The organism is Nocardia brevicatena NBRC 12119, assembly GCF_000308495.1.
Lineage (GTDB): Bacteria > Actinomycetota > Actinomycetes > Mycobacteriales > Mycobacteriaceae > Nocardia > Nocardia brevicatena.
Window position 1 is genome coordinate 1 of the sequence record NZ_BAFU01000045.1, and the last position, 45189, is coordinate 45189.

46 protein-coding genes and 1 pseudogene are annotated in these 45189 nt (G+C 68.6%); 27 read left to right on the forward strand and 20 right to left on the reverse strand.

Annotation, left to right across the window (positions count from 1 at the left end):
• Window positions 1-630: 630 nt before the first annotated feature.
• The 6 genes and pseudogenes from ON20_RS09830 to recN form a co-directional block, all read left to right on the forward strand.
• Window positions 631-1584 (forward strand): annotated as a pseudogene (locus ON20_RS09830) (tetratricopeptide repeat protein); the annotation flags it as partial.
• 221 nt (window positions 1585-1805) lie between these two features.
• Window positions 1806-2690, forward strand: a complete 885-nt coding sequence (locus ON20_RS09835) for an HAD hydrolase-like protein (RefSeq protein WP_040834805.1) — start codon at window positions 1806-1808, stop codon at window positions 2688-2690.
• Window positions 2691-2703: 13 nt separating this feature from the next.
• Window positions 2704-2979, forward strand: a complete 276-nt coding sequence (locus ON20_RS09840; protein WP_040834806.1) for a hypothetical protein — start codon at window positions 2704-2706, stop codon at window positions 2977-2979.
• A gap of 1 nt (window position 2980) precedes the next feature.
• Window positions 2981-3802: a TlyA family RNA methyltransferase gene (locus tag ON20_RS09845; protein ID WP_040834807.1), complete on the forward strand. Its 822-nt coding sequence runs from the start codon at window positions 2981-2983 to the stop codon at window positions 3800-3802.
• Window positions 3803-3807: 5 nt separating this feature from the next.
• Window positions 3808-4761, forward strand: a complete 954-nt coding sequence (locus ON20_RS09850; RefSeq protein WP_040834834.1) for an NAD kinase — start codon at window positions 3808-3810, stop codon at window positions 4759-4761.
• A complete protein-coding gene (gene recN / locus ON20_RS09855; RefSeq protein WP_040834835.1) occupies window positions 4739-6520 on the forward strand; it encodes a DNA repair protein RecN in 1782 nt (593 codons plus the stop codon). The genes ON20_RS09850 and recN overlap by 23 nt, the downstream gene beginning before the upstream one ends.
• Window positions 6521-6622: 102 nt before the next feature.
• Here recN and ON20_RS09860 read toward each other — a convergent pair whose 3' ends face one another.
• Complete coding sequence (locus ON20_RS09860; RefSeq protein WP_040834808.1) at window positions 6623-7042, reverse strand: SRPBCC family protein; 420 nt, start codon at window positions 7040-7042, stop codon at window positions 6623-6625.
• 410 nt (window positions 7043-7452) lie between these two features.
• Here ON20_RS09860 and steA point away from each other — a divergent pair, with 410 nt between their 5' ends.
• From steA to mbp1, 12 genes are all read left to right on the forward strand, one after another.
• On the forward strand, window positions 7453-8667 hold the full coding sequence (gene steA / locus ON20_RS09865; protein ID WP_051162074.1) for a putative cytokinetic ring protein SteA: 1215 nt from the start codon (window positions 7453-7455) through the stop codon (window positions 8665-8667).
• On the forward strand, window positions 8664-9635 hold the full coding sequence (locus ON20_RS09870) for a copper transporter (protein ID WP_051162101.1): 972 nt from the start codon (window positions 8664-8666) through the stop codon (window positions 9633-9635). The genes steA and ON20_RS09870 overlap by 4 nt, the downstream gene beginning before the upstream one ends.
• Before the next feature lie 51 nt (window positions 9636-9686).
• Complete coding sequence (gene pyrG / locus ON20_RS09875; protein WP_040834810.1) at window positions 9687-11411, forward strand: CTP synthase; 1725 nt, start codon at window positions 9687-9689, stop codon at window positions 11409-11411.
• Window positions 11408-12079 (forward strand): NUDIX domain-containing protein, encoded by a 672-nt coding sequence (locus tag ON20_RS09880; RefSeq protein WP_051162076.1) that lies wholly within the window; start codon window positions 11408-11410, stop codon window positions 12077-12079. The genes pyrG and ON20_RS09880 overlap by 4 nt, the downstream gene beginning before the upstream one ends.
• Window positions 12080-12091: 12 nt before the next feature.
• Window positions 12092-13033, forward strand: coding sequence for a site-specific tyrosine recombinase XerD (gene xerD, locus ON20_RS09885; RefSeq protein WP_040834812.1), 942 nt, complete (start codon window positions 12092-12094; stop codon window positions 13031-13033).
• A gap of 381 nt (window positions 13034-13414) precedes the next feature.
• Window positions 13415-14248 (forward strand): ParA family protein, encoded by an 834-nt coding sequence (locus ON20_RS09890; protein ID WP_086008953.1) that lies wholly within the window; start codon window positions 13415-13417, stop codon window positions 14246-14248.
• On the forward strand, window positions 14245-15150 hold the full coding sequence (locus ON20_RS09895) for a segregation and condensation protein A (RefSeq protein WP_040834816.1): 906 nt from the start codon (window positions 14245-14247) through the stop codon (window positions 15148-15150). The genes ON20_RS09890 and ON20_RS09895 overlap by 4 nt, the downstream gene beginning before the upstream one ends.
• On the forward strand, window positions 15147-15839 hold the full coding sequence (scpB, locus tag ON20_RS09900) for an SMC-Scp complex subunit ScpB (RefSeq protein WP_051162078.1): 693 nt from the start codon (window positions 15147-15149) through the stop codon (window positions 15837-15839). The genes ON20_RS09895 and scpB overlap by 4 nt, the downstream gene beginning before the upstream one ends.
• A gap of 9 nt (window positions 15840-15848) precedes the next feature.
• Window positions 15849-17015 (forward strand): pseudouridine synthase, encoded by a 1167-nt coding sequence (locus tag ON20_RS09905; RefSeq protein ID WP_083864802.1) that lies wholly within the window; start codon window positions 15849-15851, stop codon window positions 17013-17015.
• A 65-nt stretch (window positions 17016-17080) separates the two neighbouring features.
• Complete coding sequence (gene cmk, locus ON20_RS09910) at window positions 17081-17758, forward strand: (d)CMP kinase (protein WP_040834845.1); 678 nt, start codon at window positions 17081-17083, stop codon at window positions 17756-17758.
• Window positions 17755-19179 carry a ribosome biogenesis GTPase Der gene (gene der / locus ON20_RS09915; RefSeq protein ID WP_040834818.1) on the forward strand — a complete coding sequence of 475 codons (1425 nt, stop codon included), beginning with the start codon at window positions 17755-17757 and terminating at the stop codon, window positions 19177-19179. The genes cmk and der overlap by 4 nt, the downstream gene beginning before the upstream one ends.
• A gap of 108 nt (window positions 19180-19287) precedes the next feature.
• Window positions 19288-19575, forward strand: coding sequence for a microaggregate-binding protein 1 (mbp1, locus tag ON20_RS09920; protein WP_051162080.1), 288 nt, complete (start codon window positions 19288-19290; stop codon window positions 19573-19575).
• Window positions 19576-19857: 282 nt separating this feature from the next.
• On the opposite strand, the gene ON20_RS09925 is transcribed toward mbp1, so the two are convergent.
• From ON20_RS09925 to ON20_RS09975, 11 genes are all read right to left on the reverse strand, one after another.
• Window positions 19858-20949, reverse strand: a complete 1092-nt coding sequence (locus ON20_RS09925; protein WP_157228770.1) for a PfkB family carbohydrate kinase — start codon at window positions 20947-20949, stop codon at window positions 19858-19860.
• Window positions 20946-21488 (reverse strand): D-sedoheptulose-7-phosphate isomerase, encoded by a 543-nt coding sequence (locus ON20_RS09930; protein WP_040834849.1) that lies wholly within the window; start codon window positions 21486-21488, stop codon window positions 20946-20948. The genes ON20_RS09925 and ON20_RS09930 overlap by 4 nt, the downstream gene beginning before the upstream one ends.
• 74 nt (window positions 21489-21562) lie before the next feature.
• Window positions 21563-22153 carry an HAD family hydrolase gene (locus tag ON20_RS09935; protein WP_051162084.1) on the reverse strand — a complete coding sequence of 197 codons (591 nt, stop codon included), beginning with the start codon at window positions 22151-22153 and terminating at the stop codon, window positions 21563-21565.
• An 84-nt stretch (window positions 22154-22237) separates the two neighbouring features.
• Window positions 22238-23245, reverse strand: a complete 1008-nt coding sequence (locus tag ON20_RS35660) for a glycosyltransferase family 9 protein (RefSeq protein ID WP_040834820.1) — start codon at window positions 23243-23245, stop codon at window positions 22238-22240.
• Window positions 23242-24273, reverse strand: a complete 1032-nt coding sequence (locus ON20_RS35665; RefSeq protein ID WP_086008952.1) for a glycosyltransferase — start codon at window positions 24271-24273, stop codon at window positions 23242-23244. The genes ON20_RS35660 and ON20_RS35665 overlap by 4 nt, the downstream gene beginning before the upstream one ends.
• A gap of 62 nt (window positions 24274-24335) precedes the next feature.
• Window positions 24336-25094 (reverse strand): metallophosphoesterase family protein, encoded by a 759-nt coding sequence (locus tag ON20_RS09950; RefSeq protein WP_051162086.1) that lies wholly within the window; start codon window positions 25092-25094, stop codon window positions 24336-24338.
• Between the two features lie 27 nt (window positions 25095-25121).
• Entirely contained in the window at window positions 25122-25397 is a 276-nt protein-coding gene (locus ON20_RS09955) for a BON domain-containing protein (protein ID WP_051162092.1), read from the reverse strand.
• Window positions 25398-26021 (reverse strand): nucleotidyltransferase family protein, encoded by a 624-nt coding sequence (locus tag ON20_RS09960; protein ID WP_051162094.1) that lies wholly within the window; start codon window positions 26019-26021, stop codon window positions 25398-25400.
• Between the two features lie 90 nt (window positions 26022-26111).
• Window positions 26112-26840, reverse strand: coding sequence for an SDR family oxidoreductase (locus ON20_RS09965; RefSeq protein ID WP_051162096.1), 729 nt, complete (start codon window positions 26838-26840; stop codon window positions 26112-26114).
• 67 nt (window positions 26841-26907) lie between these two features.
• Entirely contained in the window at window positions 26908-28194 is a 1287-nt protein-coding gene (locus tag ON20_RS09970) for a glycosyltransferase (RefSeq protein ID WP_040834821.1), read from the reverse strand.
• 70 nt (window positions 28195-28264) lie between these two features.
• Window positions 28265-28495: a DUF6480 family protein gene (locus tag ON20_RS09975; RefSeq protein WP_040834822.1), complete on the reverse strand. Its 231-nt coding sequence runs from the start codon at window positions 28493-28495 to the stop codon at window positions 28265-28267.
• A gap of 407 nt (window positions 28496-28902) precedes the next feature.
• Here ON20_RS09975 and ON20_RS09980 point away from each other — a divergent pair, with 407 nt between their 5' ends.
• Window positions 28903-31011 carry a catalase gene (locus ON20_RS09980; protein ID WP_040834823.1) on the forward strand — a complete coding sequence of 703 codons (2109 nt, stop codon included), beginning with the start codon at window positions 28903-28905 and terminating at the stop codon, window positions 31009-31011.
• Between the two features lie 171 nt (window positions 31012-31182).
• Here ON20_RS09980 and ON20_RS40950 read toward each other — a convergent pair whose 3' ends face one another.
• The 4 genes from ON20_RS40950 to ON20_RS10000 all read right to left on the reverse strand — a co-directional run bounded on the left by ON20_RS40950 (window position 31183) and on the right by ON20_RS10000 (window position 34085).
• Window positions 31183-31707, reverse strand: a complete 525-nt coding sequence (locus ON20_RS40950) for a CDGSH iron-sulfur domain-containing protein (protein ID WP_438803399.1) — start codon at window positions 31705-31707, stop codon at window positions 31183-31185.
• Entirely contained in the window at window positions 31688-32338 is a 651-nt protein-coding gene (locus tag ON20_RS09990) for a HemK2/MTQ2 family protein methyltransferase (RefSeq protein WP_040834856.1), read from the reverse strand. Before ON20_RS09990 ends, ON20_RS40950 begins: the two co-directional genes overlap by 20 nt.
• A gap of 5 nt (window positions 32339-32343) precedes the next feature.
• Window positions 32344-33345: an iron-containing redox enzyme family protein gene (locus ON20_RS09995; protein ID WP_040834824.1), complete on the reverse strand. Its 1002-nt coding sequence runs from the start codon at window positions 33343-33345 to the stop codon at window positions 32344-32346.
• Between the two features lie 125 nt (window positions 33346-33470).
• Window positions 33471-34085, reverse strand: coding sequence for a flavodoxin family protein (locus tag ON20_RS10000; RefSeq protein WP_083864805.1), 615 nt, complete (start codon window positions 34083-34085; stop codon window positions 33471-33473).
• A gap of 487 nt (window positions 34086-34572) precedes the next feature.
• On the opposite strand from ON20_RS10000, the gene ON20_RS10005 reads away from it, so the two are divergent.
• The 5 genes from ON20_RS10005 to ON20_RS10025 all read left to right on the forward strand — a co-directional run bounded on the left by ON20_RS10005 (window position 34573) and on the right by ON20_RS10025 (window position 38315).
• The gene (locus ON20_RS10005) at window positions 34573-34869 is read left to right on the forward strand and encodes an STAS domain-containing protein (RefSeq protein ID WP_051162098.1); all 297 of its coding nucleotides are present in this window, start codon (window positions 34573-34575) and stop codon (window positions 34867-34869) included.
• Between the two features lie 115 nt (window positions 34870-34984).
• Window positions 34985-35665 carry a PAS and ANTAR domain-containing protein gene (locus ON20_RS10010; RefSeq protein ID WP_040834859.1) on the forward strand — a complete coding sequence of 227 codons (681 nt, stop codon included), beginning with the start codon at window positions 34985-34987 and terminating at the stop codon, window positions 35663-35665.
• Between the two features lie 91 nt (window positions 35666-35756).
• Window positions 35757-36257 carry an anti-sigma factor gene (locus ON20_RS10015; RefSeq protein WP_245547150.1) on the forward strand — a complete coding sequence of 167 codons (501 nt, stop codon included), beginning with the start codon at window positions 35757-35759 and terminating at the stop codon, window positions 36255-36257.
• Entirely contained in the window at window positions 36247-37062 is an 816-nt protein-coding gene (locus ON20_RS10020; protein WP_040834826.1) for a SigB/SigF/SigG family RNA polymerase sigma factor, read from the forward strand. The genes ON20_RS10015 and ON20_RS10020 overlap by 11 nt, the downstream gene beginning before the upstream one ends.
• A 68-nt stretch (window positions 37063-37130) precedes the next feature.
• On the forward strand, window positions 37131-38315 hold the full coding sequence (locus tag ON20_RS10025; protein ID WP_051162099.1) for a glycosyltransferase family 9 protein: 1185 nt from the start codon (window positions 37131-37133) through the stop codon (window positions 38313-38315).
• A gap of 21 nt (window positions 38316-38336) precedes the next feature.
• On the opposite strand, the gene rfaE2 is transcribed toward ON20_RS10025, so the two are convergent.
• From rfaE2 to ON20_RS10040, 3 genes are all read right to left on the reverse strand, one after another.
• Window positions 38337-39944 carry a D-glycero-beta-D-manno-heptose 1-phosphate adenylyltransferase gene (gene rfaE2, locus ON20_RS10030; protein WP_083864807.1) on the reverse strand — a complete coding sequence of 536 codons (1608 nt, stop codon included), beginning with the start codon at window positions 39942-39944 and terminating at the stop codon, window positions 38337-38339.
• A 3-nt stretch (window positions 39945-39947) separates the two neighbouring features.
• A complete protein-coding gene (locus ON20_RS10035) occupies window positions 39948-40622 on the reverse strand; it encodes a UdgX family uracil-DNA binding protein (protein ID WP_040834828.1) in 675 nt (224 codons plus the stop codon).
• Between the two features lie 195 nt (window positions 40623-40817).
• The gene (locus ON20_RS10040; RefSeq protein WP_051162102.1) at window positions 40818-41252 is read right to left on the reverse strand and encodes a PaaI family thioesterase; all 435 of its coding nucleotides are present in this window, start codon (window positions 41250-41252) and stop codon (window positions 40818-40820) included.
• 87 nt (window positions 41253-41339) lie between these two features.
• Here ON20_RS10040 and ON20_RS10045 point away from each other — a divergent pair, with 87 nt between their 5' ends.
• Together ON20_RS10045 and ON20_RS10050 are read left to right on the forward strand one after the other, a co-directional pair.
• Window positions 41340-41819, forward strand: coding sequence for a winged helix-turn-helix transcriptional regulator (locus ON20_RS10045; RefSeq protein ID WP_040834829.1), 480 nt, complete (start codon window positions 41340-41342; stop codon window positions 41817-41819).
• A 55-nt stretch (window positions 41820-41874) separates the two neighbouring features.
• A complete protein-coding gene (locus ON20_RS10050; RefSeq protein ID WP_040834830.1) occupies window positions 41875-42489 on the forward strand; it encodes a ricin-type beta-trefoil lectin domain protein in 615 nt (204 codons plus the stop codon).
• Window positions 42490-42931: 442 nt separating this feature from the next.
• Here the strand turns inward: ON20_RS10050 and ON20_RS36230 are convergent, their stop codons facing one another.
• Entirely contained in the window at window positions 42932-43087 is a 156-nt protein-coding gene (locus tag ON20_RS36230) for a hypothetical protein (RefSeq protein WP_157228771.1), read from the reverse strand.
• A 465-nt stretch (window positions 43088-43552) separates the two neighbouring features.
• Between ON20_RS36230 and ON20_RS10060 the strand changes: the two genes are divergently transcribed.
• Window positions 43553-45189 (forward strand): condensation domain-containing protein (locus tag ON20_RS10060; RefSeq protein ID WP_040834869.1); only part of this gene is annotated, 1637 nt, incomplete at its 3' end.

Below are 45189 nucleotides of genomic sequence, written 5' to 3' on the forward strand. Positions count from 1 at the left end.
TCACGATAGGGGACCCTTAACCGGGTCCCCTATCGTCGTTTGTGCACCGTTTTGCGGCGTGCGGTGGCCGCCGCGGATCCGGTGCGGACTGCCCGTAATCTTTCAGGGGCAGAACAGTCGAACAGCTGCCGTCGGCAGATCCGTGTCATTCGAGAAAGGGAATCCACCGTGCCGGAAGAGAACGACGGTCGGAAACCGTTCCGGCGTAATTCTCCCGCGCCGAGCTTCGGCCGCCGCGGCGAGAACGCCGACCGGCCGGGTCGTGATCGCAGCGGTGGTGCGTCCCCCGACGATCGTCGCCGTGGCGGTGAGTGGCGTGGGGACGATACCCGGGGGTCCGAACGCGGGCGGGGTGGTTCGCGCGGAGAGCGTGCGGCCGACGATCGGCGGCGTGAGCGGGAGCAAGGCGGTACCGACGGTGGTACCCGGCGCGGTTTCGGCCGCAACGGCTCCTCCGAGGCCGGCAGGCCGTGGAGCCGGGGTGGCGAAGAACGTTCCGCGGGTCGCCGGGATACAGGGCGCACGGATCGGCCTGCGAGCGATCGTGGCCGTTTCGAGGACCGGCGGGGTGGTGCGGGGACCCGTGGTGCCGGCCGCGAAGACCGGCCGAGTTCCGGAGGGTTCCGTGCTCGGAGCGCGGGCGAGGAGAACAGGCCGCGTCGCGGCGACTTCGGTGGTGAAGACGGGGGAACACGACAAGGGTGGAGCGATCGCGGGGGGAGCGGGTCGCGTGGCCGACGGGACCGTGGCGAGGAAAGGCCGCGGCGGTGGGATACCGCCGATCGTAGGGAAGGTGACCGCGGTACGGGCGGACATCGGGCATTGGGCGGCGGGGGGAAGGAACGCGGAGGGGAGCCGCGGCGCCGCGGCGGTGAGGGCGGTGGCCGGAGTTTCGACCGGCGGCCGCCACGTCCGGAGGAGCCGGATCTGCCGGACGAGGTCAAGGCCACCGATCTCGACGTGTCGATTCGCCGAGACCTGCTCAGCCTGGACAAGGGCAATGCCGAAACCGTCGCCCGGCATCTGGTGATGGCGGCGCAGTTGCTCGACGACGACCCCGCGCTGGCGCTGGCCCATGCGCGCGCCGCTCGGCAGCGGGCGGGCCGGATCGCGGTGGTGCGGGAGACCGCCGGCGTGGTCGCCTACCATGCCGGGGAATGGGCCGAAGCGCTGTCGGAACTGCGTACCGCGCGGCGGATGTCCGGCGGTTCCGGACTGCTCGCCGTGATGGCCGACTGCGAACGGGGCCTGGGACGGCCGGAACGGGCCATCGAACTCGGCCGCAGCGATGAGGGCCGCGCCCTGCGCGGCGACGAGGCCACCGAGCTGCGGATCGTCGTCGCGGGCGCCCGGATGGATCTCGGCCAATACGACCAGGCCGTGGTCACCCTGCAGACCCCCGAACTGGACCCGGCGCGGACCGGTTCGACGGCCGCGCGCCTCTTCTACGCCTACGCCGACGCCCTCGTCGCGGCCGGGCGTACCGATGAGGGTCTGACCTGGTTCCTCAACACGGCGGCTGCGGACCTGGACGGGGAGACCGACGCGGAGGAACGGGCGGCGGAGCTGACCGGCGAGCTGTGAAAGTGGAGGCCCGGGTGCGCCGGAGTTCCGCCGCGCGGTCCGGCCGTCGGTGGCTTCCGCGGTAGGAGCCATGGGCTGCGGTGACCGGTATGCGTCGGGGCCCACCCAAGGTCTGGACTGACCGGAGCGGCGTCGCGGAGGGAGGGAAGACCCGGGGTCACGAGGGCCTCGACCCGCGCCGCCTCTGGCGGCGCAATCGAGTAGGGAAGTGGAGTGACGTCATGCGGCTGCGGGATCGATATCGGGCGCTGTTACTGGATCTGGACGGGACGCTGTACCGCGGAGACGCGGTGATAGAAGGCGGGCCCGCGGCGCTGGCCGGCGGCGAGCAGCAGCTGGTGTATGTGACCAACAACGCCAGTCGGGGGGCCGGGGTGGTCGCCGGCCATCTGGCGGAGCTCGGGTACGCGGCGACCGTGGATGATGTGGTCACCAGTGCCCAGGCTGCGGCCCGATTGCTGGCCGAGCGGCTCGACGGCGGTGCCGAGGTGTTGATCGTGGGCTCCGACGATCTGGCGGCGGAGGTACGGGCCGTGGGATTGCGGCCGGTGCGGCGGTTCGACGGGGTCGCGCCCGCCGCGGTGGTCCAAGGCCATTCGCCGAATACCGGATGGCCGGACCTGGCCGAGGCTTCCTATGCGTTGCGCGCCGATGCGCTATGGGTAGCCGCCAATACCGATCGGACGCTGCCGAACGAACGGGGTCTGGCGCCCGGGAACGGTGCCATGGTGGCCGCGCTGCGGGCCGCGTCGGACCGGGAACCGGTGGTGGCGGGCAAACCGTATCCGCCCCTGCTCGAGGATGCCCTGCGGCGGGCGGGCACCAGGGACGCGTTGGTGGTCGGCGATCGGCTCGACACCGATATCGAAGGGGCCGAGGCCGTGGCGGTGGATTCGCTGATGGTGCTCACCGGGGTCAGCACGCTGACGGAACTGGCCGGCCTGCCGGACGAACATCTGCCGACCTATGTCGCACAGACACTGGATGCGCTCAACCATCCCCCGGTGATGGGAGAAAGCTCCGATCCCGCCGCTATCGCGCAGAGGCTGCGAGAGAATCCCGGCCGGGCGGTGACGGTTCGCGCGGTGCGTTCCGTTATCCGATAGCGTTGAGAGCACGATGAGTACCTCAACCTCCCGTCCGCACACACCCGGCACGTCCCGGCCGGGAGTCCCGCTGCCCGGTCGACATCTGCCCGGGGCGCAGGTGGCCGATACGCCGGCCGATCCGGAACGGATCCGAGCCGAGGTCGACGAATTGCTGGCCGAGCTCGACTCCCGAACGGGGGCCGCCGGTGCGGATACCTTCGGCAACGACCTCGCCCGGCGAGCGCACATTCTGGAACAGGCACACGACGTGTTGGTCCAGGCATTGGCCACCGTGGACAAGATCTGAGGTGGCCAGGCGCGCGCGAGTGGATGCCGAACTGGTTCGGCGCGGATTGGCGCGGTCGCGCGAGCACGCGGTCGAGCTGATCGGAGCCGGTCGCGTCCTGATCAACGGCACCGTCGCGGTGAAACCGGCGACGGGGGTTACCGCGGACACCCCGCTGCTGGTGCGTGAACAGGCCGACGAGGTGTCGTGGGCCTCACGCGGTGCGCACAAACTGCTCGGCGCACTCGAGGCGTTCGAGCCGCAAGGGCTGGCGGTGGCGGGGAAACGTTGCCTGGACGCCGGAGCCTCGACGGGCGGATTCACCGATGTGCTGTTGTCGCGGCACGCACGGGAAGTGGTAGCCGTCGACGTCGGCTACGGGCAGTTGGTGTGGCGGCTGCGCAACGACGAGCGGGTGCGGGTCTTCGACCGCACCAATGTCCGCGGTCTCACCGCGGCGGTGATCGGTGGCACGGTGGAGCTGGTCGTCGCGGACCTGTCGTTCATCTCGCTGGGGCTGGTGCTGCCCGCGTTGGCCGACTGCGCCGCACCGGGGGCAGATCTGTTGCCGATGGTGAAGCCGCAATTCGAAGTCGGCAAGGAGCGAGTAGGCTCCGGCGGTGTGGTGCGCGATTCGGAATTGCGCGCCGAAGCGGTGCGCACGGTGGCGGCGTCCGCCGCGGAACTGGGACTACGGACCATGGCGGCGGTGGCCAGTCCGCTGCCGGGGCCGTCCGGAAATGTCGAATACTTTCTGTGGCTGCGCCGCGACGGGTCCACCGACTACGACGGTGACCGGGTCGCGGCCCTGGTCGAACGCGCGATCGAGGAGGGGCCACGGTGAACGCGATGGCGGGCGGATCCGGGCTGCGGGAGATTCTGCTGGTTGCGCACCCGGGTCGGGCCGAGATCATCGAGACCGCGCATCGGGTGGCCAAGCTCTGCGCCGATGCCGGGATCGTGCTGCGAGTACTCGCCGACGAGGCCTACAGTACGCGCTTCGACACCGGCCTCGAACCCGGTGTGGATCCGGTGCGGGTGGTCGACCACGAGCCGGAGGCGGCGCGGGGCTGCGAGATGGTATTGGCCCTCGGCGGGGACGGAACCTTCCTGCGGGCGGCGGAGCTGGCCCGTAATGCCTCGGTGCCGGTGCTCGGTATCAATCTGGGCCGGATCGGCTTCCTCACCGAGGCCGAGGCCGAACACCTGGACGAGGCCTTGGCGCAGGTGGTGCGGGGGGACTATCGCGTCGAACAGCGGATGACGCTCGATCTGTGCGTGCGCGTCGATGACGAGGTCGTCGAACGCGGCTGGGCCCTCAACGAGGCCAGTATCGAGAACGCCGTCCGTATGGGGGTGCTCGAGGTGGTGCTCGAGGTGGACGGGCGGCCGGTGTCGTCCTACGGTTGCGACGGGATACTCATCGCCACCCCGACCGGTTCCACCGCTTACGCGTTCTCCGCCGGCGGACCGGTGGTGTGGCCGGAACTGGAAGCGCTGCTGGTCATTCCGAGCAATGCGCACGCGCTGTTCGCGCGACCCCTGGTGACCAGCCCCGATTCCCGGATCGCGGTTGAGTCCGTTGCCACCGGCCACGATGCGATAGTTTTCCTGGATGGCAGGCGCACCCTCGCATTGCCGCGAGGCGGCCGAGTGGAAGCGGTCCGGGGTGCCGAGCCGGTGCGGTGGGTGCGGTTGGATTCCGCGCCGTTCGCCGACCGGATGGTGCGCAAGTTCGAGTTGCCGGTGACAGGCTGGCGTGGCCGACGGGAGGGCACACGTGCTGACAGAGATACGGATTGACGGCCTGGGTGTCATATCCACTGCTACCGCGCAATTCCACGAGGGTTTGACGGTGCTCACCGGGGAGACCGGTGCGGGTAAGACGATGGTGGTAACCAGTCTGCACCTGTTGAGCGGGGCGCGCGCCGACGCGGGCCGGGTGCGTCTGGGTGCGTCGAGGGCGGTGGTGGAGGGCCGGTTCACCGTCGACGGGGTGAACGCCGCGGCCCGTGCCGAGGCGGAGCAGGTATTGGAAGCGGCGGCCGCCGAGCCCGACGACGACGGCAGTATCATCGCGATCCGCACGGTGAACAGCGACGGGCGTTCGCGCGCGCATCTGGGTGGTCGCGGGGTTCCCGCCTCGGTACTGGCCGATTTCACCGCTGGGCTGCTGACGGTGCACGGGCAGAACGACCAATTGCGGTTGCAGCGTCCCGAACAGCAGTTGAACGCCTTGGATCGCTTCGCTGCCGAAAGCGTCGGATCGCTGTTACAGGAATATCAGGAGCAGCGCCGCGCCTGGCTGGACGCACGCACCGAACTGCTGGAACGCACCGCGCGCAGCCGGGAGCTGGCGTTGGAGGCCGAGCGGCTCACCCAGTCGCTCGCCGAAATCGACGCCATTGCACCGGAACCCGGGGAAGACGAGCGTCTGGTCGCGGAGATCCGCCGGCTCAGTGATCTGGATTCGCTGCGGGAGGCGGCCGCCACCGCGCACGATGCCCTGGCCGGGCCCGCCGACAATCCGGGGGAGGAGGCCGGGGCGCTGGATGCGTTGGGGGTGGCGCGTTCTCGTCTGGAGGGTGCCGAGGATCCGGAACTGGCCGCGCTCGTTCCGCGTTTGGGGGAGGCGATCGCCGTGGTGGTGGATCTGACCACCGAGTTGAGCGGCTATCTGTCGGATCTGCCGTCCGATCCGGGGGCGCTGGATTCGATGTTGACCCGGCAGGCCGAGCTGAAGTCGTTGACGCGCAAATACGCCGCCGATATCGACGGGGTGATCGCGTGGGCCGACGAGGCGCGTGCCCGGTTGGCATCGCTGGATATCTCGGAGGAGGCGCTGGCCGCGCTGGCCGCCGAGGTCGACCGCACTGCCGAGCGGGTGCGGGCCGCTGCGGTGAAGTTGTCCGCGGCGCGGGCCGAGGCGGCGGTCCGGCTCGCCGACGCGGTGAGTGCCGAACTGAGCGGGCTGGCCATGGGCAATGCGCGTCTCGAGGTGGAGGTGCGACCGGTACTCGCGGGACCGCAGGATTCCGCGCCGTTGACCGTGGACGGTGTGGAACTGCATGCCGGCGCGACGGGGGTGGACGAGGTGGAGTTCCGGCTGGCGGCCCATTCGGGTGCGCAGTCGCTGCCGCTGAGCAAGAGCGCTTCCGGCGGTGAGCTGTCGCGGGTGATGTTGGCGCTGGAAGTGGTGCTGGCCGGCTCCGAGCACGGAGTGACCATGGTATTCGACGAGGTGGATGCCGGCGTCGGTGGTCGGGCGGCGGTGGAGATCGGACGCCGGTTGGCGCGGTTGTCGCGCACCCACCAGGTGATCGTGGTGACGCATCTGCCGCAGGTCGCCGCGTTCGCCGATACCCATCTGGTGGTGAACAAGTCCGACGAGGACGACGGCACCGTCAATTCCGGTGTGCGGGCGCTGACCAACGACGAGCGGGTGGTGGAGTTGGCTCGTATGCTGGCCGGTCTCGATGACACCGAAACCGGGCGGGCGCATGCCTGGGAGTTGCTGAATATCGCGCGTGCCGAGCGGATGGCGGTCGGTAATACGCTCTGAGCGCGTATCCGCCCGGTTGTTCGTCTCGCTCGGGCGGGGGTGGAGATTCGGCCGCGCGGACCTCCACCTGGATGCGGAGGTCCGCGCGCTACGTTGGCCGGGTCAGCGAACCGCTTTGTGGGCCGCGGTGATGAATTGGCCGATGAGACCGCGCAGGCCGATTTCCATGACCTTGGCCGGAATGGGCAGTTTCGGCTCCGATTCCATGGTGTAGGAGACGCGGGTACCGCCCTCGGCATCGGCGAAGGTGATGATGCCGACGTGCCGCTTCACCGGTGCGCCTTTGACGATCTTGTATTCCATTCGTTCGCCCGGCACCAGGTTGGTGATCTCCTCGGTGACGCCGACCGGGCCGATTCCGATCTGGTGCTGCGCGCCCACGCCTTCACGTTCGGTCAGCCCCTCCTTGACGAGCTTGACCTGGACCGGGATGTAGGGGTTGATGCTCTCGCGGTCGGCGAACAGTCGGTACAGGGTCTCGCGCGGGGCGGCGATGACGGTATCGACGGTGGTGCTGGCCATGGAGTCTCCTCGCTCGAACGTAGCTGTGGTCGGCAGCATACGCGGTGATCCGAAACAGCCATTACGGCGAGTGACGGGCATATGCCCGGCGGATCTTTGGCTATCCGTCGGGTTCGCGGGCGGATCAGATCTCGAGGAGGGCGAGCAGGATATCGAGGGCGGTCGAGAGGAGTTGAGCGATCATTCCTGATTCCCTTCTACGATCGATAGAGGTAGCGAAAAGATAGCCATTCGCTCGAAGATGGCGGCGGAATCCAGGTGACGGCCGCGTGTTGCCGCACCGGCGGGCCGTGAACCCGCCTCGTCATCGGTCGTTCTACCAGGTCAATTCGTATGAGGGCGGTTGCGTCGCCCCTCGGCGCGCGGCGCGCCTCCACCGTTGTGGGCGGGTTTGCCGACATCATCGGGCCATGAGGATGCTGGCGCTGTTGTCCAAGCACACCGAGACGCTGCCCGGCCGGACCGGAACCGCCCGGGTAGACCGCAACACCCGGCGACTGCTGGACCGAGTCGGTCCGGGCGATATCGCGGTGATCGACGAGATGGACCTGGACCGGATCACCGCCGACCGGCTGCTCGGGGCCGGGGTGGTCGCGGTGATCAACACCTCGCCCTCCATCTCCGGACGCTATCCCAATCTGGGCCCGGAAATGCTGGTGGACAATGGTATCCAACTACTGGACACGGTGAGCAGCGATGCCTTCGGCAAGATCAAGGACGGTGCCCGGGTCCGAATCGATCGCGGCGTGGTCTATGCCGACCGGCTGACCAAGAAGGAACCGGAGGTCCTGGTCGAGGGAATCGAGCTGGACGCCGCCGCCGTCGCCGAGCGGATGCACGAGGCGCGCAACGGACTCGCCGACCATCTGGAGGCGTTCGCGGGCAACACCATCGAATTCATCCACACCGAGTCCGGTTTGCTCATCGACGGTATCGGGGTACCGGACGTGGACCTGGACATGCACGGCCGGCATGTCGTGGTGGTGGGCGACGGACCCGGTCACGAGAACGACCTGAAACGGCTCAAACCGTTCCTCAAGGAGTACACGCCGATCCTGATCGGGGTCGGGCGCGGTGCCGACACCCTGATGAGACGCGGATACCGACCGGATCTGATCGTCGGTGACCCCGACGAGATCACCGGCAAAACACTGAGATCCGGCGCCGAGGTGATCCTGCCCGCCGATATCGACGGCGCCGCCAAGGGGTTGGAGCGGATCCAGGATCTCGGCATCGGCGCGACCACCTTTCCGTCCTCGGGGGCGCCCGCGGATCTGGCGCTGCTGCTGGCGCATCACCACGGTGCGGCGCTGATCGTCACCGCGGGTGCGGCGGCCTCGTTGGACGAATTCTTCGACCGGGGTCGTCGCGACAGCAATCCGGCGACCTTCCTGACCCGGTTGAAGGTGGGCAATACGCTCATGGACGCGTCCGCGGTCGCCACGCTGTACCGCAACCGGGTGTCGGGTACCGTCATCGCCCTGCTGGTCCTGGCGGCGCTGCTCGCGGTGATCGTGGCGGTGTTGGCGACGCACGGTGGCAGTGAAGTCCTGGACTGGTTCGTCGATCTGTGGATCCGGGCGCAGGACCGGACACAGACGCTGTGGGGGGATATCCGGCGGTGATCTCGATACGGCACCATACGGTCTCGCTCGTGGCCGTCTTCCTGGCGCTGGCGGTCGGTGTGGTGCTCGGATCGCAAACCTTCGCGGTGGATATGCTGTCGGGGCTGCGCTCGGACAAGGCGGACCTGCAGGTCCGACTCGATACGACGCAGGAGCGCACCGCCGCTCTGACCGCTCGGCTGAACAGCGCCGAGGCGTTCGTCACCCAGGCGGCGGGCCGTATTCTCGCGGGCACTCTGACCGACCGCGGTGTGCTGGTGTTCACCACCCCCGACGCCGTGCCGGCCGATGTCGACGGGGTGATCGCGGCGCTGCGGGCGGCGGGCGCCGATATCACCGGTCGGATCGCGCTCACCGAGTCGTTCGCCGCCGGCGCGGCGGGCGATCGGATGCGGACCGCGCTGGCGAATGTCATCCCGGCCGGCGCCCGAGTGCGTACCGAAACGGTCGATCAGGGCAGCCTCGCCGGGGATCTGCTGGGGCTCGTACTCTTGCTCGACCCGGCGAGCCGGCAACCGCGCAGCACGCCTGAGGAGCTGCGACTGGCGCTGGAAACCCTGCGCGGCGGGGGTTTTCTCGGCTACGGGGACGCACCGGTGCGTCCCGCCCAGGCGGCCGTGGTTATCGGCGGCGGTGGGACGCGAACCGGTGGGGAGGCGATCGCCCGGTTCGCGGGAGCACTGCGCGAACGCGGTTCGGCCGTGGTGGTGGCGGACCGTACGGGAACGGCCGAGGCCGATGGGCCGTTGGCGGTGATCCGCGCCGATGCCGCCTTGGCCGCCGCGGTGAGCACCGTCGACAATCTCGACCGCGACATCGGCCGGATCACCACTGCCCTGGCATTGTCCGAGCAGCTCACCGGCCGCACCGGGCGATACGGCGACGGGCGGGAGGCGACCTCGCTCACCCTCGCCGCGGTACCGGAGCCCGGAGTGACCTCGGCAACCGCGGAGCGACCGAGTGGTTAACCAGGAGTGGCGCTCGATCGTCCTGCCGATTCCGTGTTACCGTGAAGACCCGTGGGTCAAACACGGATTCAGGCGCGCACGGCCACCAAACACATTTTCGTCAGCGGTGGTGTCGCCTCTTCGCTCGGTAAGGGTCTCACCGCCTCCAGCCTCGGCCAGCTGCTGACCGCACGGGGTTTGCGGGTCACCATGCAGAAACTGGACCCGTATCTGAACGTCGATCCCGGCACCATGAATCCGTTCCAACACGGTGAGGTCTTCGTCACCGAGGACGGCGCCGAAACCGATCTCGACGTCGGGCACTACGAGCGTTTTCTCGACCGGGACCTGTCCAAGGACGCCAATGTCACCACCGGTCAGATCTACTCCTCGGTGATCGCCAAGGAGCGCCGCGGCGAATACCTGGGCGATACTGTGCAGGTCATCCCGCATATCACCGATGAGATCAAGGCGCGCGTCATGGCCATGCGCGGTCCGGACCTGCAGGGGCAGGAACCGGATGTGGTGATCACCGAGATCGGCGGCACGGTCGGCGATATCGAATCCCAGCCCTTCCTGGAGGCCGCCCGCCAGATCCGCCACGATGTGGGCCGCGACAACGTGTTCTTCCTGCACGTGTCACTGGTGCCGTATCTGGCGCCGTCGGGGGAACTCAAGACCAAACCCACCCAGCATTCGGTGGCGGCGCTGCGCAGTATCGGTATCCAGCCCGATGCGCTGATCCTGCGCTGCGACCGTGATGTGCCGGAGGGGCTCAAGAGCAAGATCGCGCTCATGTGCGACGTGGATGTCGACGCCTGTATCTCCACCCCCGACGCCCCGTCCATCTACGACATTCCCAAGGTGCTGCACCGCGAGGGCCTCGACGCCTATGTGGTGCGCAAGTTGGGGCTGCCGTTCCGGGACGTGGACTGGACGGTGTGGGGCGACCTGCTGGAACGGGTGCACGCGCCGCGGGAGACGGTGGAGGTCGCGCTCGTCGGCAAATACGTGGACCTGCCCGATGCCTATCTGTCGGTCACCGAGGCACTGCGGGCGGGCGGGTTCGCCTGCCGGGCGAAGGTGAACCTCCGCTGGGTACGTTCCGACGACTGCGAGACCCCGGCGGGTGCGCAGGCCGCGTTGCGCGATGTCGACGCGGTGCTGGTCCCCGGCGGGTTCGGAATCCGCGGTATCGAGGGCAAGGTCGGTGCCATCCACTACGCCCGGACCCGTGGACTGCCGTTGCTCGGCCTGTGTCTGGGGTTGCAGTGCATGGTGATCGAGGCCGCTCGTTCCGTCGGGCTGGTCGAGGCCAACTCCACCGAGTTCGAGCCGGATGCCGAACATCCGGTGATCTCCACCATGGCCGATCAGAAACAGGCGGTGGCCGGGGAAGCCGATCTGGGCGGCACCATGCGGCTCGGCGCCTATCCGGCCGTGCTGGAGAAGGGATCGGTGGTGGCCCGCGCCTACGGCACCGAACACGTCTCCGAACGGCACCGGCACCGCTACGAGGTGAACAACGCCTACCGGGACAAGGTCGCCACCAGCGGCCTGCGGTTCAGCGGCACCTCCCCGGACGGGCTGCTGGTGGAATTCGTCGAACTGCCCGCCGACAAACATCCGTTCTTCGTCGGCACCCAGGCCCATCCGGAGTTGAAGAGCCGGCCCACCCGCCCGCATCCGCTGTTTGTGGAGCTCATCGCGTCCGCGCTGAAATACAAGGCGGCCGAACGGCTTCCGGTCGACATCCCCGGTGAGGATCTGGCCGCTACCGCCGAGCGGGCATCGTGACGGCGCGGCCCGAAGACCCGGCGCGGTCCGCGCCGGGCAGTCACGAGTTCCATACGGTGTCCAGCCGGACGGTGTATTCGGGGGCGATTCTGGCGCTGCGCCTGGACCGGGTCCGGATGCCCGGCGGCCGAATCGCCGAGCGCGAGGTGGTGGAACACCACGGCGCGGTGGCGGTGTGCGCGGTCGACGACGACGGTTCGGTCGTACTGATCCGCCAGTACCGGCATCCGCTCGGTGAGCGGTTGCTGGAGTTGCCCGCCGGGCTGCTCGATGTGCCGGGGGAGGACCCGCTGGAGGCGGCGCGGCGGGAGTTGGCCGAGGAGACAGGTTTGGCGGCCCGCGACTGGTCGGTCCTGGTGGATATGGCGCTGTCGCCGGGGTTTACCGACGAAACGCTGCGGGTGTATCTGGCGCGTGACCTCTACGACACCCATCGGCCGGAGCCGGAGTTGGAGGAGGCCGATCTGGAACTGGTGCGGATGCCGGTGTCCGAGGCGGTGCGTGCCGCGCTGGCCGGGAAGATCGTGAACGCCACCGCGGTGGCCGGTCTGCTCGCTTTGAACACCGCCGAAACGGGGAGTCTGCCCCTGAGGCCGGCGGATGCGCCGTGGCCGGGGCAGTCCACAGCACTGCTGCGCCGGCAAGCGGCCCGCCGGTTCGAAGACTGAGACGGGCCGACGGTGCGGGAGGTCGACGCCTTTCTCGACCATCTGGCGGTCGAACGCGGCGCCGCGCGCAATACCCTGGCCGCCTATCGCCGGGATCTCGGCCGCTACCGGGACTTCCTGACCGGCCGGGGGATCGTGGACCTCGAGGAGGTCACCGAGCGCGACGTCGCCGAATTCACGATGGCGTTGCGCGGCGGTGGCGGTGAGTCTGCGCCGCTGGCACCCGGATCGGTGGCGCGGGCGCTCATCGCGGTGCGTGGATTGCATCGGTTCGCGGCCGCCGAGGGCCTGGTCGGTGCCGATGTCGCCCGTGGGGTGAAACCACCCGCACCGGGACGGCGACTACCGAAGGCGCTGCCCTACGACCAGGTGCTGCGGGTCCTGGAAGCGGCCGGGGCGGATACCGGGTCCGGCGGTGCGGGAGCGGCGCGGGGGCTGCGGGACCGGGCGCTGCTGGAACTGCTGTATTCGACGGGGGCGCGGATATCGGAAACCGTGGGCCTGGACCTGGATGATCTCGACACCACCGAGCGCACGGTGGTCTTACGCGGTAAGGGGGGCAAACAGCGTCTGGTCCCGGTGGGGCGACCCGCGTTGGAGGCGGTGGACGCCTACCTGGTGCGCGGGCGGCCCGTGTTGGCCGCCCGCCGCTCCGGACGGACGGTCGGCTACGCCGGGGCGCTGTTCCTCAATGTACGCGGAGGACGGCTGTCCCGGCAGAGCGCCTGGCAGGTGCTGCGCCGCGCCGCCGAGCACGCGGGGGTCACCGCGAACGTATCGCCGCATACACTGCGGCATTCCTTCGCCACCCACCTCCTGGACGGCGGCGCGGATGTGCGGGTGGTGCAGGAACTGCTCGGACACGCCTCGGTGACCACGACACAGATCTACACCCTCGTCACGGTCGGTACGCTGCGGGAGGTCTGGGCGACGGCGCATCCACGTGCCCGGTGACGCCGCCTCGAACACGTTTCGACGCCGTGATGTGCGGCGTGGTATCCAGGACCCGGTAGCGTTTCGGTAACTGCCGTGCGATCCCGCATGTGAACACGCCGCACGGACGCGCGGCGCGCGAGTGCGGTCAAGCGGTAGCGTCTACCGAGAGCCGGACCGTGGCGAAAGCGAGGCCATCCCTTATCGGTCTCGTTACGCTCGACGAGGCGACGGGCAGAAACGTATAAGGAGCAGCGGATCGTGACGACAGCCGGAGCGGCGGAATCGCCGAGGGGCGCCGGCCCGGAGCCGCTTAAGGTCGACCGGGCGGCCGTCGACCCCGACGAACGGGCCGCGTCGGTATGGGGTACGGGACCCGAACCCGTCCCCGCCGACGCCACGTTGGGACCTACCGGGCGCCCTCTGCGCCTGGTGCCCGACCCGCCGCCCGCGGCACACCACGGTGAGGCGCTGGTCGTGGCCATGTGCAATCAGAAGGGCGGGGTCGGCAAAACCACCTCGACCATCAACCTCGGTGCCGCGCTGGCCGAATACGGGCGGCGGGTACTGCTGGTGGATCTGGACCCGCAGGGCGCGCTGTCGGCGGGGCTGGGAGTGGCGCACCACGATCTCGAGCTGACCGTGCACAACCTGCTGATCGGCTCCCCCTGCAGTATCGACGACGTGCTCATGCAGACCAAGGTCGAGAACATGGACCTGCTGCCGAGCAATATCGATCTGTCGGCCGCGGAGATCCAACTCGTCAACGAGGTGGGGCGGGAGCAGTCGCTGGGGCGGGCGTTGGAACCGGTGCGCGGGAACTACGACTACATCCTCATCGACTGCCAGCCGTCACTGGGTCTGCTCACCGTGAACGCGCTCGCCTGCTCCGACGGGGTGATCATCCCGATGGAATGCGAGTACTTCTCGCTGCGCGGACTGGCGTTGCTCACCGATACCGTGGAGAAGGTGCGCGCCCGGATCAACAATCGGCTGAGCCTGTACGGCATCCTGGTCACCATGTTCGATGCCAGGTTGCTGCATTCCCGCCAGGTGATGGCGCGGGTGGTCGAGGTGTTCGGCGATCTGGTGTACGACACCGCGATCGCGCGTACCGTACGCTTCCCCGACGCCAGCGTCGCCGGTGAGCCGATCACCACCTGGGCACCGAGGTCCGGGGGAGCCGAGGCGTATCGGGCGATGGCGCGGGAAGTCATCCACCGGTCCGGCCGGTGAGCGGGGAGCGCGAACCCGCACCGACCACCGAAACGCCCGCCGAACCCACGCCGGCCTCGAGTGCCGAGCCGGTGCGTCCGAACGGCTTCCATCTGCGGTTGAGCAATTTCGAGGGGCCGTTCGACCTGCTGTTGACGCTGATCTCCCAGCGTCGGCTGGATGTGACCGAGGTGGCATTGCACCAGGTCACCGACGAGTTCATCGCCTACACCAAGGCGCTGACCGCCGGGTTGGCCCACCAGGGCACGCTGCGCGCCGACAAGATCCTGGATCAGACCACCGAATTCCTGGTGGTCGCCTCCACCCTGCTGGATCTGAAGGCGGCGCGGTTGCTGCCCGCCGGCGAGATGACCGACGCCGAGGACCTGGAACTACTGGAGGCGCGCGACCTGCTGTTCGCCCGCCTGCTGCAGTACCGGGCGTTCAAGCAGGTCGCCGAACTGCTCGGGGAACTGGAGGCGGCGGCACTGCGCCGATATCCGCGGGCGGTTGCATTGGAAGAGCGGTACTCCGGTCTGCTGCCGGAGGTTACCCTCGGAGTTGACGCGGCCGGTCTCGCCGAGATCGCCGTGGCGGCGTTCCGGCCCCGTCCAGTACCCAAGGTGGGATTGGACCATCTGCACGCGCATACGGTGTCGGTGGCGGAACAGGCCGCGATCATACTGGAACGGCTCAAACAGCGAGGGCCGGGCGGCTGGACGAGTTTCGCCGAACTGGTGGCCGACTGTTCGGAACCGATCGAGATCGTGGCACGGTTTTTGGCGTTGCTCGAGCTCTATCGGGGCAAATCGATCGAGTTCGACCAGCCCGATCCGCTGGGACCGCTCGCGGTGAGCTGGACCGGGGAGGACGCCGGCGCGGCATCCGCGGCGCCGGTGACTACCGAAGAGGATTACGGATGACCGAAACAGTGCCGAGGTTGGCGTCCGGGTCGTCGGGCGCTCCCGAACCGCTCGATGAACCCGAACCGCTCGATGACGACGAATTCCGGTCCGCCCTGGAGTCGATGCTGCTCGTGGTGGACAGCCCGGCGCCCGCCGAACAGCTCGCCGCCGCCCTGGACGATTCCGCCGATCGGGTGGAACGGGCGCTGCGGGAGATGGCGGCGGAACTGACTGCCCGGCGCAGCGGTATCGATCTGCGTTTCGTCGGGGACGGGTGGCGCTTCTATACTCGCAACGAGTATGCGCCGTATGTGGAGCGGATGCTGCTCGACGGCGCTCGGACGAAGCTGACCAGGGCCGCGTTGGAGACCCTGGCGGTGGTGGCCTATCGTCAGCCGGTGACCCGGGCCCGGGTGAGCGCGGTGCGCGGGGTGAACGTCGACGGTGTGATGCGCACCCTGCTGGCCAGGGGCCTGATCGCCGAGACGGGCACCGACCCGGAAACCAACGGCACGCTCTACCGCACCACCGAACTGTTCCTGGAACGGATCGGTTTGGCGTCGTTGAGCGATCTGCCACCGCTGGCACCGCTGCTACCGGGCGTCGACCTGATCGATGAGATCAACGAGAGCCTGGAGACGGACCCCCGCTACACCAGGCTGCGCAAACCCGCCGAGGACGACCTCGACCTCGGCACCGAGGACTGAAGGACAAACGTGAATACCTCCGCTCGCCGAGATGGCACACCGGAACGAAGAAGACGAGGCGATGAGCCCGGCGCGGGCCGACGCGGCAACCGCGGCGTTCCACGCGAAGCGCGGGACAGCCGGCGCGGTGCCCGTGACGCCCAGCGCAGCGGCCGCGATGTCCGCGCCGCCGGTGCCGCCGCGCAGCGGGGTGGTGCCGCACGCGGTGCCGGTCAGTCGGGTGATACCCGCCGCGGCGCGTCCTCCGGGGGTGACCCGCGGGGAACCGGCCGTCAGAGTGCCGCCTCCCGCCGCGCGGGCGCGCCCCCGCCCCGCTCCGGCACCGGGAAACCGGCCCGGCCGCAGCGTCAGGCCGGTGGGCCGCCGCAGCTGAGCAACGCCAAACCGGCCCGGCACCAGTACGTGGAACCGGCCGAGCCCACCCACGCGAAACTGCCCTGGGGGGAGGGCGAGCGTCTGCAGAAGGTGCTGGCCAAGGCCGGTGTCGCCTCCCGCCGGGCAGCGGAGGAACTGATCGCCCAGGGCCGCGTCGAGGTGGACGGCATCATCGTCCGGGAACAGGGTCTGCGGATCGACCCGGCGCAGGCGGTGGTGCGGGTCGACGGAACCCGGGTGGTGGTGCGCGAGGAACTCGTGTACCTGGCGCTCAACAAACCCAAGGGCTGGCAGTCGACCATGTCCGACGATCTCGGCCGCCCGTGCGTCGGCGATATCGTCGCCGAGCGGGTGACGGCCGGTCAGCGGCTGTTCCATGTGGGGCGGCTGGACGCCGATACCGAGGGACTGCTGCTGCTGACCAACGACGGTGATCTCGCGCACCGGCTCATGCATCCGTCGTATCGGATGTCCAAAACCTATCTGGCGACCGTGCACGGTGAGGTGCAACGTTCGATGGGCAAAATCCTGCGCGAAGGGGTGGAACTCTACGACGGACCCGCGGCGGTGGACCGATTCCAGGTCTTGGAGCTGGGGGAGGGTCGGTCGCTGGTGAAGGTGGTGCTGCACGAGGGTCGCAAGCACATCGTGCGCCGACTGTTGGACGCGGTCGGCCATCCGGTGATCCGACTGGTGCGCACCCATATCGGCCCGGTGGCGCTGGGCGACCAACGGCCGGGCACGCTGCGGGTGCTCGGCCGGGACGAAATCGGCAAACTCTACGAGGCGGTGTCTTTGTGAACGGTGTGGAGATTCCGGTCGAGATCCCCGGGCGGGTGTCCGGGACGGGACCGCTGGTCATCGCCATGGACGGTCCCTCGGGGACCGGTAAATCCAGTGTGTCGCGCCGGTTGGCGGCGCGCCTGGGTGCCGCCTACCTCGATACCGGCGCCATGTACCGGGTCGCCACCCTGCAGGTATTGCGCGCCGGGGTCGATCCGGCCGATCCGGCGGCGGTGACGGCGGCGGTCAAGGAACTGCCGCTGCGCATCGGCACCGACCCCGGACGGGAGGTCATCGAACTGGACGGGGAGAACGTCGCCGCCGAGATCCGCGGCGGCGCGGTGACCGCGGCGGTGTCGGCGGTCTCGGCCGTGCCGGAGGTGCGTGAGCTGTTGGTCGCGCTGCAACGCGACATCGTGGTCGGGACCGGGCGAATCGTGGTCGAGGGACGCGATATCGGCACCGTCGTGTTGCCCGAGGCCGACGCCAAAATCTATCTGACGGCCTCGGCGGAGGCGCGTGCGCAGCGGCGCAATCAGCAGAATATCGCCGAGGGCCGCGGCGACGACTACGTCGGCGTGCTCGCCGATGTGCAACGGCGTGACCGGCTCGACTCCACCCGGGCGGTGTCGCCGCTGCGGCCGGCCGCCGACGCGGTGCTGGTCGATACCAGCGAACTGAGTATGGACGAGGTCATCGAGGAGCTGTACCGCGTGGTGGCGCGGCAGATTTCGGCGAGAAGGTCGGGAGTGGGCGAATGAGCGCGGACACGACCGGCGACGTACTCGCCGGTGACGGTGTGTGGAGCGAAGAATCCGAATGGGAGCTCACGGATTTCGCGGGGGACCCGGAGGTGGCCGACCATGTGCCGATGCCCACGGTGGCCGTGGTCGGACGCCCGAATGTAGGCAAATCGACCCTGGTGAACCGGATTCTGGGTCGACGCGAGGCCGTTGTGGAGGATGTTCCCGGCGTGACCCGCGACCGGGTCTCCTATGAGGCGAGCTGGGCGGGGCGCCGGTTCCTGGTTCAGGACACCGGCGGCTGGGAGCCGGATGCCAAGGGGCTGCAGCAGTCGGTGGCGCGGCAGGCGGAGCTGGCCATGCACAGCGCCGACGCGATCCTGTTCGTGGTGGACGCCGTCGTCGGCGCCACCGCCACCGACGAGGCCGCGGTGAAGGTGCTGCGCCGGGCGAAGACCCCGGTGATCCTGGTGGCGAACAAGGTTGACGATCAGCGCCTGGAGGCGGACGCGGCCGCGCTGTGGTCCCTGGGTCTGGGAGAACCGCGGATGGTGTCGGCCTCGCACGGGCGGGGCACCGGGGACCTGCTCGACGATGTGCTCGAGGTGCTGCCGGAGACGCCACGCGAAGGCGGCGGCGGTCTCGGGCCGCGGCGGGTGGCGCTGGTCGGTAAGCCGAACGTGGGTAAATCGAGCCTGCTGAACAAGCTCACCGGTGATGAGCGGTCGGTGGTGCACGATATCGCGGGCACTACGGTCGATCCGGTCGATTCGCTGGTCGAGCTGGGCGGCAAGGTGTGGCGGTTCGTCGATACCGCGGGGTTGCGGCGCAAGGTGGCCAATGCGAGCGGCACCGAGTTCTACGCCTCGCTGCGCACCAGGTCGGCGCTGGAGGCGTCCGAAGTGGCCGTCATGCTCATCGACGCGTCGCAGCCGATCACCGAACAGGATCTGCGGGTGATCGGCATGGTCGCCGATTCCGGACGGGCGCTGGTGTTGGCGTTCAACAAATGGGATCTGGTCGACGAGGACCGGCGCCTGCAGTTGGAGCGGGAGGTGGAACGCGAGCTGATGCGGGTGCCGTGGGCGCAGCGGGTCAATGTTTCCGCGCAGACGGGGCGGGCGGTACAGAAGCTGGTGCCGGCCATGGAGACCGCCCTGGAATCCTGGGACAAGCGCATTCCGACCGGGCGGTTGAACACCTGGCTGAAGGAAGTTGTCGCCGCCACCCCGCCGCCCATGCGTGGCGGTCGGCTGCCGCGAGTGCTGTTCGCCACCCAGGCCGGTACTCGTCCGCCCACGTTCGTGCTGTTCACCACCGGTTTTCTGGAGGCGGGCTATCGACGGTTCCTGGAGCGGCGGCTGCGGGAGGAGTTCGGTTTCGCCGGTTCACCGCTGCGGATCTCGGTGCGGGTGCGGGAGAAGCGCGCCCGGAAATAGCATGTGACCGGCGACATCCCCTCTCGGACCGGACCTCGGATTGAAGCTGCTCGTGCCGGGTATGCGCCCGGTATCCGAGCGAACAACCGATCTTTCGGAGGTGGAATCGTGGCCGAGCAGAAGAGTGGTCCTCAGGAGGGGCTGGAAGGCGCTGTGGAAGGCGCGAAAGGCAAGGCCAAGGAGGTCGCGGGTGCGGTCCTCGGTAGGGAGGGACTCCGTCAGGAGGGTAGGACCCAGCAGGACAAGGCCGAGTCCCAGCGGACCGCCGCCCAGAAGGAAGCGGAGGCCGAGAAGGCGCGCGCGGAGGCCAATGTGGACGAACGCCGGCAGCGCGCCCAGCAGGACGCCCCACAGCAGGGAGAGACGGTTACTCCCACGCCGAGGCAAGGGCGGTGACCAAGCGAACGTAGCGCGCTGGCCTCCGCGTTCAGGCGGAGGCCAGCGCATCTGGCATAGTCCTGGACTGTCGCCGCCGGGCCGGTGGAGACATAAACGCCTGCGGAGCGGACGTAAGACTGTAAAAGGTCTGCCTTTTCAGCTGTCTGCGGTGAAACAGGAAACCCGACTCGTGAGGGTTGGAATCCTCTCCCTTCAGGGAGGGGAGGAGGTCAATCACTCGCGTGAACACGAACGGCGGATATGCCGGTCCTCGCCGGTGACACGGTGGTGGTCGACGGATCACCCGACCCGGGTGCCTGCGGGACCGGCCGTCGTGTGTGGCCGTGCGCTCGCGGTTGTCATACCGCGCGATCGTACGGCGGAGTGCTCGTCCGGGGAGATCTCCGGCACCGCGATGGAGGCGGCGGCTCCGCCCGCGACGAACTCCGCGGCGGTCGAGACCGCACGCAGTACCGCCTGCTCGGTGTCGGTGCCCGCGGCCAGGGCGGCCGCCGCGGCTCCGGCGAATCGGTCGCCCGCACCGCAGGTGTCCCCCTCGGATCCCACGCGCAGTTCGGCAGGTACCGGGAAATGCCGAGGAGCGGTCTGCCCCTGCCGGTACAGCACGGCACCGTCGGCGCCCAGGGTGATCGCAACGGCATCGGCCGACCACCGCTCGGTGAGTTCCCGGGCGCGATCGCCGAACCCCTCCCGGTCCGGCACCAGCCGTTCCGCCTCGATCCGGTTGGGAACGACCAGGGCGGCGCCCGGTACCGGATCGGGGCCGTGCGGATGCGGATCCCAGATCAGCGGGATCTGCGCGGCACGGGCCGTCAGCAGGGTGCGCAGGTGCGGATGGTCCGCGGTCCCGCGGCCGTAGTCCGCCACCAGAATCGCATCGGCCGCGTCCAGTGCGGTGCGCACCGCGTCGGGCAGCGGACCGTCGGTGACCCGACCGGTACCGGAATCCAACCGGGTGATCGGGGTGAGCATCTCGCGACCGCCCGGGCCGGCCCACGGGCCGATCGCACGCACCCGTTCCTTGCACACTGTTCCCCCGGTGAGCGGAAGCGCTACGACACCGACCGTGCCGTCCGGTCGTAGCGGGCCGGTCGGTGGGGAACCGCTCGGCACGGCGCCGTTCAGCAGCGTGCGCAACCGCCGGCCTGGTTCATCGTCCGCGAACCCGCCGATCAGGACGGTTACCGCGGTCTCGGAAACGGTCAGCAGCGCCGCCAGCCCGGCCCCGCCGGGGCGGTGCGCCCGCCCGACGACGTCCACCACCGGCACGGCCGCGTCCGGGCTGCGGCGGTCGGCGCGGCCCTCGACCTCGATATCGAGGAAGACGTCGCCGACCACCACTACGTGACCGGGCGGCGCGCTCCAGGTCACGAACCCCCCTCCAGCGCCTCGTCCAATACGTCGCACAGCGCGTGGACCAGCACGAGATGTATCTCCTGTACCGTCGGGACATCGGCGCCCTCGATCGCAATGGCGTCGTCGCAGAGCGCGGCCAGCGGATTCGGTGACGGGCCGGTGAGCGCCCAGGTGAGCATTCCGATCTCCTGTCCGGTCTTGGCGGCGGCGACGACATTGGCGCTGGCGCCACTGGTGAACAGGGCTATCAGCACATCGCCGGCTCGCCCGTGCGCGCGCAGTTGCCGGGCGAACATCTCCTCGGGCCCGTGATCGTTGACGATGGTGGTGGTGCTGGAGGTTTCGGCGTGCAGTGCGATGGCCGACAGTGGTTGGCGTTCGTGGCGGAATCGTCCTGTGAGCTCAGCGGTCAGATGCTGGGCCTCGGCCGCGCTGCCGCCGTTGCCGCTGGCGAAGAGCCTGCCATCGTGCTGATATACCCGCGCCAGCTGGTCCCCCCAGATATTTATCCGCGCGCAGGCGGGGCGCAGGTTACCGTCCAATGCGGCCCGCAGCGCCTCGAAATGCTCTGTCGGTCCGGCGGCAGGGCGGCGGGAACGGTCCGGGCTGTCCGGTGCGTCCTTGGTGCTCACAGTGGCTGCTCCTTCCTCTGCGCGCCCTCGAGGGCGAGACTCACCGCCGCAGTGAGATCGGGAGCGACCGCGGCGTACCGTTCGGCATGGGCGATCTCGCCCGCCCGGGTGCGGGAGGTGGGCACCAGCACCGCCGCGGCACCGGCCGCGAGCGCCGCCTCGACATCGGAACCGATATCCCCGATCACCACGCACTGGCGCGGCTCGACCCTGAGCGCGTCGGCGGCGGCGAGCACCAGCCCCGGTGCCGGTTTGCGGCAGCCGCATCCCTCGTCGCGACCGTGGGGACACACCTGCCAGGTGTCGAACGGTCCGAGCAGCTCCTCGACCCGCGCCTGCACGGCAGCCAGCCGCATCGGCGTGATCCGGCCCGACGCCACCCCGGACTGATTGCTCACCACTCCCGTCCGCACCCCCGCGCGGTGCAGCCGACGCAGCTGCGAGCGCGCCCCCGGGACCGGGCGGACCAGGTTGGGATCGGACAGATAGGGGATATCGGTGATCAGGGTGTCGTCACGGTCGAGCAGGACCACGGCAGGGCGGGACCGCGGTAAGCGGAGCCCGCCGGTGTCGCAGTTCCTGCTCATGCGGGCGTGATGCCCGGGGAGAAGTACTTGAAACCGCTTCCTTGCTACTTCTTCACACCCTGTTACTTCTCCTCGGTAACGGAATCAGCCGGGGGAATCGAGGAGTTTCTCCACCGCCTCCACCACGGCGTCCGGCGAGATCCCTTCCAGGCACGGGTGTCCGGCAACCGGGCACTCGCGGGCACGGGTGTCGGCGCAGGCAGCGTGCTGATCGCCGAGCAGGACGACGGGAACGCCGTAGGGCGCCCAGCGCTGGGCGGGCACGACGGGCGCGAACAGGGAGACCACCGGCGTGTCGACCGCGGCCGCCAGATGGGCCGTGGCGGTATTGGGGGCCACGACGACCCGGGCATCGCGCAGCACGGCCGCCAGGCTCGGCAGATCGGTGGCCCCGCCGAGGTCGACACCGTCCGTTCCCGCGACGGCCTTGGTGAGCGCGCATTCCGACGAGGCCCCCGTCACCAGCACCCGGTGGCCCGCGGCGCGCAGGGCGGAGACCACTTCCCGACAGCGGTGCGCGGACATCCGCCGCGCGGGCGCCGCGGAGCCCGGGTGCACCACAATGTAGCCGGGCGGCCCGGTCATGGCGCGCACGTCGGGCAGGTTGGCGCGGACCCGCAGCCGGTCATCGCGGCCGGGGTATCCGGCCGCGGCCGCCAGCGACAGCGCCCGGACGGGTTCGGGCATATCGTCGTCGACGCGGTGTCGCACGTCCAGCAGCGACCCCGGATAGTCGGTGGTGATCGCCGCGATCCGCGGGATTGCGGCCATCCGCAGGATCAGCGCCAACGGCAGCGGCGACTGATGGAACGAGGTGAAGATGAGCGCCTCGTCCACGCGGTAGGCGGCGATGATGGCGCGCAGTTCGTCCACCGCCGCGGCGGTGACCGGTTGCGGTTCGAAGTCGACCCACCCGGCGTGGAATACGAGGACCCGGTCGACGCCGGGCAGAAGTTCGGCGGCGTCCCGGCCCCGTGGGCCGGCCAGGAATGTCACGTGGTCCGCCTCTTCTGCGACGGCGCGCACGGCCGGACCGGTTATCAGGACGTCGCCCGCACTGTCCAACCGAGCGACGAGCACGTGTCGGGTCACGACCGTACCGGCCGCTCGGCGGCGAGTCCGGTGAGCAGCCGATCCCAGCTGTCGGTGAACCTGTCGATCCCGAAATTGGCGTGCGCCCAGTGCCGCGCCGCTCTCCCCGCCGCCTCGGCGAAGAACGGCTCGTGCACGAACTGCCGGATACCTTCGGCCAGCACCTCCGGTTCCGTCGATATCACACCCGCCTCGGTCGGGATGGATGCCGGTGCCTCGGTGGTGCCCACCGCCACGATCGGCATACCGAGGTACATCGCCTCGATCACCGACAGTCCGAGCGAAGTCCACCGCGGAGTGTGCACGAATACGCGGCGCCGGGCCAGTTCGACGTACAAGTGCTGCTGTTCGTGGTCGCCCGCGCCGTACACCCGTTCGGGGGTGGTGCCCACGGCCTGATGCAGGTTCTCGGTGCCCATCCCGAAAACGTCGATCGGTGCCGCCTGCGACAGGGGGGCGAGGAGGTCGGTGCCGGTGATCCGCCACCGCCGCACCGGTTCGTTGATGATGGACGCCGCTCGCGGCAGTTCGCCGCTGTAGCGATGGCCCGGGTCGCGCATTCCGTGCGGAATCACCGTGACCGGCGCCCGCCCGTTGTCCCACATCAGCCGATTGAACTGGGTGACGTGGACCAGCAGGATATCGGAGCGCTCGGCCAGCGGGTGCCGGCTCAGCGCGGCATGTTCGCGCGGGGTGCTGTGCTCGACGAATACCGCGGGTAGGTCGACGCCCGGTGTCCGGCCCAGCCATTCGCGCGCCAGCTCCAGTTCCCGGGGCCGTTGCAGTACCACGACGTCGACGTGTTCGTGTGCCAGCGCGCTCGGTGCGACCTCGCGGGCGGTATACGGCCACGGACGGCCGCACCGTCCCAGTGCCCATTCGTTGCTCTCCGGATACTTCGGGTCGGTGGGCAGCAGATAGTTGTGTCCGCCCTGCACGAACGAGGTCATCCAGGAGCCGTGCGCATGCCAGACGAGCACGTTCAGCGCGCGCCCATCCGGTGGGGTCCGGTTCGCTGCAGCTTCCATGGGCGGCGTATGCCCTCGAATCGAGCTCCGAAACGGGATCGTGGGATCGGGTGTCCGCGAGTTCATCCCGACAGCACCTTTTCCTCGCGCACCTGCCGCTGCCGGTCGTGCTGCGGGTGCAGTTCGTACACCGCGAAGGCGGTGCGGATGACCGGTTGGGCGACATTGCGGACCCGGATACCCCCGGGGGTAGTGCCGCGTTCGGTGCCGGCGTGCGCGTGCCCGTGCACGGCGAGGTCGACATTGTGCTCGTCGATGGGCTCGCCCAGCAGATACGAACCCAGGAACGGGTATATCTCGCGGGGTTCGCCGTGCAAGGTGTCGCTGACGGGGGCGTAGTGGGTGAGCACGATCGTGATATCGGTGTCCAGGCCCGCCAGCGCACGGTCCAGGGTCTCGGCCAATTCGAGGGTATGCCCGGCGAATTCGCGCATCAGCGGCTCCCCGAACACGCTGGCGCACTTACCGGCGAAACCGCCACCGAAACCTTTTGTGCCCGCGATGCCCAGGGTCTGTCCGTCGACCTCGATCGTGGTGGCGGTGCCCTCGAGTACGGTGATGCCGCACGATTCGAGCTGGTCGATCATCTCGGACTCGGCGTCGCTGTGGTAGTCGTGGTTGCCGAGCACCGCGACCACCGGGACGCCGACATCCGCGAATTCGGTGGCCACCACCTCGGCCTCGGCCGGGGAGCCGTATCTGGTCAGATCACCGGCCAGCAACAGCACATCGGCCCGGTCCGGTAGTTCCCGCAGCGCGGGCCGCAGCAGCCCACGCGAATCGGTACCCAGGTGGACGTCCCCGACCGCTGCGATCCGCATCTGCCAATTCCTTTCGCTCGCCTGTGCTCACCGGAGGTCTTCGCTCTCTTCCGGGCAGAGGACCCCGGTGACGTGGACATCGTTGTGGATCCGCGCCTTCGGCAGGATCTCGTGCACCACGTCCTCCAGCGCGTTTCGCCGCTGCACCGTGCTCACCTCGCCGTCGAGCGCCACCACGTCCCCGCGGATACGCACCCGTACACCCTGTTCCGCGGTGCGCGGGTCCTCCGCCAGGGCGCGGTGCAGTGCGGCGGCCACGTACTCGGGTGGGCGGTTTGTGGGTCGATCAGAGATACCGGGCATCTACTCCACCTTTCCTGGGGACGCCGCCGCCGGCGCCGGTCGTGAGGGCTTTTCGCGTGTATCGTCCGTCGCCCGGGTGTCGGCGATACCGAGGTCGTCGACCAGGCCGAGGAATGCCCGCGCATAGGGCGAATGCTCCGTCTGCGCGCGTACCGCCGGCCAGTCCACCTGTTCGCGCAGATCGCGGGATATGCGCAGCAGGGGGCTGAGATCGAGCCGGTGGGCGTCGAAGACCAGTAGTTTGTCGACCAGCAGGTCGGTGGCGTCCACCACCGGCGCCACGGTCGGGCCGACGCGCATGACCTCGGCGCGGTCCAGCAGGGCGTCGTCGACCTCACGATTGTTGGGGCGGTGGATGATATCGATCAGGGTGTCGCCGTCGTATGCCTTGGTCAGCCAGTCCTCGGCCGCGTCGGCGATACGCAGACCGGCCTTGGCCAGTTCGCTGCGGGCGCGAGGGCAGTCTTCGGGTTTGACGAACAGGTCGACGTCGTGGTCCGAGGGCGGCCCGCCGCGTGCGTACACCGCGCAGCCGCCTGCAACCGCGAAACGGATCCCGTTGTGTGTCAGCGCGTTCGCGGCGCGGGTCAGAGCATGCAACAGCTGCTCGTTGGTCGGGACCATACCGCTCGGCTACCCGCAACCGTGGCCGTTAATCAGCGCCGGCGGCCCGGGCCCCGCCCCCCACGGCGTGGACTGCCTCGACGGCGGCGCTCACGGCCACGAAGATTCCGTTTCGTGGCACACCACCATTTCCCGCACCTGACAACCGGGCGGCTGGGTCATGGCGAATACCACGGCAGCGGCGACATCGGCGGGTTTGTTCAGGCGCACGTCCGGCGGCGGCCGATACTGCGCCGGGCGGCCGTCGAAGAACGAGGTGTCCATACCGCCGGGCACGAGCAGTGTCACACCGATCTCGCCCGCGGTTTCGGTCGCCAGCGCGCGGGTGAAACCCACTACCGCGAATTTGGACGCGCAATAGGCGGTCGCGTCGGGTAGCGCTTTCAATCCGAGGGTGGAGGCGCAGGTGACCACGGTGCCGTGCCGGGCACGCAGGGTCGGCAGGGCGGCCCGCACCACCGCTGCGGTGCCGAACAGATTCACCCGCACCCCCCGTTCCCAGTCGTCGACGGGCACCTCGTCCAGTTTTCCGCAGGAATCGATGCCGGCCGCGGTGAACACCGCGTCGAGCCGGTCGCCACAGCGTTCGATCAGGGCGGCGGTGGCGCGGGCGGCAGCGCCGGAATCGGCCAGGTCCGCCTTTTCCCAGTCCACCCCGGCCGTGGGCTCGACCCGATCGATGACCAGCGGGGTCCCGCCCGCGCGGCGGACGGCCTCGACGGTGGCCGCCCCCAGGCCGGAGGCGCCGCCGGTGATCAGGACGGTGCCCGGTTGGCGTGGGGCGTTCGGTACGGCGGTCGATTCGTGTGGTTCGCGCACGGTGCTCCTCTGCTCGTCGGGATCAGCTCGGGATCTCTGCTGTTCGGTTCGCCGTTCGCGGACGCGGTCAGGGCTCGGCCGCGACGGGGGCCGAACGAGTGGGAGCCGCTTGTCGATAGATCTCCAGGGTGTCGTCGGCGACCCGATCCCAGGAGTAATGGGTGCATGCCCGTCGGCGTCCGGCCGCGCCCATGGCCTGTCGGCGGGCCGGATCCTCGAGCAGGCAGGCCAGCGCCCGTGCCACCGGCGCGGGTTGCGGGGCGACGTGGAGGCCGGTGATATCCGCGGTCACGGTGTCGAGCATGCCGCCGACCGCGCCGGCCACTACCGGAACACCGCAGGCCATTGCCTCCAAGGGCACCATGCCGAACGGCTCGTACCAGGGAGTGCACACCACGATGTCGGCCGACCGCAGCAGTTCGGGCATCCGGGCCCGCGGAACCCGACCCAGCAGCCGGACCCGGTCGGCGACCCCCGATTCGGCCGCGATCCGGCGCAGCCGGTGCATCTCGACATCCTCGTTGCTCTCCGGCACCCGGGGCGCATCCGCCGGGAGAATCGCCGCATGATCGGGCTCGTTCACGGAAACGGTATCCATATCCGCTTCGGTTCCCGCGCACCCACCGGCGATCAGCAGTTCGGTGTCCGGCAGGTGCCGCAGCGCGCGGATGGCGGTGTCGAAACCCTTGCGCGGTACCGGCCGCCCGATCGACACCAGACGGTGGCGCCGGCCGCGGGGGGCGGCCGGCCCGTCCGGGGTGAACAGCGCCAGGTCCACCCCGCACGGCACCACCGACACCCGGCCCCGCGGCACGCCCATCCGGCCGAGTTCGGACACCTCGTCGCGGCTGGTGGCGATGATCCGGTCGGCTCGGGCGGCGATCAGGCGTTCGAACTTGATCCGGCTCGCGGGGCTGGTATCGGCGGCGCCCTGGTATCGGCGTTTGACCGAGCCCAGGGCGTGGAAGGTGAGTACCACCGGAATATCGAGGCCGCGGACCGCGAGTTCACTGGCCATCCCCGACATCCAGAAGTGCGCGTGCACGATATCCGGCGGCTCGGCCGACCACCGTCTGCGCAGGAAACCCGCGAAATCGCCGAGATGCGGCAGGATATCGTCCTTGGGGATGGGTTCCGGGGGGCCGGCGGGCACATGCACCACGCGGTAGCCCGCGCCGGTCACCACCTCCGTATCGGTCACCGAGTCGTCACGGCGGGTGTAGACCGTGACATCGTGTCCACGCCGCGCACAGGCGGCCGCCAGCTCGCCCACGTGCACGTTCTGTCCGCCGGCGTCCACACCGCCCAGGGGGGCGAGCGGATTGGCGTGCTCGGAAACCATGGCGATTTGCACGAGGTCCTCCCTTCTGACCGTGGCCTTCCGGCCGGAGCCGTTCCGGCCGGGGCGGCCGGGGCGGCGGTGATCACCAGATCGAGGCGATAAGCGCGACCGCCACCGCCAGGAACACCGCCACCAGCACGACCACCACGACCATGGCGAGCACGCCGGTGCGTGGGAAATGGTGCCTGGTCTCGGGTTCGGGCGCGGACAGTCCGGAGGTCTGCGGGGTATCGGACGGCGTCGAGCCCGGAGGCACTCCGCCGCCGGGCTCCAGGTCGGGGGTTTTGGCCGGGTCGGGATCCATCGATGACATATCGGCTCCCTACTGGCCGTCGTTCGCCGGCATCTCGGGGTTGTTCGGTCGTTTTCCGGTCATCTTGCGATAGAGGATGTCCGCAGCGACCAACACCACGAGGGCGATGATCACTAGTAGCTCCATGTGCCGCGCATACCCGCTTCTGCCTCCGTCAATCGGGTGAGCGCTCGATGGTTTCCCATGTCGTCCGGTCGAGGTCGAGGGACCTGTTCGTCGAGTCGGGTTTACCGCGATCGGAGGCGGGAAGCCGCCGGAACGGGAGCGGGTGAAAACCCGAACAGCCGGTGACCCGGGAGGGCAGGACCCGAGAAGAAAACCATCGCGTGAGCGAGGAGGACAGCGTGGACCGAATTTCCGAGCAGACATCGGGTACGCCCGCCGCGTCGGACGGGAGTCGCCGGCCGGTGGGCGGGGACCCGAGCGGCGGTGAGGCCAAACAGCGTCAGTTGGATCCGCACCGCCAGGACCGCGAAAGCGGTTATCTGACGACACAGCAAGGGGTGCGGGTGGACCACACCGACGATTCGCTGACCGTCGGCGAGCGTGGGCCCACCATCCTCGAGGATTTCCATGCCCGGGAGAAAGTCACCCATTTCGACCACGAGCGCATACCGGAACGGGTGGTGCACGCCCGCGGTTCGGGCGCCTACGGCTATTTCCAGCCCTACGACAACTGGCTCGGTGAGTACACGGTCGCGAAATTCCTCACCGACCCGACGGTGCAGACCCCGGTTTTCGTGCGGTTCTCCACCGTCGCCGGCTCGCGCGGTTCGGCCGACACGGTGCGCGATGTCCGCGGATTCGCTACCAAGTTCTATACCGAACAGGGTAATTACGACCTGGTCGGCAATAATTTCCCGGTCTTCTTCATCCAAGACGGCATCAAGTTCCCGGATTTCGTGCACGCGGTCAAACCCGAACCGCATAACGAGATCCCGCAGGCCCAGTCCGCGCACGATACGCTCTGGGATTTCGTGGCCGAGCAGCCGGAGACACTGCACGCGATCATGTGGCTCATGTCCGACCGCGCGCTGCCGCGCAGCTTTCGGATGATGCAGGGATTCGGGGTGCACACCTTCCGGCTGGTGAACGCCGAAGGGCGGGGTACCTTCGTGAAGTTCCACTGGAAGCCGCGCCTGGGTGTGCATTCGCTGCTGTGGGATGAATGTCAGCAGGTGGCGGGCCGTGACCCCGACTACAACCGGCGGGACCTGTGGGAGAATATCGAGCTGGGCAATTTCCCGCGCTGGGAACTCGGGGTGCAGTTGGTGCCCGAGGAGCAGGAATTCGATTTCGATTTCGACCTGCTCGACTCCACCAAAATCATCCCGGAGGAACAGATACCGGTGCGGCCGGTGGGAGAACTGGTGCTCAACCGCAACCCGGACAACTTCTTCGCCGAGACCGAACAGGTCGCCTTCCACACGGCGAATGTGGTGCCGGGTATCGATTTCACCAACGATCCTCTGCTCCAGATGCGCAACTTCTCCTACCTGGACACCCAGCTGATCCGGCTCGGCGGGCCCAACTTCGCGCATCTGCCGGTGAACCGCCCGCTGGCCGATGTGCGCACCCAGCAGCAGGACGGCTACAGCCGGCACGATATCCCGCACGGCGAGGCGTTCTACACGAAGAACACCATCGGCGGCGGATGCCCGGCCCTGGCCGATGAAGGTGTCTTCCGGCACTACACCCGCCGGGTCGAGGGCGATACGATTCGCGCCCGGAGTGAGAGCTTCAAGGAGTACTACCGGCAGCCGCGCATGTTCTGGCGCAGTATGTCCGAGCCGGAGGCGGAGCACATCGTATCGGCATTCGCCTTCGAACTGGGCAAATGTCGGCGTGTGGAGATTCGCGCCCGGATATTGGATCAGTTGGTTCGCATCGATCCCGACCTGTCGACCCGGGTCGCGGAACAACTCGGCCTGCCCGCACCGGACCCCGTGCCGGTGGACGATGTGCCGATCTCACCGGCGCTCTCGCAGCTGAACGCCCCGCCGCGGACCATCGCCACCCGCAAGATCGCGGTCCTGGCCGCCGATGGAGTGGACGTCGAGGGGGTGGAGCGGTTGCGCGCGGCGTTGGGCGAACGCGGCGCGACGGTGGAGGTCCTTGCCGGCCACGGCGGCGAGCTGAGCGGTGCCGACAGCGGCGGCCTGGCCGTGGACAAAACCCTGGCCACCATGGCGTCGGTGCTCTACGACGGAGTGATCGTGGCCGGCGGACCGACCGCGGCCCGCACCATGGCCGACGACGGTCCCACGGTGCACTTCGCCACCGAGGCGTACAAGCACGCCAAACCGGTGGGCGCCATCGGGGCGGGCGTGGAGGTGCTGCGTGCGGGCGGGATCGTCACCGAGATCCCGCTCGGGGAATCCTTTGCCGATACCAACGGGGTCGTGGCGAATGCAGGGGAGGGCTCGCAGGTATCCGACCGGTTCGTCGAATCGTTCGCCCTGGCGCTGCAGAACCATCGGGTCTGGCAGCGTGAGACCGCCACCATTCCCGCCTGAGTGGGGTGAGCGCACCTGTTCGCGCGGGTGGGCGACTCGGTGGAGTCGCCCACCCGCGCGACGTGCGGGCGGACAGTCCGCGAAGTAGCCGATGTCCGGGGCGGTGCCCCGGACGGCCGCACTCGCGGCCGAGGCGCGGCCGCCCGGGTGCCCGGCGGCATCCGAGTCCCCTCAGTCCGTCGGCGCCGCCCGGTCGCCGCTCGACCGCCGACACCGACGGTGGCTGGTATCGCACAGCGGGTAGGTGCGTGAGCGTTTACACAGGCAGATGGCCACCAGGAAACGGTCCGAGCGGATCGTGGTGCCGTCGGGAGTGATCAGCTCGACCGGACCTTCGACCAGCGCGGGGCCGTCGTCGGTGAACCTGATCCGGGTGGGTTCCGCGGTCGAATTCTCCATGCGGTCCCCGCCGGAGTCCGGTTCGATCCGGTTCCCCTCCCACGTCGTGCGGCCACGATCCGACGCCGGACCGGCCCGTTCCGGCCGCGGTCGGTTCCGGTCCGTCCTCATATGCCCTTCATCCGCCGAGTGATCCCGATCCCACGCCGGATGGGCCTCGGGCCGTGTGGCCGTGCCCTCGCCCTCGGCGGTGTCCCGCGGTCGGGCGTGGTCGTCCCGGACACAGGTGTCGTCCACGCCGTGGACCGCGCCCGGTGCGCGCAGAACGGCCAACAGCTCATCGGGGTCGATCGGCACGGATCACCACCAACTCCTCGTATTGCTGTTCCGGGTGGATGAGGCCCGTGGCCCGCAGCCAGGCCCGACGGCGGCGCATCACCGGCCCGAAGGGGATCGTCGCGCGCGCCACCACGGTGGCCTTCAGCCCGCCCGCCCGCAGCTGGTCGAGGCTGGTGTCGGTGCCGGAGATCGCGGAATGCACGATCAGGGCTATCCCGCGGCTGCCGAGGACGCGCGGGATCATGGCGCACAGCGGATCGAGGACGGCCCGGCCATGTCGTCCCGCGTCCCAGGCCCGGGCCGCTCGACTCGTCGGCGTCGGATAGGCGGACGGGACATACGGCGGATTGGCCAGGACCACATCGAAACTGCGGTCCCCGACGATACGGGTGACATCCCCACACAACAGTTCCAGCCGGATACCGCGTACCCGGCTGTTGAGCCAGGCGGAGGCCACCGCGGCCCGCGACATGTCCACCGCGGTCACGGCGTCCGCGCCCGCCCGCGCGGCATGAATGGCGAGCGCACCGGTACCGGTGCAGGCATCCAGTACGTGCGCACCGGTCGGCAGTGTCGCCTCGGTCATCGCTCGCGCCAGCAGCCAGGTATCCGGCTGTGGGCGGTACACCCCGGGAGCTCGTACCAGCATGTGCCTCACCGTCCCACCGTGCGCAGCGAAGCGGTGCCGGCCCGCCAGCACCGCAGCATCGCGTCGGCGCAGCGGTCCTCGAGCAGATCGGTCGCCTGGATGCCGAACACCACCGAGGCGGCCAGTTCGGGTTCGCGGGCGAGCAAGTCGGCGATCACGTCCCGGCGCACGACCTGCTCGTGTACGGCGTCGGCCGTCACGTGCTCGCGGTAGAACCGCAGACAGGCCGAATGCGCCCGCAACCGTTCGAGCGCCTCGACCATGAGCCGCGACGCGGGTGGGGAGGTGATCTCCACCGAGGCGAAATGACCGACCACCGCGCCGCGCAGCGATCGATGCAAACCGAACAGTGACATCATGTCGACCAGGGTAAGCATCGGTGCGGGCACGATATCCAGATAGTGCAAATAGCTCTCGTCGAGGCCGGCGCCGTGCAGCAGGTCGGCGTACAGGCGTGCGTGCACCCGATCACCGCGGCCGCCGCCATACTCGTCGAATTCGACCGCCACCAGCCCGGCCTTCGCCTGACCGCGCAATCGCGGGATCACCCAGGCGACCGGATCGGCCTCCTTGTGGTGGTAGATCGAGCGGTGCACGAAGTACTCGCGCATCTGCCACCAGGTGCCCTCATCGCGCAGCCACCGGGGTACGCCGCCCACGGCCGGGACGGTGAGCAGCCGGTCGAGTTCGGCGTCCACATCGTCGCCTCCGGGCACATCAGCGCGCAGTGCCGCCAGGAAACGCCGCTCGAGTTCCGTCCGCAGTCGCAACAGACCGATATCCCACTCCCAGTCGGCGTCCACTCCGTCGAAGCCCTGGTAGTGCAGTTCGTAGCAGGTGTGCAGGGTGAGATGGAAATCCTCGCCGTAGGGATCGAGGTCGTCGGGCGGCTCAGGGACGGGCCGGCCCGGTTCGCTCGACAGCAGTTCCACCAGTTCTGCCGACAGCGGACCACGAGGCAGGGGTAAGCGCGCGGCCCGGGTGCCGACGGAGAGCGTCTCGGTCATGGATACACCTCCTGGCGACCGCATACCCCCGTTGCTGCAAGGCAATCGACCACCCTGCGGCGCGAGCGGGACGCCGCCCTCGGGCGATGGGGCACCACGCTCGTCCCGGGCGGCTCGCCCCGGACTCATTCGGGCGGCGCGGGGTACTGCTCGGCGCGCAGCACCCGGGCCAGATGGACGGCATTGCGTGCCACGGTGGCGGTGGTGGAGGCGATGGCCTTCGGCACCTTGTCCAGATCGGTGTAGTCGACACCACTCATGGCCTCGCCGTTCCAGTAGGTCCCGCCCTGGGCCGGCACCGTGAAGCCGATATCGTTCAATGCCTGGAACAGGTCGGCGGTGATCTTGTGTGCACCGTCCTCGTTTCCGACCACCGCCGTGACGGCCACCTTGCCGAACATGGCCGGCCGGCCCGTGTCGTCGGTCTCCGACAGTTCCGCGTCGAGCCGTTCCAGCGCCCGCTGCGCCACCGACGACATATGTCCCAGCCAGGTGGGGGTGGCGACGAGCAGGATATCGGCTGCCGCGATCCGCGCCCGGATCCGCGGCCATTCGTCGCCATCGCCTTCGTCGGTGCTCACTCCCGGTCGAATATCGTGGTCGACCACCCGGATTGCCTCACCGGACACATCGTGTCGGGACAGTTCGTCGAGAACCTGCCGGGCCATGAGATCGCTACTGGATTCGGCCGGCGATTTCTTCAGCGTGCAGACCAGGGCGAGCACGGTCAGTGGGGCCATGTGACGAACCTCCGACGTCGTTCGGTGTGCCGGCCGTCATCGGCCGGTTTCCACCGCCATAGCCGTCCGGTGGCGAGACAAACCCCCGACCGCTCCCGGGCTCGCCGGCAGGGGCGAATATGACCGCAACCGGCCCGGCCTGAAGAGATAGCAGCAGGTCGGTGCCCTACGCGAAGTGAACGGGTGAGCGCGTGGTATACAGGCGAGCTTCCCTCGTGCCAGAATGGGTCCAGGTTGAAATATGCAGCCGAACCCGGAATTCGTGTGCGCTGGTCTCCGAAGCGTCGTGATGGGCGAGGCCATGTTCGCCTCGTCTGCACCATGAGCGGTTCGTCGCACACAACCGGAAACCCCCTGCCGTAGGGAAGGGTTTCATATGTCGGTAACTGCCACTGCGTATCAGCTCGAGGAACTGCGTCGGCACGAGGCGCGCGCCTCACACGCGAGTCGAATGTGGTCCCGACGAAGCGTAGATCACTCCGAGTGCGTGATCGCCCGTGTAGAAGGAGAACTGGACGCGGTCCTGCACGATGATTTGCGGGCCCTTCTCACCGGTTGTCACTCCGTCGGCTGCCGCGTGGTGGTCCTCGATCTGCGGGCCACCACTTTCATGAGTATCCGAACCGCCACGATGCTGGCGGAGGCCAAGCTCGCCGCTTGGCGTGCCGGAGTGGAGCTGCGGGTGGTCAGCGGGCGCAAAGAGGTCGAACGGGCACTGGCGGTCGCGGGAGTGCGGCACCTGTTCCGGTACTACCCGACCATGCGTGCCGCCCAAGCGGGTTGATGCCGCCGCGGTAGATCGCCGGCTACACCTGAACGCTCGCGGAGGGGTGGCGGGCGGAAGGGGCGCGGGCAGGGGGTTCGCACAAATGTCCGAGACCGTCGATAATCGAGCGGTGATGGAACATGATGCGGCCTCCGGCGCCGAGGCCGAGGTGCTCGACCGGATTATCGGGTCGGGCACCCCGCAACGGGTCGGCGCCTTCCAGTTCTGGTTCGATGGCGAGCGCTGGGAATGGTCCGCGGGTGTGGCGGATATGCACGGATACCCGCCCGAGCCGATGACGCCCAGCACCGGTCTGCTGTTGAGCCACAAACACCCCGATGACCGGGAGCAGGTGGCCAGCGCACTGGCCAAATCCATCGCCAATGCCGAGCCGTTCTGTAGTAGTCACCGCATTGTGGACACGCACGGCGATACCCGCAACGTCATCGTCGTCGCCGACACCATGACAGACGAGCAGGGCACCGTCGTCGGTACCGCGGGCTACTACGTGGACGTCACCGAGGCGCTGGAAGAACACCGCAAGGAGACACTGCACGGAACCCTGCCGCAGCTGTACGCATCCCGAGCCGTGATCGAACAGGCCAAGGGCGCGCTGATGCTCGTCTACGGTATCAACGCCGACCAGGCGTTCCGGGTGCTGATCTGGCGCTCCCAGGAAACCAACATCAAACTGCGTGTTCTGGCGGAGCAGTTGGTTTCCGAAATGGGTTCGCTCGAACACGCCTCGCACGCCCTGCGCACCGAGTTCGACCATTTGCTGCTGACCGTGCACGAGCGCGTCCCCGGGGACTGATCGGACGACACCGGGTTTCGGTGTCGTGCCCCGGGGTAAGTGCGCATGTGACAATCGCCGACGAGCAATACCGACAACAACGGCGTCACCGATGGCCCCGGTGTTCGTCCGGGCCGACGCCCCGACCGCCGTGGGCGGGAGGCAGAACAAGGTGGTGGTGGGTATGGTGGATCGTGTCGCGGAATCCGCGGACACGACAACGATAGGAGTGCGGGTACCGGCCAGGCTGGAACAGTTGGTCATGTTGCGCGCGCTGGCGGAGACGGTCTCCTTGATCGCCGATTTCGGACTGGACGAAGTGACCGATATTCGGCTCGCCTTGGACGAGGTGGCCACCTCGTTGATCGTCGATGCCGCCCTGGGCACCGCCCTGGGGTGTGATTTCACCTACAACGACCACCGTATGACCGTGCATGTGACCGCGACTGCGGTTTCCGATTCGCTGCAGCACCAGGAGAGCTTCGGCTGGCATATCGTGCGGACCTTGACCCGCTCGGTCGAGGTGGTTCAACAACCCTATGACGCAGTGGCAGGTGGTTATCCGACCGATGTCGAATTCACCTGGGCCAGAGGAGGATCGGATGGTGGATGAAGGACCACGGGTAGATCCCGGGCCTTCGCGCCGCCATCGCGGCAACGACAGTTACGACGATATCGAACCGCTCTTCGGCCAACTCGCCGAAGTGGCGGAGGGTGACCCGCGTCGGGCCGCGATACGCGACGAGGTGATCGACAGGTGCCTACCGCTGGCCGAACACATAGCCCGGAAATTCGCCGGGCGCGGGGAATCGTACGACGACCTGCTGCAGGTGGCCCGGCTGGGGCTGTTACACGCCGTGGACCGGTTCGACGTCTCCCGCGGGTCGTCGTTCCTGTCGTTCGCGGTCCCGACCATTATGGGCGAGGTGCGCCGGCACTTCCGGGACAACACCTGGTCGGTTCGGGTGCCGCGACGGGTGAAGGAGATCCAGCTGACTCTCGGCCCCACCGTCGAGGCGCTGTCGCAGCGACTCGGTCGGGTGCCGCGGGCCCGGGAGATCGCCGCGGAACTCGATATCGATGTGGTGGAGGTGACCCAGGCGCTGATCGCCGGCAACGCCTATCAGACCTCTTCGTTGGATTCGACCGTCGGCGAGGACAGCGACAGCGCATCGCTGCCGCTGGTGGAGTCGCTGGGCGTGGAGGAGCCGTCCTACGGGTGGGTGGAGGACTACTTGGCGGTCGAACCGCTGCTCGAGGAACTCTCCGATCGGGAGCGTGAGGTACTGCGGATGCGGTTCTTCGAATCCAAGACACAATCCCAGATCGCCGAGCGGCTCGGAGTATCGCAGATGCATATTTCGCGCATCCTGTCCCGGACGCTCGGCTGGCTGCGCGATCAGGCGCTGCGGGACTGAACGAGCGGGCATCCCGATTCCGGGACGTCCGGTCGCCGCTGCTGTCCCGCCGTACCGAGGGAGCTTTCATGGACGTGCGACCTCATCGGCCGATAAAACCCGCCGGACCCACCGTCGGACCGCTCGGTGAGCCGTTTCCGGATGTGCGGCGGATCGCTGTGTTACGCGGTGGTGGACTCGGTGACCTGTTCTTCGCCATGCCGGCGCTGGAGGCCTTGCGGGCGGCCTACCCGGACGCCGAGATCGTGCTGCTCGGTTCCCGGCTGCACGCCCGGCTCCTGGAGGGGCGGCCGAGCTCCGTCGACGAGGTGATCGTGCTGCCGGAGGGGGGCCGCGGCGGCGCCGACCCCACCGAGCGGGATATCGAGGACTTCCGGCGCCGGGTCTGTCACCGGCCGGTGGATCTGGGCGTGCAGTTGCACGGCGGCGGCGCCTGGTCGAATCCGTTCCTGCTTCGGTTGGGGCCTCGGTTCACCGTGGGCTGCCGCGCCGAGGGCGCCGAGCCGCTCGACCGCAATGTGCCCTTCCGCTATTACCAGAACGAGACCATGCGCGCGCTGGAGGTGGTGTGCGCCGCCGGTGCGCCCGCGGTGGTGCTGGAACCGCGTATCCAGGCCACGGCCGCCGATATCGCCGTCGCCGACCGCGCGCTCGGCCCCTCGGACCGGTCGTTGGTCGCCATCCATCCGGGCGCAACGGACCCGCGCCGCCGTTGGCCGGTGAGCAGTTTCGCCTCCGTGGCCGCCGAATGTGTGGACCGCGGGCTCGATGTGGTGCTGCTGGGCGCCACGGCCGAGCTCGATCTGCTCGACAGTGTGGCCGTGGAGACGCGGGCCCGGGCCCCGCAGCGACGGGACTGCGGAGTGCGGCAATTGGCCGGGTCCGATATATCCACGCTGTGCGGAGTGCTCGCGCGCAGCACCGTGTTCGTCGGCAACGACAGCGGGCCGCGGCATCTGGCCCGGGCGCTCGACGTACCCACCGTGGGGGTGTTCTGGGTGGGCAATGTGATCAATGCCGGGCCGGTCGGCCGCACCCGGGACCGGGTGCTCATCTCGTGGCGCACCGACTGCTCGGTGTGCGGCCGTGATATCACCGACGAGACGGCGCCTCCCTGCCCGCACGACGCCTCGGTGGTCGACACGGTGTCCGTCGCCCAGGTACGGGGGGAACTGTGCGATCTGCTCTCGTCGGTCCGCACCTCGTCCGGCGACCGCGAATTCGGGCGCGTCCGGGCCGTGGACCAGATGTGACCGCTCCACGGTCAGGCCATGTCAGGCTCCCGCCACCCCCCGAGCACGGATCCGTTCGATGGTCGCGGATGTCGAATGATCGTCGAGATAGCCGAGTATGCGTACCTCACCGCCGTAACCGTGGACCACGGGTGTCTCCGGCAGCATGTCCGGTCGGTAGTCGCCGCCCTTCACGTACAGGTCCGGTTGGATGTCGCGCAGCAGCCCGACGGGCGTATCGGCGTCGAAGATCGTGACGTGGTCTACGCAGCTCAGCGCGGCCAATACGGCACAGCGATCCTGCTCCGGATTCACCGGACGATCGAGGCCCTTGAGTCGACGCACGCCCGCGTCGGAGTTGACCGCCACGATCAGCACATCACCCAGCCGTTTCGCCTCGTTCAGATACGCGATATGGCCGGCGTGGAGTACATCGAAACAGCCATTGGTGAATACGATGCGGGCCCCACCGGCCCGATGCCGGCGGACCGCGGCATGGAGTCGGGGCGGATCGAGTACCGTGTCGCCGCTGCGGTCGTGTTGTTCGCGCAATCGCGCTGACCCGCCTACCGCGCTGCCCGGCCGGCGCGCGCCGGCGGCCTGGGCCAGTTCCACGGCCGAGACCGCCGGCATACCGTCGACCAGCGCCAGGGTCAGCGTGGCGACGAAAGTATCGCCGGCCTCGGCCGAACGGCCGTTCGGGACCGGCTGGGCCCAGGTGCGAGGCGGGGGACGGGTGCCGTCGCGGTGCGGTGTCACCATCAGAACACGTGAGCCGGCGCCTCCAAACAGGCGGTCGTGATGGCGGTTGAAGAACTCTCTCCGCTTCGGCGCTCCACCGATATCCGGTGCTATCGCGGGATCGTCGGCCGAGGGTAGGTCGCGGGCATCCGCCGCTTCGTCGGCGTTCGTGCGGACCGGGTCGGGCTGCGCCCCTTGCCGGCGCACGGGATGGTGGGTGTCGACGATCAGCAGTGGAAGCCGTTCGCGGCCGGCCGCCAGGCGAGCCCCCAAGTCCTCGACGAGTGCGCCGTCGTGATCCTCGACGACCAGGGCCTGCGCTCCTGCCAAGGCGTCGTCGAGGAGGTCGAGCAGGGTCTCGGTCTCGGCGGTGCCGGCGGGAGCCGGTGCGCCCTCGTCATAGCGCAGCAGAATCCGATCGCCGGCCGCGATACGGCTCCTGGCGGTGGTGGTGCGATCCGGGCAGGTGTGAAGCCGGCTCGCATCGACACCGGCACGGTCCAACTCCGCGCGCAGGGTGGCCACGGCGGCGTCGTCACCGACCAGGCCGACCAGCCGGACCCGGGCGCCGAGTGCGGCCAGATGGGCGGCGGTGTTCGCCGCGCCGCCCGGCGCGGTCTCGGTGTATTCCATTTCGACCACCGGCACCGACGCTTCCCGAGACAGCCGATCGTCGCGTCCCCGGCGCCAGACGTCCAGGACCGCCTCACCCAGTACCACCACGATTGGATGCGTGTGGGCGATCTGTTTCACCGCCTCGGGTCCGAGATCACGCTCGGAGCCGCCGGTCGAGGTGGATACCGAACCCGCCTGCCCAGGGTCGTGCCGGTTCGCGCTCCGGGCACCGGATCCGGTGCCGTCCGCGGCCGGTTCGGTACGGTCGCCGGCCCCGCGATTCGCACCGTCCACTGTTCACCCTCCCGATCGGTCGGACTCGACGTGCGCCTGGATCCGCGCTATATCCGCCACGAACGCCCGGTATGCCGCGGGCCGGTCCGGGGACCGCAGGATCGAGGACGGGTGGACCGTGACCAGGACCCGGTAGTCCGTGGCGGGCGCTGGTACGTCGGGATCCAGATAGGCCGGGCGCCGCGGCGGGGGCATGACCCGGCCGCGGATTTCGGTGACCTTCACCGCCGGACCCAGTACCGCCTTGGCCGCCACCGCGCCCAGACACACCACGAGTTCCGGCGCCACCAGGTCCAGTTCGGCCGCCAGCCAGGCCGAGCACGCGGCCACCTCGGCCCGGTTGGGCTGCTGATGGATGCGGCGTTTTCCGCGTTCGATGAACTTGAAATGTTTGACGGCGTTGGTCAGGTACACCGTGTCGCGATCGATGCCCACTTCGTCGAGGGCCCGATCCAGGAGCCGACCGGCCGGGCCCACGAACGGGTGTCCTTCTCTGTCCTCCCGATCGCCCGGCTGTTCGCCGATCATGACGATTCGTGCCCGGTCGCGGCCCTCGCCGAAGACCGTTCGGGTGGCGTTGCGGTACAGATCGCAACCCCGGCACCCCGCCGCGGCCTCCCGCAACAGGGCGAGGTCCGCGTGCGCCGGCACGAATTCGGCCGCGCTCGGCGCGGGCATCAGAGCGCCTCGTCAGGTGAATACCGTGGCCCGGTGAGGCGATCCGGTCCGTCGGGGAACCGCTTGTCTCGCATGCCGCTCCTCCCTCCGGTTCCGCACCGCGTGAACGCGGCGAACAGTACGTCCGTTCTCGACCTACCCGGCCCCGTCACCGTGAAACGGTCGTCCGGCGGGGGCGTCCTCGGATTGAGGGGTTCAGTTCGCGAGCGGCATGTTCTGTAGCCGTACCTGCCCCCGCGCGAGCGTTTTACCGGTAGCGCTGTCTGCGATGACCACCTGCCACAGCTGCTGGGTCCGACCTTGATGCAGGGGCTCGGCCACCACCGACGCGCGGCATTCGGTCGTCGGTCGCAGGAAATCGGTCGCGTTGTGCACTCCGACCGCGAATTCGCCACGGTCCATCACCGCGGCACTGGCGCCGATACTTGCCGCGGTCTCCACGATCGTGGCGTACACCCCGCCGTGCACCACGCCCCACGGGGTGTGATGGTCGGGGCCGAGGTCGACATGGCCGGACACACTCGTCGCCGAGAGTTGGTCCACCACGAATCCGCTCGCGGCGACGAAACGTCCGGCGTCGGTAAGGTCCACGCTCGGCAATTGCCGCGAGGACTTCGGGGAATCGGGCATGGGATGCTCCTTCATCTGACTTTCGATATAGTAGTTAGGTATGGTTGACCGCTGCCTGTCAAACCTGAAGTCAGATACGCTTGCCGTATGGAGTGGCTCGAATACAGCACCGCCAACTGTTCGGTTCAGCGCACGCTGGACATTATCGGGGACCGCTGGACGATGATCGTCCTGCGCGAACTGTTCAACGGCGTGCACCGCTTCGAGCAGATACGGCAGCACTCCGGAATCTCGGAATCGGTGTTGTCCAACCGGCTGGGCAAACTCGTCGACGCGGGGATCCTCGACGCGGTGCCCTACCGGGAGGCAGGCAGCCGAACCCGCCGAGAGTACCGACTCGGTGACAAGGGCAGAGACCTCTACCCGATCCTGCTCGCCTTGCTGCAATGGGGAGACAAATACTGCGCCGATCCGGAAGGCCCGTCGCTTATCGTCGCACACCGCGACTGCGGCCAACCCGTAGAGGTGGTCGTTCGCTGCCATGGCGGGCACGACCTGGACGGACCCCGCCAGGCAGAGGCCCACGCCGGACCCGCGGCCCGGCGCGGAGCCCATCTTCGGAGGTGACGGCCTCGAATCCAGTGAAGTACGTGCGGATCGATCACTGAGATGAGGAGGTCGTATGCGTAAGAAGCCGGCCGTCGCCACGGTGCTGGCCCTTACCGCGGCGGCGAGTGTTCTGCTGACCGGGCCCGCTGCGGCGCAACCGGACAATGGCAGTGGACCGGGTTTTCTCGCCATGGGGTTTCCCGACGGCGAATTCTCGATCGTCGACGAGGAGTCCGGACTGTGCCTGACCTCTCGGGCGGGCGAGGTGGTCGAGCGCGGAGACGGCCGGGAGTACGGCCGGCGCCGCGATCGGTCCACCCACACTCTCAATCCGACCGTTCACGCCCGCGCCTGCGACGGTTCGGACCGGCAGCGCTGGTACTTCGACACCAGTGGGGCCGGCACCTATTCCGAGGGACGCTATTTACTGGTCAACACGGTCAAAGAAGGCACCCGAGGTCGCTTCGCCCTGACCTACCGGCGCGATCTCTTCGGTTCGCGGGCCGATGTCGCTCTCGTGGGAGTCGGGTCGAACAACGCCCTGGCGTGGCAATCCGAGGACGGCTACATCTTCGAGAGGGGCCGGCCCCGTTCGGTGATCGCCTACGTTCCCGACGGTGGAAAGCCGATCATGGCCGCCCGCGGCAGCAGTGCACACCAACGCTGGCGGTTCCTGGCTGCCGAGTAGCCCACCCGCGGTGACGGTAGCTCTCGCCGGTCGCTGTCGACGCGGCACGCGCCGCCGGTCATACGGGAGCCGTCGCGTACCTACACCTGCCGGCGAAGGCGACCCAGGGCGGACACATCATCATGTCGGCTGCCCACGCGGCTCGGGCATTCGAGCTCTATGCCGGCGACAACCGTGACGTCGGTACCGACTACATCGAGAAGGCAACCGGTCTGGCCGGCTCCATTGTGGTGGATGTCCTGATGCGGTACCCGAAGGCTCCGAGCGGCCGCGGCCGGATGGGAGAGCTGGGGCGGAGGCCGGACGTATCGTTACGGCAGCTCGCGGCCAACGGTTGCCCGGTGATCGCTCTGAACGGCTCCGGTCGGCCGGCGGGACCGGCGTGTCGGGGCCATTACCGTTCAGAGTGGGCAGCTCGGAGGGCGAGTCGGCATACCGCCTGTCATACGGTCTGTTTCGCCCACGCGGCGAATTCGGAGCGGCGTTCCCGGTCCGGGTCGTTCGGGGCGATGATCGCCCGCGCGGCGGCGCGGGTCGCGTACTCGACCGGTTGCTCGGCGGCGTGGGTGGGACCGTCGGACAGTAGGCGGGCCGACAATCGTGACGGCCGGTGTGGGCCTGTCGTATTCGTAGGCGAATCGGGTCGGTGGCCGGTAGTGCGTCGCTTCCGAGGCAGATGGTGATCCGGTCGTCGGTGTGGGTGGCGGCGGGCGCGGGTTCCGTCGGAACCCACGAGTATCGGCGGCATGTCGACCGTCGGTGCCAGGGCGATCTCGGTGTGGTCGGGAAGTGTTGTGGTCCGGCATGTCACCGGCTCCGGCCGGACCGTGAGTGCCTCATCGGGGAGTCGACCCCCGTTCGGTGAACGACGCGCCCGGGCGCGTGGACCGATCACATCGAGCTGCTCGGTATCTGTATCGGGGGGTATACGCAAACGAACCAGTCGGCATAGAATATCGTCATAGAACATTGTAATAATACGTGGTCGGGGTCTGGAGGGAAGGCCATGACCGTTCCGCGACCGCAATTCCATCCCCATCCGGGATCGAGTGCCGTACGGAACGTGTCAGCAACACAGCCGGTGCCGTTGTCCGCTGGGCAGCGGGGACTGTGGCTGGCGCAGCAATTGAGCCCCGACGTACCGATATGCGAGGCGCAGTACATCGAGCTTCGCGGGGATCTGGATGTCGACCTGCTACGTAAGGCGTTGATTCAAGCGGCCCTCGAGTTCCAGTCGGGATATCTGCGGCTGGTAGAGGTCGACGGTGAGCCGTATCAGTTGTTCGACCCGTCGCTGAAGTCGACGGGGGCGGTGCTCGATATGCGGGCCGAACCGGACCCCATGGCAGCGGCCTTGCAGTGGATGCACCGAGAGAGCACCGCACCGCTGGATATCACTCGGGATCGGTTGATCGCGTCGGGCCTGCTGCAGGTCGGGGACCGACACTATTTGATGTACAGCAGGATTCACCATATCGCCTTGGACGGCTACGCGGCGATGATGATGGTGAATCGTGTCGCGACCCTGTACACGGCGGCAGTGCAGGGCCGGACACCGGAGCCGAACCGGGCGGCGGACCTGAGGACTCTCTACGAGGCCGACCGTGGCTATCGGGAATCGAAGCGGTTTGCCGATGACAAGGCATACTGGGTGGGCAGGCTCGCAGACGTCGACGGCGACGGGACCAGCCTGGCCGCCGGATGCGCGCCGCCGTGCGCGGACAGTGTGGTCGCAATGGCCGAACTGTCTACGGCGACAGTAGGACGGATCGCTGATTCCGCGCAAGTGTTGGGCGCGAGCCCGGCCGCGGTGGTGATCGCCGCGTTCGGATGTTATCTGGCCCGGATGACCGGACAGGACGAGATTCTCGTCGATATTCCCGTGTCAGGCCGCACAACGGCCGTGCTGCGCAGGTCCGGAGGGGTTTTCGTCAATGTCGCGCCGCTTCCGATCTTACTCGGTACCGGGGACACGGTCCAGACGCTGGTACGGCGGGTGCAGTCCGACCTGGTGGGCGTGTTACGGCACCAGCGGTGCGGCCTCGCCGATATTCGCGCCGCCACCGGACACAGCCGAGAGCGGCGGTTCGCAGGGCCGGTGGTGAACGTCATGTTCTTCCCTCAGGCGATCCAATTCGGTTCGCTGATCGGGGAATTCCATATTCTCAGCTCGGGGCCGGTCGAGGATTTGCTTGTCGACCTGTACCAGACCGGAGACCCGCCACGGACGATCCTGCACCTTCTGGCCAATCCCAATCTTTACACCGGCCCCGAATTGACCGCGCACGAAACCAAATTCATGGAGTTCCTCGACGCGTTCGCCGCCGCCGCGCCGAGCACTGATCTCGGGTGGGTTCACCCCGACAGTGCCCGCGAAGCTGCCCGGAACCGGAGCCGCCGTGAGGATCTCGCATTCTGGCGCGCCGCGCTCGCAGACCTTCCGACGGAGCTTCGTTTGCCGGTGGACCGGCCACGGCCGGCGGTGGCGTCGCATCGGGGTGCCACGCTCACCTCCACGGTGGACGCGAAATTGGTCGGGTCGCTGGAGGGATTCGCACGCCGGCACGATTCGTCGCTTTTCATGGTGGTCCACGCCACGCTGGCGATTCTGTTCGCTCGAATGAGCGGCAGCAGTGACATCCCGATCGGCACACCGATCGCTGGACGCGGGGCAGCCCAATTCGACGACGCGGTCGGCGC

What these genes read in the sequence shown, in the direction of transcription:
- ON20_RS10050 (WP_040834830.1), top strand. Translation starts at nt 41,875, where the DNA reads ATGCGTAAGAAGCCGGCCGTCGCCACGGTGCTGGCCCTTACCGCGGCG.
- ON20_RS10025 (WP_051162099.1), top strand. Translation starts at nt 37,131, where the DNA reads ATGGACGTGCGACCTCATCGGCCGATAAAACCCGCCGGACCCACCGTC.
- ON20_RS09955 (WP_051162092.1), bottom strand. Translation starts at nt 25,397, where the DNA reads ATGCCCGGTATCTCTGATCGACCCACAAACCGCCCACCCGAGTACGTG.
- ON20_RS10045 (WP_040834829.1), top strand. Translation starts at nt 41,340, where the DNA reads ATGGAGTGGCTCGAATACAGCACCGCCAACTGTTCGGTTCAGCGCACG.
- ON20_RS09975 (WP_040834822.1), bottom strand. Translation starts at nt 28,495, where the DNA reads ATGTCATCGATGGATCCCGACCCGGCCAAAACCCCCGACCTGGAGCCC.
- ON20_RS09935 (WP_051162084.1), bottom strand. Translation starts at nt 22,153, where the DNA reads ATGAGCAGGAACTGCGACACCGGCGGGCTCCGCTTACCGCGGTCCCGC.
- ON20_RS09995 (WP_040834824.1), bottom strand. Translation starts at nt 33,345, where the DNA reads ATGACCGAGACGCTCTCCGTCGGCACCCGGGCCGCGCGCTTACCCCTG.
- ON20_RS09950 (WP_051162086.1), bottom strand. Translation starts at nt 25,094, where the DNA reads ATGCGGATCGCAGCGGTCGGGGACGTCCACCTGGGTACCGATTCGCGT.
- cmk (WP_040834845.1), top strand. Translation starts at nt 17,081, where the DNA reads ATGGACGGTCCCTCGGGGACCGGTAAATCCAGTGTGTCGCGCCGGTTG.
- ON20_RS10040 (WP_051162102.1), bottom strand. Translation starts at nt 41,252, where the DNA reads ATGCCCGATTCCCCGAAGTCCTCGCGGCAATTGCCGAGCGTGGACCTT.
- ON20_RS35665 (WP_086008952.1), bottom strand. Translation starts at nt 24,273, where the DNA reads ATGGAAGCTGCAGCGAACCGGACCCCACCGGATGGGCGCGCGCTGAAC.
- ON20_RS09860 (WP_040834808.1), bottom strand. Translation starts at nt 7,042, where the DNA reads ATGGCCAGCACCACCGTCGATACCGTCATCGCCGCCCCGCGCGAGACC.
- ON20_RS09850 (WP_040834834.1), top strand. Translation starts at nt 3,808, where the DNA reads ATGGCGGGCGGATCCGGGCTGCGGGAGATTCTGCTGGTTGCGCACCCG.
- ON20_RS09835 (WP_040834805.1), top strand. Translation starts at nt 1,806, where the DNA reads ATGCGGCTGCGGGATCGATATCGGGCGCTGTTACTGGATCTGGACGGG.
- der (WP_040834818.1), top strand. Translation starts at nt 17,755, where the DNA reads ATGAGCGCGGACACGACCGGCGACGTACTCGCCGGTGACGGTGTGTGG.
- ON20_RS10020 (WP_040834826.1), top strand. Translation starts at nt 36,247, where the DNA reads ATGGTGGATGAAGGACCACGGGTAGATCCCGGGCCTTCGCGCCGCCAT.
- ON20_RS10000 (WP_083864805.1), bottom strand. Translation starts at nt 34,085, where the DNA reads ATGGCCCCACTGACCGTGCTCGCCCTGGTCTGCACGCTGAAGAAATCG.
- ON20_RS09960 (WP_051162094.1), bottom strand. Translation starts at nt 26,021, where the DNA reads ATGGTCCCGACCAACGAGCAGCTGTTGCATGCTCTGACCCGCGCCGCG.
- ON20_RS09840 (WP_040834806.1), top strand. Translation starts at nt 2,704, where the DNA reads ATGAGTACCTCAACCTCCCGTCCGCACACACCCGGCACGTCCCGGCCG.
- scpB (WP_051162078.1), top strand. Translation starts at nt 15,147, where the DNA reads ATGACCGAAACAGTGCCGAGGTTGGCGTCCGGGTCGTCGGGCGCTCCC.
- ON20_RS10015 (WP_245547150.1), top strand. Translation starts at nt 35,757, where the DNA reads ATGGCCCCGGTGTTCGTCCGGGCCGACGCCCCGACCGCCGTGGGCGGG.
- ON20_RS10035 (WP_040834828.1), bottom strand. Translation starts at nt 40,622, where the DNA reads ATGCCCGCGCCGAGCGCGGCCGAATTCGTGCCGGCGCACGCGGACCTC.
- ON20_RS09990 (WP_040834856.1), bottom strand. Translation starts at nt 32,338, where the DNA reads ATGCTGGTACGAGCTCCCGGGGTGTACCGCCCACAGCCGGATACCTGG.
- steA (WP_051162074.1), top strand. Translation starts at nt 7,453, where the DNA reads ATGAGGATGCTGGCGCTGTTGTCCAAGCACACCGAGACGCTGCCCGGC.
- ON20_RS10010 (WP_040834859.1), top strand. Translation starts at nt 34,985, where the DNA reads ATGGAACATGATGCGGCCTCCGGCGCCGAGGCCGAGGTGCTCGACCGG.